At 60.2% G+C, this 54,857-nt stretch carries 59 protein-coding genes (2 of these 59 cut by a window edge); 20 read left to right on the top strand and 39 right to left on the bottom strand.

Annotated features, from left to right (window positions below):
* The 7 genes from purL to FZZ92_RS06130 all read right to left on the bottom strand — a co-directional run.
* Positions 1-501, bottom strand: partial view of a phosphoribosylformylglycinamidine synthase subunit PurL gene (gene purL, locus FZZ92_RS06160; protein ID WP_226422801.1) — the start only. Its footprint begins 1,806 nt before the window's first position; the window shows 501 of its 2,307 coding nt (coding positions 1-501); its start codon is at positions 499-501; its stop codon lies beyond the left edge, outside the window.
* A gap of 40 nt (positions 502-541) precedes the next feature.
* Entirely contained in the window at positions 542-1,300 is a 759-nt protein-coding gene (locus FZZ92_RS06155; protein ID WP_226422800.1) for an RNA methyltransferase, read from the bottom strand.
* Position 1,301: 1 nt separating this feature from the next.
* Entirely contained in the window at positions 1,302-2,459 is a 1,158-nt protein-coding gene (dnaN, locus tag FZZ92_RS06150; protein ID WP_115024709.1) for a DNA polymerase III subunit beta, read from the bottom strand.
* Positions 2,460-2,641: 182 nt separating this feature from the next.
* The gene (locus FZZ92_RS06145) at positions 2,642-2,845 is read right to left on the bottom strand and encodes a hypothetical protein (protein ID WP_226422799.1); all 204 of its coding nucleotides are present in this window, start codon (positions 2,843-2,845) and stop codon (positions 2,642-2,644) included.
* Between the two features lie 47 nt (positions 2,846-2,892).
* Positions 2,893-3,951, bottom strand: coding sequence for a threonine synthase (gene thrC / locus FZZ92_RS06140; protein ID WP_115024707.1), 1,059 nt, complete (start codon positions 3,949-3,951; stop codon positions 2,893-2,895).
* Positions 3,952-4,052: 101 nt separating this feature from the next.
* Positions 4,053-4,634 (bottom strand): alpha/beta hydrolase, encoded by a 582-nt coding sequence (locus tag FZZ92_RS06135; RefSeq protein WP_226397557.1) that lies wholly within the window; start codon positions 4,632-4,634, stop codon positions 4,053-4,055.
* A 24-nt stretch (positions 4,635-4,658) separates the two neighbouring features.
* A complete protein-coding gene (locus FZZ92_RS06130) occupies positions 4,659-6,518 on the bottom strand; it encodes an AarF/ABC1/UbiB kinase family protein (RefSeq protein WP_226397556.1) in 1,860 nt (619 codons plus the stop codon).
* A gap of 76 nt (positions 6,519-6,594) precedes the next feature.
* On the opposite strand from FZZ92_RS06130, the gene recN reads away from it, so the two are divergent.
* From recN to FZZ92_RS06110, 4 genes are all read left to right on the top strand, one after another.
* The gene (gene recN, locus FZZ92_RS06125) at positions 6,595-8,277 is read left to right on the top strand and encodes a DNA repair protein RecN (protein ID WP_226422798.1); all 1,683 of its coding nucleotides are present in this window, start codon (positions 6,595-6,597) and stop codon (positions 8,275-8,277) included.
* A gap of 45 nt (positions 8,278-8,322) precedes the next feature.
* Positions 8,323-11,286, top strand: coding sequence for an excinuclease ABC subunit UvrA (gene uvrA, locus FZZ92_RS06120; protein ID WP_226397554.1), 2,964 nt, complete (start codon positions 8,323-8,325; stop codon positions 11,284-11,286).
* Positions 11,286-12,782, top strand: a complete 1,497-nt coding sequence (locus tag FZZ92_RS06115; protein WP_226422797.1) for an alpha/beta fold hydrolase — start codon at positions 11,286-11,288, stop codon at positions 12,780-12,782. The genes uvrA and FZZ92_RS06115 overlap by 1 nt, the downstream gene beginning before the upstream one ends.
* A gap of 206 nt (positions 12,783-12,988) precedes the next feature.
* Complete coding sequence (locus FZZ92_RS06110; protein ID WP_226422796.1) at positions 12,989-15,112, top strand: HAD family hydrolase; 2,124 nt, start codon at positions 12,989-12,991, stop codon at positions 15,110-15,112.
* Here the strand turns inward: FZZ92_RS06110 and purT are convergent.
* Complete coding sequence (purT, locus tag FZZ92_RS06105) at positions 15,098-16,276, bottom strand: formate-dependent phosphoribosylglycinamide formyltransferase (protein ID WP_226422795.1); 1,179 nt, start codon at positions 16,274-16,276, stop codon at positions 15,098-15,100. The genes FZZ92_RS06110 and purT overlap by 15 nt on opposite strands.
* Between purT and FZZ92_RS06100 the strand changes: the two genes are divergently transcribed.
* The gene (locus FZZ92_RS06100; protein WP_226397550.1) at positions 16,275-16,472 is read left to right on the top strand and encodes a hypothetical protein; all 198 of its coding nucleotides are present in this window, start codon (positions 16,275-16,277) and stop codon (positions 16,470-16,472) included. The genes purT and FZZ92_RS06100 overlap by 2 nt on opposite strands.
* 81 nt (positions 16,473-16,553) lie before the next feature.
* The gene (locus tag FZZ92_RS13190; protein WP_350223189.1) at positions 16,554-16,766 is read left to right on the top strand and encodes a M23 family metallopeptidase; all 213 of its coding nucleotides are present in this window, start codon (positions 16,554-16,556) and stop codon (positions 16,764-16,766) included.
* Positions 16,767-16,770: 4 nt separating this feature from the next.
* Here FZZ92_RS13190 and FZZ92_RS06095 read toward each other — a convergent pair whose 3' ends face one another.
* The 4 genes from FZZ92_RS06095 to FZZ92_RS06080 all read right to left on the bottom strand — a co-directional run bounded on the left by FZZ92_RS06095 (position 16,771) and on the right by FZZ92_RS06080 (position 18,940).
* On the bottom strand, positions 16,771-16,941 hold the full coding sequence (locus FZZ92_RS06095; RefSeq protein WP_170951220.1) for a hypothetical protein: 171 nt from the start codon (positions 16,939-16,941) through the stop codon (positions 16,771-16,773).
* Positions 16,941-17,189, bottom strand: a complete 249-nt coding sequence (locus FZZ92_RS06090; RefSeq protein WP_115094718.1) for a hypothetical protein — start codon at positions 17,187-17,189, stop codon at positions 16,941-16,943. The genes FZZ92_RS06095 and FZZ92_RS06090 overlap by 1 nt, the downstream gene beginning before the upstream one ends.
* A 309-nt stretch (positions 17,190-17,498) precedes the next feature.
* A complete protein-coding gene (gene mraY / locus FZZ92_RS06085) occupies positions 17,499-18,533 on the bottom strand; it encodes a phospho-N-acetylmuramoyl-pentapeptide-transferase (RefSeq protein WP_226397577.1) in 1,035 nt (344 codons plus the stop codon).
* Positions 18,534-18,670: 137 nt separating this feature from the next.
* A complete protein-coding gene (locus FZZ92_RS06080) occupies positions 18,671-18,940 on the bottom strand; it encodes a DUF3134 domain-containing protein (protein WP_226397549.1) in 270 nt (89 codons plus the stop codon).
* 152 nt (positions 18,941-19,092) lie between these two features.
* On the opposite strand from FZZ92_RS06080, the gene FZZ92_RS06075 reads away from it, so the two are divergent.
* Positions 19,093-19,233 (top strand): hypothetical protein, encoded by a 141-nt coding sequence (locus FZZ92_RS06075; protein ID WP_226422794.1) that lies wholly within the window; start codon positions 19,093-19,095, stop codon positions 19,231-19,233.
* Positions 19,233-20,444, top strand: coding sequence for an argininosuccinate synthase (locus tag FZZ92_RS06070; RefSeq protein WP_115024692.1), 1,212 nt, complete (start codon positions 19,233-19,235; stop codon positions 20,442-20,444). Before FZZ92_RS06075 ends, FZZ92_RS06070 begins: the two co-directional genes overlap by 1 nt.
* Here FZZ92_RS06070 and FZZ92_RS06065 read toward each other — a convergent pair.
* The 4 genes from FZZ92_RS06065 to FZZ92_RS06050 form a co-directional block, all read right to left on the bottom strand.
* A complete protein-coding gene (locus tag FZZ92_RS06065) occupies positions 20,436-20,786 on the bottom strand; it encodes a hypothetical protein (RefSeq protein WP_226397547.1) in 351 nt (116 codons plus the stop codon). The genes FZZ92_RS06070 and FZZ92_RS06065 overlap by 9 nt on opposite strands.
* 42 nt (positions 20,787-20,828) lie before the next feature.
* Positions 20,829-21,215: a 30S ribosomal protein S6 gene (gene rpsF / locus FZZ92_RS06060; RefSeq protein ID WP_115025022.1), complete on the bottom strand. Its 387-nt coding sequence runs from the start codon at positions 21,213-21,215 to the stop codon at positions 20,829-20,831.
* Between the two features lie 80 nt (positions 21,216-21,295).
* Positions 21,296-21,772 carry a Tic20 family protein gene (locus FZZ92_RS06055; RefSeq protein ID WP_115024690.1) on the bottom strand — a complete coding sequence of 159 codons (477 nt, stop codon included), beginning with the start codon at positions 21,770-21,772 and terminating at the stop codon, positions 21,296-21,298.
* A gap of 25 nt (positions 21,773-21,797) precedes the next feature.
* Complete coding sequence (locus tag FZZ92_RS06050; protein ID WP_226422875.1) at positions 21,798-22,667, bottom strand: shikimate dehydrogenase; 870 nt, start codon at positions 22,665-22,667, stop codon at positions 21,798-21,800.
* Between the two features lie 116 nt (positions 22,668-22,783).
* On the opposite strand from FZZ92_RS06050, the gene dnaK reads away from it, so the two are divergent.
* The gene (gene dnaK, locus FZZ92_RS06045; protein ID WP_226422793.1) at positions 22,784-24,703 is read left to right on the top strand and encodes a molecular chaperone DnaK; all 1,920 of its coding nucleotides are present in this window, start codon (positions 22,784-22,786) and stop codon (positions 24,701-24,703) included.
* A 44-nt stretch (positions 24,704-24,747) separates the two neighbouring features.
* Here the strand turns inward: dnaK and FZZ92_RS06040 are convergent, their stop codons facing one another.
* Together FZZ92_RS06040 and psbQ are read right to left on the bottom strand one after the other, a co-directional pair.
* Positions 24,748-25,800, bottom strand: a complete 1,053-nt coding sequence (locus FZZ92_RS06040; RefSeq protein WP_226422792.1) for an FAD-dependent oxidoreductase — start codon at positions 25,798-25,800, stop codon at positions 24,748-24,750.
* Between the two features lie 14 nt (positions 25,801-25,814).
* Positions 25,815-26,264, bottom strand: coding sequence for a photosystem II protein PsbQ (gene psbQ, locus FZZ92_RS06035; RefSeq protein WP_226422791.1), 450 nt, complete (start codon positions 26,262-26,264; stop codon positions 25,815-25,817).
* 71 nt (positions 26,265-26,335) lie between these two features.
* Between psbQ and purU the strand changes: the two genes are divergently transcribed.
* The gene (purU, locus tag FZZ92_RS06030; RefSeq protein ID WP_226422790.1) at positions 26,336-27,190 is read left to right on the top strand and encodes a formyltetrahydrofolate deformylase; all 855 of its coding nucleotides are present in this window, start codon (positions 26,336-26,338) and stop codon (positions 27,188-27,190) included.
* Complete coding sequence (locus FZZ92_RS06025; protein WP_226422789.1) at positions 27,187-28,470, top strand: O-antigen ligase; 1,284 nt, start codon at positions 27,187-27,189, stop codon at positions 28,468-28,470. The genes purU and FZZ92_RS06025 overlap by 4 nt, the downstream gene beginning before the upstream one ends.
* On the opposite strand, the gene FZZ92_RS06020 is transcribed toward FZZ92_RS06025, so the two are convergent.
* From FZZ92_RS06020 to acnB, 3 genes are read right to left on the bottom strand one after another with little or no spacing between them, the layout of a single operon-like run.
* Positions 28,406-29,974, bottom strand: coding sequence for a radical SAM protein (locus tag FZZ92_RS06020; RefSeq protein ID WP_226422788.1), 1,569 nt, complete (start codon positions 29,972-29,974; stop codon positions 28,406-28,408). The two genes, FZZ92_RS06025 and FZZ92_RS06020, sit on opposite strands and share 65 nt — an antisense overlap.
* Positions 29,975-30,030: 56 nt before the next feature.
* The gene (locus tag FZZ92_RS06015) at positions 30,031-31,476 is read right to left on the bottom strand and encodes a ClC family H(+)/Cl(-) exchange transporter (protein WP_115024683.1); all 1,446 of its coding nucleotides are present in this window, start codon (positions 31,474-31,476) and stop codon (positions 30,031-30,033) included.
* A gap of 18 nt (positions 31,477-31,494) precedes the next feature.
* The gene (acnB, locus tag FZZ92_RS06010; RefSeq protein WP_226422787.1) at positions 31,495-34,077 is read right to left on the bottom strand and encodes a bifunctional aconitate hydratase 2/2-methylisocitrate dehydratase; all 2,583 of its coding nucleotides are present in this window, start codon (positions 34,075-34,077) and stop codon (positions 31,495-31,497) included.
* 96 nt (positions 34,078-34,173) lie between these two features.
* Between acnB and FZZ92_RS06005 the strand changes: the two genes are divergently transcribed.
* Positions 34,174-35,241: a 3-deoxy-7-phosphoheptulonate synthase gene (locus FZZ92_RS06005; protein WP_115025020.1), complete on the top strand. Its 1,068-nt coding sequence runs from the start codon at positions 34,174-34,176 to the stop codon at positions 35,239-35,241.
* Positions 35,242-35,243: 2 nt separating this feature from the next.
* On the opposite strand, the gene FZZ92_RS06000 is transcribed toward FZZ92_RS06005, so the two are convergent.
* From FZZ92_RS06000 to FZZ92_RS05985, 4 genes are all read right to left on the bottom strand, one after another.
* Complete coding sequence (locus FZZ92_RS06000; protein ID WP_226422786.1) at positions 35,244-35,894, bottom strand: diacylglycerol/polyprenol kinase family protein; 651 nt, start codon at positions 35,892-35,894, stop codon at positions 35,244-35,246.
* A 5-nt stretch (positions 35,895-35,899) separates the two neighbouring features.
* On the bottom strand, positions 35,900-36,886 hold the full coding sequence (locus tag FZZ92_RS05995) for an RpoD/SigA family RNA polymerase sigma factor (RefSeq protein WP_226397537.1): 987 nt from the start codon (positions 36,884-36,886) through the stop codon (positions 35,900-35,902).
* Positions 36,887-37,090: 204 nt separating this feature from the next.
* On the bottom strand, positions 37,091-39,229 hold the full coding sequence (gene ppk1 / locus FZZ92_RS05990) for a polyphosphate kinase 1 (RefSeq protein ID WP_226422785.1): 2,139 nt from the start codon (positions 39,227-39,229) through the stop codon (positions 37,091-37,093).
* Positions 39,230-39,274: 45 nt separating this feature from the next.
* On the bottom strand, positions 39,275-40,564 hold the full coding sequence (locus tag FZZ92_RS05985) for an MFS transporter (protein ID WP_115024678.1): 1,290 nt from the start codon (positions 40,562-40,564) through the stop codon (positions 39,275-39,277).
* Between FZZ92_RS05985 and FZZ92_RS05980 the strand changes: the two genes are divergently transcribed.
* On the top strand, positions 40,563-41,030 hold the full coding sequence (locus FZZ92_RS05980; protein WP_226422784.1) for a GNAT family N-acetyltransferase: 468 nt from the start codon (positions 40,563-40,565) through the stop codon (positions 41,028-41,030). The genes FZZ92_RS05985 and FZZ92_RS05980 overlap by 2 nt on opposite strands.
* Here FZZ92_RS05980 and FZZ92_RS05975 read toward each other — a convergent pair.
* Both FZZ92_RS05975 and FZZ92_RS05970 read right to left on the bottom strand, forming a co-directional pair.
* On the bottom strand, positions 40,991-42,058 hold the full coding sequence (locus FZZ92_RS05975) for an anthranilate phosphoribosyltransferase family protein (RefSeq protein ID WP_226408605.1): 1,068 nt from the start codon (positions 42,056-42,058) through the stop codon (positions 40,991-40,993). The two genes, FZZ92_RS05980 and FZZ92_RS05975, sit on opposite strands and share 40 nt — an antisense overlap.
* Before the next feature lie 77 nt (positions 42,059-42,135).
* Complete coding sequence (locus FZZ92_RS05970) at positions 42,136-42,306, bottom strand: cyanate hydratase (protein WP_226422783.1); 171 nt, start codon at positions 42,304-42,306, stop codon at positions 42,136-42,138.
* Positions 42,307-42,501: 195 nt separating this feature from the next.
* Here FZZ92_RS05970 and cynS point away from each other — a divergent pair, with 195 nt between their 5' ends.
* Positions 42,502-42,987 (top strand): cyanase, encoded by a 486-nt coding sequence (cynS, locus tag FZZ92_RS05965; RefSeq protein WP_170951222.1) that lies wholly within the window; start codon positions 42,502-42,504, stop codon positions 42,985-42,987.
* Between the two features lie 53 nt (positions 42,988-43,040).
* Here cynS and FZZ92_RS05960 read toward each other — a convergent pair whose 3' ends face one another.
* From FZZ92_RS05960 to FZZ92_RS05940, 5 genes are all read right to left on the bottom strand, one after another.
* Positions 43,041-43,763, bottom strand: coding sequence for a HEAT repeat domain-containing protein (locus tag FZZ92_RS05960; protein WP_226422874.1), 723 nt, complete (start codon positions 43,761-43,763; stop codon positions 43,041-43,043).
* A gap of 7 nt (positions 43,764-43,770) precedes the next feature.
* Positions 43,771-44,658 (bottom strand): formate/nitrite transporter family protein, encoded by an 888-nt coding sequence (locus FZZ92_RS05955; RefSeq protein ID WP_226422782.1) that lies wholly within the window; start codon positions 44,656-44,658, stop codon positions 43,771-43,773.
* A 34-nt stretch (positions 44,659-44,692) separates the two neighbouring features.
* Positions 44,693-44,884: a hypothetical protein gene (locus FZZ92_RS05950; protein ID WP_226422781.1), complete on the bottom strand. Its 192-nt coding sequence runs from the start codon at positions 44,882-44,884 to the stop codon at positions 44,693-44,695.
* Positions 44,885-44,898: 14 nt separating this feature from the next.
* On the bottom strand, positions 44,899-46,440 hold the full coding sequence (locus tag FZZ92_RS05945) for a ferredoxin--nitrite reductase (protein WP_226422780.1): 1,542 nt from the start codon (positions 46,438-46,440) through the stop codon (positions 44,899-44,901).
* Positions 46,441-46,696: 256 nt separating this feature from the next.
* A complete protein-coding gene (locus FZZ92_RS05940) occupies positions 46,697-46,963 on the bottom strand; it encodes a hypothetical protein (protein ID WP_226422779.1) in 267 nt (88 codons plus the stop codon).
* A gap of 27 nt (positions 46,964-46,990) precedes the next feature.
* Between FZZ92_RS05940 and FZZ92_RS05935 the strand changes: the two genes are divergently transcribed.
* A complete protein-coding gene (locus FZZ92_RS05935) occupies positions 46,991-47,653 on the top strand; it encodes a DNA mismatch repair protein MutS (RefSeq protein WP_226422778.1) in 663 nt (220 codons plus the stop codon).
* On the top strand, positions 47,650-48,438 hold the full coding sequence (cobA, locus tag FZZ92_RS05930; RefSeq protein ID WP_115024670.1) for a uroporphyrinogen-III C-methyltransferase: 789 nt from the start codon (positions 47,650-47,652) through the stop codon (positions 48,436-48,438). Before FZZ92_RS05935 ends, cobA begins: the two co-directional genes overlap by 4 nt.
* 11 nt (positions 48,439-48,449) lie before the next feature.
* On the opposite strand, the gene moaB is transcribed toward cobA, so the two are convergent.
* Positions 48,450-48,947 carry a molybdenum cofactor biosynthesis protein B gene (moaB, locus tag FZZ92_RS05925; RefSeq protein WP_115024669.1) on the bottom strand — a complete coding sequence of 166 codons (498 nt, stop codon included), beginning with the start codon at positions 48,945-48,947 and terminating at the stop codon, positions 48,450-48,452.
* Between the two features lie 45 nt (positions 48,948-48,992).
* On the opposite strand from moaB, the gene FZZ92_RS05920 reads away from it, so the two are divergent.
* Together FZZ92_RS05920 and FZZ92_RS05915 are read left to right on the top strand one after the other, a co-directional pair.
* Positions 48,993-49,229 (top strand): MoaD/ThiS family protein, encoded by a 237-nt coding sequence (locus FZZ92_RS05920; RefSeq protein WP_115024668.1) that lies wholly within the window; start codon positions 48,993-48,995, stop codon positions 49,227-49,229.
* Positions 49,230-49,232: 3 nt separating this feature from the next.
* On the top strand, positions 49,233-49,661 hold the full coding sequence (locus tag FZZ92_RS05915; RefSeq protein WP_115024667.1) for a molybdenum cofactor biosynthesis protein MoaE: 429 nt from the start codon (positions 49,233-49,235) through the stop codon (positions 49,659-49,661).
* Here the strand turns inward: FZZ92_RS05915 and FZZ92_RS05910 are convergent.
* Entirely contained in the window at positions 49,625-50,488 is an 864-nt protein-coding gene (locus FZZ92_RS05910; RefSeq protein ID WP_226397533.1) for an NAD-dependent epimerase/dehydratase family protein, read from the bottom strand. The genes FZZ92_RS05915 and FZZ92_RS05910 overlap by 37 nt on opposite strands.
* 60 nt (positions 50,489-50,548) lie before the next feature.
* Between FZZ92_RS05910 and FZZ92_RS05905 the strand changes: the two genes are divergently transcribed.
* Positions 50,549-51,358 carry a DUF3598 family protein gene (locus FZZ92_RS05905; RefSeq protein ID WP_226422777.1) on the top strand — a complete coding sequence of 270 codons (810 nt, stop codon included), beginning with the start codon at positions 50,549-50,551 and terminating at the stop codon, positions 51,356-51,358.
* On the opposite strand, the gene glp is transcribed toward FZZ92_RS05905, so the two are convergent.
* Genes glp through FZZ92_RS05885 form a run of 4 tightly spaced genes read right to left on the bottom strand, consistent with a single transcriptional unit; the run spans position 51,343 to position 54,086 of the window.
* Positions 51,343-52,593, bottom strand: a complete 1,251-nt coding sequence (gene glp / locus FZZ92_RS05900; protein ID WP_226422873.1) for a gephyrin-like molybdotransferase Glp — start codon at positions 52,591-52,593, stop codon at positions 51,343-51,345. The genes FZZ92_RS05905 and glp overlap by 16 nt on opposite strands.
* On the bottom strand, positions 52,577-53,053 hold the full coding sequence (gene moaC / locus FZZ92_RS05895) for a cyclic pyranopterin monophosphate synthase MoaC (RefSeq protein WP_115024665.1): 477 nt from the start codon (positions 53,051-53,053) through the stop codon (positions 52,577-52,579). The genes glp and moaC overlap by 17 nt, the downstream gene beginning before the upstream one ends.
* Positions 53,050-53,748 carry a carbonic anhydrase gene (locus FZZ92_RS05890; RefSeq protein WP_226422776.1) on the bottom strand — a complete coding sequence of 233 codons (699 nt, stop codon included), beginning with the start codon at positions 53,746-53,748 and terminating at the stop codon, positions 53,050-53,052. The genes moaC and FZZ92_RS05890 overlap by 4 nt, the downstream gene beginning before the upstream one ends.
* A gap of 26 nt (positions 53,749-53,774) precedes the next feature.
* On the bottom strand, positions 53,775-54,086 hold the full coding sequence (locus FZZ92_RS05885) for a hypothetical protein (RefSeq protein WP_226422775.1): 312 nt from the start codon (positions 54,084-54,086) through the stop codon (positions 53,775-53,777).
* A 278-nt stretch (positions 54,087-54,364) separates the two neighbouring features.
* On the opposite strand from FZZ92_RS05885, the gene FZZ92_RS05880 reads away from it, so the two are divergent.
* On the top strand, positions 54,365-54,832 hold the full coding sequence (locus tag FZZ92_RS05880; protein ID WP_226422774.1) for a nitrate reductase associated protein: 468 nt from the start codon (positions 54,365-54,367) through the stop codon (positions 54,830-54,832).
* On the opposite strand, the gene FZZ92_RS05875 is transcribed toward FZZ92_RS05880, so the two are convergent.
* Positions 54,813-54,857, bottom strand: partial view of a nitrate reductase gene (locus FZZ92_RS05875; RefSeq protein ID WP_226422773.1) — the 3' end only. Its footprint extends 2,187 nt past the window's final position; only the last 45 of its 2,232 coding nucleotides appear in the window; the start codon falls outside the window, past its right edge; the stop codon is at positions 54,813-54,815. The genes FZZ92_RS05880 and FZZ92_RS05875 overlap by 20 nt on opposite strands.

Raw genomic sequence — 54,857 nt, 5'->3', positions numbered from 1 at the left:
ACCGCCCACCGTCGGCACGCCGACGCAATTGCCGTAGTGGGCAATGCCAGCCACCACACCTTCCATCAAGCCAACATTGGCGGATTCCTCAAGGGGACCAAAGCGCAGGGCATTCAGCAGCGCGATCGGACGGGCCCCCATCGTGAAGATGTCACGCAGGATCCCGCCCACCCCTGTTGCCGCCCCCTGAAAGGGCTCAACGGCGGAGGGGTGGTTATGGCTTTCGATCTTGAAGGCCAACCGGTGGCCCCCACCGAGATCGACCACGCCGGCATTTTCTCCAGGTCCTACCAAAATGCGCGGTCCCTCAGTGGGGAAACCACTCAGCAAGGGCCGGGAATTGCGATAGCAGCAATGTTCGGACCACATCACACCGAACATGCCCAACTCAGCTCGGTTCGGCTCGCGACCGAGCCGCCGACAGATCTCATCCCAGTCACTGGGCTTAAGCCCTTCCAGCTTCAGGGCTGCAGCTATGTCGTACGCAGGGGAGGAAACCACGAATCGCGGAGCACCTCCCCCCAGTGTTGCCGACCGACCGTCAGACCCAGGGGTCTTCGTCCTGTCGGCGGCGGGGGGACGGAGTTTCCTCCCAGCTGTCGTCGTCCCAGACCTCTGATTCACGCTCAGAGACGGCCTCTGATTCGACGTCCCCTAGCGAAGAGCGGATGGGCTCTGGCCGCAGATCATCCATTGGTGAGTCCTCCAACCAACCCTCCAGGCGATCGCCGGCCCGGTCACCCATGACGCGCAACTGGTCCCGCCAACGTTGGGTGCGTTGGAGCAGGTCCTGACGGACACTGGCGCGGGCCATCGGCAAATCATCCAATCCCATCAGGGCGGTTTGAATCTGACCCGGTTGCTGGTCAAGGATGCGATCCGGAGCCAAACGCCAGCGGGAACTGCCTGGAAGTCGCGGGTCGCTGCGGGCGATCAGATAGTGAAGAATCGCGCCGTCCGCTGGTCGGAAATCAAGATCAACAACGCTGCCGATGCGCTCACCATCACGATCCAGCAACGTTGCCTCCATCAACGTCGGCAAGCGTTCCAGCATCACCTGATCGGTGACCGCCGGTTCACCGCGCACAAACACCTGCTGATCCGTAAAACCACAACATTGGTTCAAACGCCAGACATCGCGAGACATACGCAGAGCTGACGGTCGGCTGACCCAACCCAGCAACCGATGCACAGGCGGATGCATCCAGGCCATCACCCCAGGTCCGTGATCCAAGCCCAGATCACAACGGACGGTATTACTCAGAAGATCACTGAGGAGAAGCTGATCCGGAAGAGACACATCAGGAACGAATCTGAACGGGCATTACCAGATACGTGAAAGCTTCAGACGTTTCATCGGAACGAAGCACAGCCGGCGTGGTGGGTGCATTGCAGTGCAGAACAATCCGATCAGAGCCCATGGCCTTGAGACCATCCAGCAAATAGCGAACATTGAAAGCAATCTGCATGGCATCACCATCAAGGCTGGCTGGTAGTGACTCGGAGCCGCTGCCCACATCCTGTGCATCAGCACTGATCAACACAACACCCTCCTCAGGCTGACTGCTGAATTTCACGACGTTGTTGTGTTGATCAGCAAGAACAGCAATGCGTTCCAGAGCAGCAATCAATGAACGACGATCCATCCCGAACGTGCGGGTGAATCCATCGGGAATCAACTGGCCGTAATTGGGATACGTGCCCTCCAGCGTGCGGCTGGTGACCATCTGGTCGGCCGCCAAAAACACCACCTGACCGCGATCACAGAACAAACTGACGGGTTCATCGGAACGCCAGGACGCCATCAAACGCTCGACCTCTCGAAGAGAACGTGCGGGGAGGGTCACCGCGAAACCCTGTTCATCAACGGCATCAGCGATGGCCGCATCCTGCAGAGCGTCGTCAACATTGAGCACCGCAAGGCGGTGTCCATCGGTGGCAGCAGCTTCTAGAGCCCGCTGGTTGAACTTCAAATGAACACCGGTGAGCAGTTGCTTCGCTTCATCGCCGCTGCTCGCGAACAGGGTGCCCTTGAGCGCCTGCACCAACCGTTCAGGCTGAAGTTTGAGCGTCATGCCGCTCTCCACCATCGGGAGATCGGGGTAGTCATCAGCACTCATACCGCGCATCTGATAGCTCCCACTGAGGCTGGTGAGCTGAACCTGCTCGCCGGCATCCTCTACCGCGAGAGTGACCGGAGAATCGCTGGATAAACGGGAGACAATCTCTCCCAGCAATCGGGCCGGAAGCGTGATCGCTCCACTGGTTTCCACACTGGCGGCGAGAGAGGTCTGAATCCCCAGACTCAGATCGAACCCCGTCAGGCTGAGGCGATTGCTTCCAGCATCGGCCGTAAGCAACACATTGGCCAGAACCGGGTGGGTGGGCCGGGTTGCCACCGCACGGCTCACCAATTGCAAGGCGCTATTCAGTTCGGACTGTGAACAGACCACCTTCATCGTCTTGACGACCTGAGTGCGCTGAGGTGCCCCACCGTTTCACAGGCTGAGGGGAAGTGCAATGGCCAGAGCAACGGGATCCTCTTTTCGGCTGTTTTGTTCTTATGGATTTAAAAAAATAAAAATAAAACAGTCGTAGTAGGGCCTGGGGAAAAGGGGGAAAGCTGCTTGAAAGTCAGTGGTCAAGAGAGTTCTGCTTCACCAATGCTTGAGGAGAATTTTTTACGGAATGGGGAGTGCAGACCTGTTTTCCACGTCTTCACAGGAGGTGGATAACCATCCACCTGGCCGGAGGAGTTGCTTTCACCCGTTTTCCACAGCGTGTGCATTCGGTTTTTGGTTGTTTTCTGCAGCCGCTTTGTCGGCTGGTTTTGTCCAATGGCCATGAAAAAGCCCCCGTTGGGGGGCTGGAGGACGTCGATCGAATTCCGTTTTAGAAGCCCATGACATTGGCAACGGTGTCGAGATCGGGATTGAGGTCGGTATGGAAGGCGGCGTCGTTGTTGCTGATGGCGCAGTCGGGATCCTTGAGGCCGTTGCCGGTCAGAACGCAGACCACCGTTGAGCCAGCTGGTACTTCATCCTTGCGCTTGAGCAGGCCTGCCACAGATGCAGCACTGGCGGGTTCGCAGAAGATTCCCTCCTGGCCGCCCAAGAGTTTGTAAGCCTCGATGATTTCCGCATCGGTGACATCCAGGAACGCTCCTTTGCTGGCTTCGCGTGCCGCCAGGGCCTTGGCTCGGTTGACCGGGTTGCCGATGCGGATGGCTGTGGCGATCGTTTCGGGGTCCGTCACCGTCGTGTTGTTCACCAGAGGAGCGGATCCGCTGGCCTGGAAGCCCATCATCCGGGGCAGGTTCCGGCTTCGGCCCGCCTGCTGATATTCCTGAAAACCCATCCAATAGGCGGTGATATTTCCCGCGTTGCCCATGGGAATGCAAAGCCAGTCGGGTGCGTCTCCGAGGGCATCCACGATTTCGAAAGCAGCCGTCTTTTGGCCCTGAAGCCGGTAAGGGTTCACCGAGTTCACCAGGGTGACCGGATACTTCTCCGCCGCTTCCCGAACGATGTCCAGGGCACGATCGAAGTTGCCGCGGATCGCTAGGACCTCAGCGCCATACACCAGAGCTTGAGCCAGTTTTCCCTGGGCGACATAGCCATCAGGGATCAACACGAAGGCCCGCATTCCTCCCCGCCGGGCATAGGCCGCTGCTGCTGCACTGGTGTTCCCTGTGCTTGCACAGATCACCGCTTCACAACCGGCTTCCTTGGCTTTGCTGATGGCCATGGTCATGCCCCGGTCCTTGAAGGACCCTGTGGGATTCAGGCCGTCGTATTTCACGAACACTTTCACGCCCTTGCCGATCTGTTCCGCAATCGATGGCACGGGAATCAGAGGAGTGGCTCCCTCCCGAAGGGTGATCACCGGGGTTGCATCGGTGACGGGAAGCCAGCTGCGATAGGCCTCAATCAGTCCAGGCCAGTCCTGCATCACAGGGGTGGCAGTGAAACGCCGACGGAGGTTCTGAAACAGGGACACCGGCTGGGATGGGGGGATTTCCGGAATCTAGGCGGCGTCCGTTCAGGAATTGGTCAGGGTTGCGCGTCCTTCAGTCCGTCCAAGGGGGAGTCGGAGAAAAACTGCACCAGGCCGGCAATCGATTCCGCTTTCTCAATCACCCCAAACAAAGCTGGCAGGTTCACCGCCATAACGGCATTGGGATACCCCTTCAGAAAGCTCACAGCGGTGAGGCCTTCCTCGCTTTGCAATCCACTGATCACCCCTGCTCGGATCGCCGGAACACTCACCTCGGGTTCTGGTGTGTAGATGGGGTAGATGATGCGTGAAGCACGGCGCAGGATGGCTTCACCGATCCGTGTATTGATTAAACGGCTGGTTAGCACTAGCGGAAGTTCGAGGCTCTGATTGAGCATTCGCGATACCTCCTGAGGGTTCTGCCCGGACAGTTCAAGCAGATTGCCCAGCAGGCCGATGGCTTCACCGGTCTCGGCCAGGTGTTCAAATTCCTTGACGGGAATCGAGCGGCGGAAGGCACCACTGACAAGGGCTACATCCGTGGCGGCATGCAGAGGTTGCATGACGCTGCTCCAACCGATTCCAAGTCCTGCCGCCATGGCCAGCAGTGACGAACGGGTGAAGGGCTTGAGAAGCATCACGCTGACGGTGTTCTCAGGAACTTAGGCAGGAACTCCAGCGGCGACCCGCACCAGGCGGACAACTCCTCGTTCGGCCAGCCCTTGAGCCACTTGGAATCCCATACGGCGGGTGTCCGGCTCATTCAGAACTCTGGGCATCCGTCGCAGCAGAAGTTCCGGTTTGAACCCCGGCAATGACTGCAACACCTGAATCAATTCTCGTACTGGCTCCAGTTGCATCAGTGGATCCGAGAGCCCTGGAGGCGTCTGGGCGATGGCGGAGGGTTGCAGTCGTTTGGGTAGACGTCGACCCAGGCGCTGCATCGTGGACCACCCCAGAGCGTCCAGTCTCTCCACGGCGGCGGTCACCAATTGATCCCGAAGCAGTCCCGCCTTGGGAGAGAACAGGAAGTCGAGCAGTTGGTCGAGTAGCGCTTCCAGGTCCAGTTGGGCCTGACTTGCAGCGCTAGACACAAGATTTTCCAGACGGGTCCAGCGGAAGGCATCTCCGTCGAACAGCATCTCCTTGAGGCTCTGACGTAATTGGGGATCCGGGTCTTCCATCAGCCGACGCGCGAAGTAGGGATACGCCGCACCGAGAATCTTGAAGTTCGGATCCACACTCAGAGCGATGCCCTCGAGGGTGACCAGTGACCGAATGATTAGGGCGTAATAGGGCGGTACCCGGAACGGGAATTTGTACATCACACCGGACATGTCATCGGTGACCGCTTTGAAATCCATGCGGTTGACGCCGGCTTCCAACGCTTGGCTGAAGACCTTCTCAAAGGCCGGAACAATCGGTTCCAGGTTCACGTCTTCCGCCAGGAAACCAAGGGTGACGAAGTCTTTGGAGAGCTTCCCGAAGTTCCGGTTCACCAGATGAACAACCGCTTGAATCAAACCCGTGCGTGACTCGCGGCTGACCTCGCTCATCATCCCGAAGTCGAGATAACAGAGGCGTCCATCCTCGAGGGCCAGGAGATTGCCGGGGTGGGGGTCGGCATGGAAGAAGCCATGCTCCAGCAACTGTTGAAGGCTGCAATTCACGCCCACCTCCACCATGTCGTCTGGATCGACGCCGAGTTCCCGAACGGCATCCAGATTGGTGAGTTTGACGCCGTCGATCCATTCCATCGTCAGCACGCGGCGACTGGTGGCGCTGCGGTAGATCGTCGGAACAGCGATTCGAGGGTTGTGCTGATGCAGCTCAGCGAAGGTCTCAGCGTTCGAGGCCTCGTTGAGATAGTCCATTTCTTCGAACACCCGTCGCCCCAGTTCGTCGATCAAGGCGACGAGGTCGCTGCGGATCAGTCCGATGTTGCTGTTCAGCCAGGCTGCGATGTTGCGCACGATGTACAGATCCAGGGTGATCTGTTCGCGCAGGCCGGGGCGCTGCACTTTCACCGCAACCCTGGCGCCACCCTTGAGGGTTCCCTTGTGCACCTGTCCCAGGGAGGCGGCGGAAATCGGATCCCGGTCAAGCTGCTCGAAAATGTCATCCACCGGTGCCCCCAGGTCGTCCTCGATGCAGGCCATGGCCAGGCCGCTGTCGAAGCCAGGCAGTTGGTCCTGCAACTGGGCCAGTTCCTCCAGCAGCAGCGGCGGGACGATGTCCGGTCGGGTGGAGAGTGCTTGGCCGGCTTTGATGAAGGCGGGGCCGAGATCCACCAGCAGTTCTGCGCACTCGCGGGCTCGATCCCGGGCCCGTTGCTCGTCTTTCAGTAACTGGAAGATCCAGTCGAAGACGACACCCAGTAGCAACAAGCCGATGGGCACCAGGGTTTGCCAGAGCCGTCGGATCAGCCGCTGGGGATGGCCTGCATAAATCCGCGTGATGGCGGCGGGGTCGTACTCGAGCAACCCCGCGGCTTCGATGAAATCCCCGAGCTCTTGCGCCATCAATAAAAGGGATGTGCGACCCCCCTTCTAAACGACCCAGGCCGCCGCTACGGTCGGCATCACCACAGGGCTGGATGTGCTCACCGGTCTGCTGCTGCAGAACATCGCTCTGATCGAGAGTCTTGAACTGGAGTTCAGCTCCGGCTTCACGGTGCTCACCGGTGAAACCGGCGCAGGCAAGTCGATTCTTCTTGATGCCCTCGATGCGGTTCTTGGGGGAGCCCAGGGTGCCAGTGGTATTCGTCTGCTTCGCGCTGGGGTTGATCGAGCCAGGATTGAGGCTGCATTTCAACTCAGCCCATCCCTTGAACAGTGGCTGGTTGCGGCGGAGTTTGACCCTGAAGAGGAGCTCCTGATTAGCCGTGAGTGGAAACGGCAAGACGGTGATCGCTTTTCCAGTCGCTGCCGTCTGAACGGCAGCACGGTGAACCGTCAGCAGTTGCTTGAGCTCAGACCACTGCTGATTGATCTCACCGTTCAAGGCCAGACCCAGTTGTTGTCACGCGCTGGGCAACAACGTCTTTGGTTGGACTGTCTCGGTGGCTCCCAGCTGGCGGCGATTAAACAGCAAGTGGCTGATGCCTGGAGCAAATGGCGCCTGGCTGCTGATGCTCTGATGGCCCTCGAGCAGGAGCAGCAACGTTCCGAACAGGAGCGGGCTGAACAGGAGGAGCAGCTGGAGCAGCTGCAGGCTGCCGATCTGGAAGACCCCGACGAACAGCAGCGGCTTGAACAGGACCAGGACCGCCTTGTTCATGGCGTGAGGCTGTTGGAGGGGCTGGCCGTGCTGTTTGGGCGTCTCCGCGATGGCGCGGATCAGGGGCCTTCTTTGCAGGATCATTTCGCGATGTGCATCCAGGAGCTGCAGGCCATGGCCCAGTTGGATGGTTCGCTTGAGTCCCTGCGGGATCAGGCTCTGGATCTTGAGGCTGGTGTGGATGCTTTGCTGCGTTCCCTCGATCAGTACGGTCTTGCACTTGAGAGCGATCCAGACCATCTCGAGCGGATCCAAGACCGACTGTCGGTTTTAAAACGCCTACAGCGCCGCTATGGCCTTGATCTGGCCGGTTTGATTCAGCGTCGAGATGACCTGTTTCATCGTCTGGGTGCTGAGGGATTCGCGGCGGATCTCGTTCGCCTGCACCAGGACGAGAACGACCGACGCCAGACGCGTGATCAGGCCAATGCGGCACTGCATCGCGAGCGTTCCAAGGCGGCGGAGGCTCTGGAGGCCTCGTTGCTGGACTTGTTGCCTCCCATGGGGCTGGCCAACGTGCGTTTCAAGGTGGATCTCACCCCCTGTGATCCCGCTGAGCATGGTGCGGATGCTGTGCAGTTCCTGTTTTCTGCCAATCCCGGCCAGCCGATGGCACCGTTGACGGAGGTGGCGTCTGGGGGTGAGATGTCCCGTTTTCTGCTGGCCCTCAAGACCACCCTTGCCGCTGTGGATGGGTCCAGCACGCTGCTGTTCGATGAGATTGATGCCGGCGTCAGTGGACGCGTCAGTGGAGCGATGGCGAATCTCCTTCAGACTCTGGCCCGTCAGCGTCAGGTGTTTTGCGTCACCCACCAACCGCTTGTGGCAGCGGTTGCTGATCATCATTTCCGGGTCAGCAAGCATGTTGAGGATGGCGTGACCCATTCGCGAGTGTCCCGACTGCGGGACACCCAGGAACGTCGCCAGGAGCTGGCTGATCTCGCTGGTGGCGATCAGGCCGATGCCTATGCAGCCAGCCTGCTGGACCAGCGAACAGCTTGAAGGCTTCGGTTCTTCCTAAGCTTTTGGGCCTTCCAACGGGTCCTGATGGCGCGAGCTGCTGCCAAGATCACTGACTCAGCTGACCCGCTGGCGAATCAGGATGACGTGATTCGGGTGAGGGGTGCTCGACAGCACAACCTCAAGAACGTCGACGTCACGATTCCCCGCAACAAGTTGGTGGTCTTCACCGGGGTGAGTGGCAGCGGTAAGAGCTCGCTGGCGTTCGACACGATCTTTGCGGAAGGGCAGCGCCGCTATGTCGAAAGTCTGTCGGCTTACGCCCGGCAGTTCCTAGGCCAGGTGGACAAGCCCGATGTCGATGCCATCGAAGGGTTGTCCCCCGCGATCTCCATTGATCAGAAATCCACCAGTCACAACCCGCGCTCCACGGTGGGCACCGTTACGGAGATTCAGGACTACCTCCGTTTGCTGTTCGGCCGGGCTGGCGAACCCCATTGCCCCAAATGCGGTCGCTCGATTAAGCCGCAGAGCATCGACGAGATGGTCGATCAGATTCTTTTGTTGCCGGAGGGAACCCGGTATCAATTGCTGGCGCCGGTGGTGCGTGGCAAAAAGGGCACCCACACAAAGCTGATCAGTGGCCTGGCGGCTGAGGGTTTTGCTCGGGTGCGCATCAACGGTGAGGTGCGCGAACTGGCCGACAACATTGAACTCGACAAGAACCACAGCCACAACATTGAGGTGGTGGTCGATCGCCTTGTGTCCCGTGAGGGAGTGCAGGAACGGCTGACCGATTCGTTGCGCACGGCTCTCAAACGTGGCGATGGTTTGGCGCTTGTGGAGGTGGTGCCCAAGAAAGGTGAGGAGCTTCCTGACGGCGTTGAACGGGAGCGGCTTTACTCCGAGAACTTCGCCTGCCCCGTTCACGGCGCTGTGATGGAGGAACTATCGCCGCGACTGTTTTCGTTCAACAGCCCTTATGGCGCCTGTGAGGCTTGCCATGGCATCGGGCATTTGCGCAAATTCACAGTGGACCGGGTGATTCCGGATCCCAGTCAGCCCGTTTATTCCGCCGTTGCCCCTTGGGCAGAGAAAGACAACAGTTATTACTTTTCACTGTTGTTCTCGGTTGGTGAAGCCTTCGGCTTTGAGATCAAGACCCCATGGAATGAGCTCACGGATGACCAGCGGGATGTGCTGCTCAACGGAAGCCGTGAACCGATTCTGATTCAGGCCGATAGCCGGTATCGCAAGGGCAAAGGGGGATACACCCGCCCTTTCGAAGGCATTCTTCCGATTCTTGAGCGGCAGCTTCGCGATGCCAGCGGTGAAGCCCAACGGCAGAAGTTGGAGAAGTATCTCGAGCTCGTACCTTGCGAAGCCTGTGGCGGTCAGCGGCTCCGACCGGAAGCCCTGGCTGTGACGGTCGGCCCGTATCGGATTCCAGAACTCACTGCTGTCAGCGTCGGTCAGACCCTGGAACGGATCGAAAAATTGATGGGCGTTGGTGCCTATGAGGGTTCAGAGCCTTTATTGAGTCCCCGTCAGATTCAGATCGGTGATCTGGTGCTCAGGGAAATCCGCCTGCGCTTGAAGTTTCTGCTGGATGTCGGTCTGGATTACCTCAGCTTGGATCGTCCGGCGATGACGCTCTCCGGCGGTGAGGCCCAGCGCATTCGGTTGGCCACTCAGATCGGCGCTGGTCTCACAGGGGTGCTTTACGTGCTCGATGAGCCGAGCATCGGCCTGCACCAGCGGGACAACGATCGTCTCCTGAACACTCTCGTGAGGCTCAGGGATCTTGGAAACACCCTGGTGGTGGTGGAACACGATGAAGACACCATCCGTGCTGCAGATCACGTGGTGGATATTGGTCCCGGTGCCGGTGTTCATGGTGGCCACATCGTTGCCGAGGGAAGTTTTGATGACTTGGTTGCGAGCAGCGAATCCCTCACCGGTGCCTATCTGAGCGGCCGCCGTTCCATTCCCACGCCGGCCGAACGCCGCCAGAGCGGTTCACGTTCCCTCAAGCTGATCGATTGCAATCGCAACAACCTCAAGAACGTTTCGGTTGAGTTTCCACTGGGACGGCTGGTGTCCGTCACCGGTGTAAGCGGCAGCGGCAAGAGCACCCTGGTGAATGAGCTTTTGCATCCGGCTCTGGAAAACGGCCTGGGTTTCAAAGTGCCCTTCCCGCAGGGTGTGGGGGAGCTGCGGGGCCTGAAGTCGATCGACAAGGTGATCGTGATCGATCAGAGCCCGATTGGACGGACGCCCCGATCCAATCCGGCCACCTATACCGGTGCTTTTGATCCGATCCGGCAGGTGTTCGCTGCCACGGTGGAGGCGAAGGCCCGTGGTTACCAGGTGGGGCAATTCAGTTTCAACGTGAAGGGCGGCCGCTGTGAGGCCTGCCGCGGTCAGGGCGTGAATGTGATTGAAATGAACTTCCTGCCGGACGTCTACGTTCAGTGCGATGTCTGTAAGGGCGCTCGGTTCAACCGCGAAACCCTGCAGGTCAAATACAAGGGTTACACCATTGCTGATGTGCTCCAGATGACGGTGGAGCAGGCCGCTGAGGTGTTCGATGCAATTCCTCAGGCTGCAGATCGGTTACGCACGCTGGTGGATGTGGGCTTGGGCTACGTCAAACTTGGCCAGCCGGCGCCAACTCTTTCGGGGGGTGAAGCCCAGCGGGTGAAGTTGGCGACGGAATTGTCACGGCGGGCCACCGGCAAGACCCTCTATCTGATCGATGAGCCCACGACCGGCCTCAGCTTTTATGACGTGCACAAGCTGATGGACGTGATGCAGCGATTGGTGGACAAGGGCAATTCAATCATCTGCATTGAGCACAATCTCGATGTGATTCGTTGCAGTGACTGGGTCATCGATCTCGGCCCTGAAGGTGGTGATCGTGGAGGCGAGATCTTGGTCACGGGGACTCCAGAGGAGGTTGCCCAGCACCCCACCAGTCACACAGGCCGTTATCTCAGCCGGGTTTTGGAGCAGCATCCCCCTGAACTTCCCGTTCCCCTGGCAGCTTGATGGCTCGACTTCGGACACACCTGGCCGCCCTGGGTGTTGGCATCTCGCTGGCCTTGGCAGGGGGTCCCGCTTCAGCATTGGAGCGGCTGGTGTTGCGACTGCCGTTCCTGGAAACGGAGATCACGATCAACTTCGATGACGGTGAGTCCGCTGAACAATTGATCCAGTCCAGTCCGGATCTGCAGGATCTGGAACTGGCCAGTGGTGGCAAGTTGTTGCCGCTGTTGCGCCAGGTGTTCCTCACGCCACTGCCCTTGGAAACCAAGGCGTTGCTGGCGGGATCGACCGGTCAGCCGCTTCTGGAGCAGGCCCTCCATGCGGCGACGCAGGTGGTGGCTCTTGAAGGAGTTGAGCCGGATGTGAGCGGGCGGATGCTGACCGAGGCCCTGATTCGTGCTGAACGCCGGGGGCAACCCAACATCCTTGGTTTTTTGCGGGAGTTGCCTGGAGAACAGGCATCGATCGATCTGTCGCGTCTCGCTGAGGTGGCCAATCGGCTTAAAACCAATCTTGAGGAGGGGGTTGCTTTGGCCCGTTCCGTTGAGCCCGCATCAGTGACGGCTGCTCTGCGGGGGCCACTGCGGCCCAGTTGGTCCCGTGAGGTTGTTCAGGTGCCTGTGCCCCATCGGCCGAAACCCCTGCGGGTTCTGATGCTTCAGCCTGCAGCGCCTGGGAATGGTCGCTTGGTCTTGATTTCCCACGGGCTCTGGGACGATCCGGAATCCTTTGAAGGTTGGGGTGAGGTGCTGGCTGCCCATGGCTACACCGTGCTGCTGCCAGACCACCCCGGCAGCGATCTCAATCAGCAGAAGGCGATGCTCGCTGGTGATGCGCCGCCGCCGGGTCCTGAAGAATTGCGTCTTCGGCCCCTTGATGTGTCCGCTTTGTTGGATGCCATCAGTGCACGCCGTCTTCTGGCAGACGCCAACTTGAATACCGATGCCGTAGCGGTGGTGGGTCATTCCTGGGGAGCCACCACCACGCTCCAATTGGCCGGTGGTGTTCCTATTGATTACAGACTCAAAGCCCGTTGCAACGACCTCAAGGATCCGGAGCGAAACATCAGCTGGGTGCTCCAATGCAGTTGGCTGTCGGGGGTTAACCAAGCCGCTGTTGCCGATCCAAGGGTCAAGGCTGTTGTGGCCGTCAGCCCGCCCTTGCGTTTGTTGTTCGACGGCAGCCGCTTGGAGAGCCTTCCAGCCAAGTTGCTGCTGATCAGCGGTACCCGCGATTGGGTGGTGCCTTCGGGTCCGGAAGCCATCGCTCCGATGCGTGAGAGCAAGGCCGTGCAGTTCGGTCACCGTTTGGTGTTGGTGCAGGGTGCTGACCACTTCAGCCTCCGCAGTTTTCGTGGTGAAGCGTCTCCGGCACGCGTTGGGCCGGCCATCCTTGGCTGGATCAACGAGCAGCTTGAGGTGGATGGCGCGATCACCTTCTCCAGGGGTGGTTGGGGTGACGAACAGGGCAGCCTGGTCGATGTGAGCGACCGCCTCTGACATTGCCGGGTTGTTACATACAGCAGTCGGCATGAGTGCAGTTTCTTGAGCTCAGATCACCTGCGAGAGAATGAGAGTCGGCTTTTTTTAGCTGTTTGATTTGCGTGCCTTCTAAGGTTTTTTTCATTTTTTAGCTCTTCTTCCGCCTCTAAAGAAAAACCAACGGCACTGAATCTGTGTTCCGTTGTTGTTTGTGAGGTGAGCGAATGGGGATCCGGTTGTTGCATCTGCATCTTCACGGTCTGTTTCGTTCTCATGAGCTCGAACTCGGACGGGATGCTGATACCGGTGGCCAGACGCTCTATGTCCTCGAGCTTGCGCGCAGCCTGGCGCAGCGGGCCGAGGTTGAGCAGGTTGATGTGGTGACGCGGTTGATTCAGGACCGTCGTTTTGATCTCGACTACAGCAAACGGGAGGAGGTCATTTGTCCGGGTGCCCGCATCCTGCGTTTCCCATTCGGACCGAAGCGGTATCTGCGGAAGGAGCTCCTTTGGCCCCATCTCGAGGAGCTGGCTGATCAACTGGTGGAACATCTGAGCCAGCCTGGCCACAGGGTGGACTGGATTCATGCCCACTACGCCGATGCCGGCTTGGTGGGTGCTCTGGTCAGTCAGCGGCTGGGCATTCCGCTGGTGTTCACCGGGCACTCTCTCGGCCGGGAGAAACAGCGTCGCCTCCTCGCCGGTGGTCTTGATCGCTCTCAGATTGAGCAGACCTATGCCATTAGCCGTCGCATCGATGCCGAAGAGCGCGCTCTGGCGCAAGCCGATCTGGTGATCACCAGCACCCGTCAGGAAGCTGATCAGCAGTACTCGCGTTACGGCCACTTTCAGGCGGCTCAGGCGGAGGTGGTCCCCCCCGGGGTCGATGCCACACGGTTCCATCCCCACGGCTCGTCGCAGGAATGCTCTGCTGTGGAAAGCCTGTTGCAGCCTTTCCTGAGGGAGCCAGATCGCGCACCCCTGCTCGCGATTTCCCGTGCGGTTCGTCGCAAGAACATTCCTGCGCTTGTGGAGGCCTATGGCCAGTCACCGGTGCTGCGGCAGCGTCACAACCTCGTGCTTGTGCTGGGATGTCGGGATGACCCGCGTCAGCTCGAGAAGCAGCAGCGCGATGTGCTTCAGCAGGTGTTCGATCTGGTGGATCGCTTTGACCTCTATGGCCAGGTGGCATATCCCAAACAACACAGTCGTGCCCAGATTCCCGCCCTGTATCGCTGGGCTGCCCGTCGTGGCGGGTTGTTTGTGAATCCGGCTTTGACGGAACCCTTCGGACTCACCCTGCTGGAGGCCGCGGCCTGTGGTTTGCCGATGGTGGCGACCGACGATGGGGGGCCACGGGATATCCAACACCGTTGCGACAACGGTCTTTTGGCAGACGTCACCGATCCTGGGGCACTTCAGGAAGCCCTGGAACTCGCCGGCAGTGATGGACCCCGTTGGCGACGTTGGAGTGACAACGGGGTGGAGGCGATCAGTCGCCACTTCAGTTGGGATGCCCATGTGTGCCAATACCTCGCCCTGATGCAGCAAAGGATTCGTTCGTCACCTGTTCGAGCGTTGTCGGTGGTGCGGCGGCCCAGTCCTGTCTCCAGGCTCCTGGCGCTGGATCTTGACAGCAGTTTGGAGTTACCGGAGGAAAGCTCCCTTGCTCATCTGCGCGATCGGCTTCAAGCCGAACCCTTTTCCGCCTCGACAGGGTTGGTCATCCTTACGGGTCGCTCCCTGGCTCAGGCACGTCAGCGCTACCACGAGTTGCACCTTCCCGATCCCAAGGCCTGGATCTGCCGGGCTGGAACAGAGATCCACCATGGTTTGGATCGTGCAGCGGACCCCGTTTGGGCGCAGCGGATCAGTGAGGCCTGGGATCGCGATGCTGTTCTTGCAGCGATGGGTCACCTGCAGGAACACATCCGGCTTCAGGACCTTGATCATCAAAGTCGTTTCAAGGTCAGCTACTTGTTGCGTGCCTCCAACCGTGGGTTGATCGGATTGGCCCGTCAGTGCTTGCGGCGCCATGCTTTGCAGGCTGAACCCCAGCTCCGCTGTCACTGGTTTTTGGATGTTCTGCCGCAGCGGGCCTCCCGCAGCGAGGCCATTCGCTTCCTTGCTCAGTCTTGGGGGCTCCCCCTGGAGCGGGTTCTGGTGGTTGCCAGTCAGCAAGGGGATGGAGAGTTGCTGGATGGCTTACCCGCCACGGTCGTGCCTGCGGATCACGATCCTTGTTTGTTGGGTCAAAGGATCCAGCAGCGGGTGTACGTGTCGAAACGCCCCAGTGTTGGAGCCGTGCTGGATGGCTTAACCCACTACCGGTTTTCAGGCAGCCGTTGATCCCGGGATCACGGTTATACAGGCGGCTGCCCTGTCGGCCTTTGCTTGTGCTTCCTTCCGATCTCCTCCCCTTGCCAGTGCCACACCCATCCGCCGACCAGGGCGGGCCGTGGGCTTGCCGAACAGAAGCAATTGGGTGTCAGCTTCCGTCAGCGCTTGTTCGACCCCTTCAAAAGCGACCGAGTGCATATTCGTTTGGGCCAAGATCACACGGCTGGCAGCGGCATCAGCTGCGGTGATCTCGGGGATCGGCAGGCCAAGAACGGCACGCAGGTGCAGTTCGAATTCGCTCAGGTTTTGGCTGATCAATGTGACCAGGCCGGTGTCGTGGGGGCGGGGAGAGAGTTCCGAAAAGATCACCTCATCACCACAGAGGAAAAATTCCACACCGAAGAGACCTGCACCGCCGAGGTTGTCGGTCACCGTCCTGGCCATGGCCTGGGCCTGATTCAGTTGCTGTTCCGTCAGTTGGGCGGGCTGCCAGCTGCACTGATAGTCCCCTCCTTCCTGTTCGTGGCCGATCGGTGCACAGAAGAGGGTTTCGCCGTTGCGCTGGCGAATGGTGAGCAGGGTGATTTCCAGATCGAAGCTGAGAAATTCCTCAACAATCACTTGGTCTGAGGTGCCGCGGGCGCCGGCCATGGCGATATCCCAGGCTTGCTTCAAGTCATCAGGGCCTTTCACCACGCTCTGCCCTTTGCCCGAGGAACTCATCACCGGTTTCACCACGACGGGCCAGCCCAGAGGTTTCGCTACCTCTGTGAGTTCCTCAGCATTGGAGGCATAGGCGAATCGGGCCGTGCGGAGACCGAGTTCGCCGGCTGCCAGGTCGCGGATGCGGTCTCGGTTCATGGTGACGGCCGTCGCACGGGCCGTTGGAATCACGGTGATTCCCTCCTGTTCCAGTTCCGCTAACGCATGAACTGCGAGCGCTTCGATCTCCGGGATCACCACGTCGGGCTGGTGGCGCCTGACCACTTCGAGCAAGGCATCGGCATCGGTCATCGGCAGCACTTCCGCCATGTCAGCCACTTGCATTGCTGGAGCACCTGCATAGCGATCACAGGCGATCACCCGGCAGCCAAGTCGTTGGGCAGCGATGGCCACTTCTTTGCCCAGTTCCCCACTGCCCAGCAGCATCACGGTGCGAGGAAACGACGGCATGGTGATCTTTGAATGGCTGGCCGCATCATCAATCAACGCAAGTCCTGAGACTTTCCGCAGCCTGGGAGTGCAGGGCTCGATGTGCTGCTACGTCAAGGATGAGTTCTTGATGGAGTCCAGTGCTTCGGGCGACATTGTTGGCGGTTCTCGCTGGGGGATGTCTTCAGCTCGGGGCGGCAAGAGCCAGGCCTGCTGATCCCATTCCACCGGTTGCTCCCTGGCTGAGTGATGCAGAGGCGCTGGCTTTGCTGCCGGTGTCAAGACCCGCTACAGCCATCTGAGTGTTGGTGCTCCCGCTGGTTCCTATAACCGTGGCCAGATCATTGGTCTTTGCGGTAACACGGGTCGCTGGTCGACCGGACCTCACCTTCACTTTGAAGCGGAACCGCTGCATTTCCTCGACGCGCTTGAAAGTCCCAGTGCTGAGCAGCTGAAATCGATGGAACAGACGCCTCAGTGGCGTCAGCGTTCGGTGGAGGCGAGCCGCTGAGGGCTCAGTTCGAATCGGCGTTGTTGCTCTGACGACGCACTTCTCCGATCAACCACACGCCCATGAATCCAAGCGACGACACACCGAAATAGATCAGCACCCAACGCAGAACCCGATCGGGATCAGCCGCTGCGCTGGCGAGCAGCTCAGCGGTTTTGGCAAGCAGGTTTTCCATCAGTTTTGAAGATCGGGGATCAGCGTGAGTTGGCGGACCGGCGATTCTTCGCTGACGAATCCCCAGGCTTCAAACACCGTGGGATCGGGATGGGTGATGCGCTGTTCTGTTCCATGCCGTTCCAGCTGGAACCCTTCGCTGGACATGCGCCGCATCAAACTGGCTGACTCCTCAAAGCGGGCAGCCATCGCCTCGAGGCTCGAACAGTCAGCTGTGAGACCGGATTCACGCCAGGTGAAATAGGTCATCCTGCCTTGATGCCTCGAAAGCATGACTTTAAGGGATGTGAGCCGAAGAAAGCTTTCGTGCTGGATGTAGAAATCTCCTCAGTTCAGGATTTTTAGTTCACGCCTCCTTCCATTTGGCGGGCTATGTTGTGGTCATCTTCTAATCTTTAAAACGTCACTTGTTTCTGCTAGTTGACGATCACTCTTTCGAAAAAGATATTGATTTTTTGTGTTACGAATTCAAGTTTGGCTCATTGACGATTTGAACTGCTTCATCATTGAGATCGTTCCAAAAAGGATGTTTCCCAGGATTTGATCGAAGATCAACGCTTAGGGATGCATCACCAGCCCCAGAAGCACAAGACCTGCTGTGACCAGCCAGAACGCAGGCACCACGCTGCGCTCATCGGTGCCTCCTAGCTCAAAATGGTGATGGAGTGGCGCCATGCGGAACACGCGTCGGCCTTGTCCATCAGGCCCTTTCGTGGCCTTGAACACCCAAACCTGGATGATCACGGAGAGGGATTCAGCCACGAAGACGCCTCCCATCACCAGTAGTGGCCAAAGACTGTTGGACAACAGGGCGACACCACTCAGGGCTGCCCCCATCGCGAGGGATCCGGTATCGCCCATGAAGGCTCGAGCCGGGTTTCGGTTGTGCACAAGAAATCCCAGCCACGCCCCTGCCATGGTCATGCAAAATCCAGCTAGGGCGGGATCTCCACTGTCCCCTCGCAGCATTAGCTGAAGCGCCAGACCCGTAAACACCAGAGCTCCACAGCCGCTGGCCAGACCATCCAGGCCATCGGTGAGGTTGGTGGCATTGCTCTCCGCCAGAACAACAAACAGCCCCAAAGGCCAGATCAGGATCCCCAGCGGAAGTTCAAGGCCCAAAGGCAAGGCAATGCTGCTGCTGATCCAGCCCTGCCAGGCTGCGACGACCAGAAAGACAAGGGCCGCAAGGGCTTGCAGCAGCAATTTCCCTCGCGCTGTCAGACCTGTGTTCGTGTGTTTGGTGAGGCTGCTCCAGTCATCGACGCCGCCGATCAGCATGAATGCCAACGTCAGCGAAGCCAGGCTGAGCAGTTGTTGCGATGCCACGGGGTCCCGCGTGATCAGGCTGCCGAGAATGACTCCGACGGGAACCACGAGCAGACCCCCCATCGTTGGCGTTCCCGCTTTGCTCCGATGGGATTCCGGTCCCTCCTCGCGGATGAACTGCCCCATCTTCAAGCGACGCAGAAGCGGAATGCCTAAAGCTGCCGTAGCGGTTGCGCAGACCGTTGAAATCAACAGAGGCAGGCTCAGCTGCGCATTGGGGATCCATTTGTCGGCTGCAAAGCTGGTCGCCAAGACCACCAGCATGAGCAAGCTGGCACTAATCGAGCCGTTCTCCCACCAAGGACGATGGATCGAATCCGTGGATTGCAAAGCAGCACTGGACTGGTCGCTGGGACCCTAGATGAGTCGCTCATTGACGACCAGTCAGTGGTTGGGGGACATCAGTCCTCCCACTGCTCCTCATTTTGCTCGTCATCCTTGTTGTAATCCTCTTTCTCACCCATGAGCGCCGAGAGTTCTTCCTCTTCGACAGTGCTCACTTCGGGGGAACCGGATGCTTCGTCGGCAACGAGACGGCCGCTGGTTTCCAGCCAGGACAGGAGATCGGGCTCCTCTCGCAGGGGCAGCACGGGTGCTGGGTCACGGCGCCCGTAGCGGGTGAGGGACGGGTTGACGCTGTCCAGGGCGTTTAAATCAACCAGATCGCTCATGCAGGGACGGACACAGGCCAATCAACCAAGATAGACCACGTGGTGTTTTCGAGCTCCAGCTGAATAAACCTGCGCTTCTGGTTGTCTTGTGGGGTCTGGCTCTGATGATCAGTGCTGGCTTGCACTTGTGGGGTCTGCAGCGGCCTGAACCGTTGCAGACCTCCTGGATCCTTGCGCTGCTCCTGGTCTTTGCTCCGGCTGCGGTGTTGGGTGCATGGCTGCTTGTGACCTCACCTCAGGATGCGGCCGGCGAGACGAGAGAATCAGAGGAGTGTGATCAGGAGACCCATTGATGGGCCGCGCCAAGAAGGTGGTACTTGCCTATTCCGGGGGAGTGGATACCAGTGTCTGTATCCCGTACCTCAAGCAGGAATGGGGTGTGGAGGACGTGATCACATTTGCTGCAGATCTCGGCCAGGGCGATGAGCTGGAACCGATTCGTCAGAAAGCGCTCGATGCCGGTGCCAGTCAGTCGCTGGTGGGAGATCTGATCGAGCCGTTCATCAAGGATTTCGCTTTTCCGGCGATTCGTGCCAATGCCCTGTACGAAGGCCGTTACCCCCTCTCCACCGCTCTGGCCAGGCCTCTGATCGCCAAGCGCCTTGTCGAGGTGGCCCGGGAAGTGGGTGCTGATGCTGTCGCCCATGGCTGTACAGGCAAAGGCAACGACCAGGTGCGTTTTGATGTGGCCATCGCAGCGCTGGCGCCTGATCTCAAGGTCCTCACCCCCGCCCGTGAGTGGGGCATGAGCCGTGAGGAGACCATTGCTTACGGCGAACGCTTTGGGATGCCCGCCCCGGTGAGCAAGAAATCGCCCTACTCAATTGATCTGAATCTGCTTGGCCGCAGCATCGAGGCTGGACCTCTGGAAGATCCGATGGTGGCTCCGCCGGAAGAGGTCTTCGCGATGACCCGATCGGTGGAGGCTGCTCCCGATGCCTCAGAAGAGATCGAGATTGCTTTTGAAGCGGGCAATCCTGTTGCGATCAATGGGCAGCGTCTGGATCCCGTGGCGTTGATCCGTGAAGCCAACCGTTTGGCGGGAACCCACGGCATTGGTCGTCTCGACATGATCGAGAACCGTGTAGTGGGAATCAAATCCCGGGAGATCTATGAAACGCCTGGGCTGTTGCTTCTGATCCAGGCCCACCAGGAACTGGAAAGCTTGACCCTGGCCGCCGATGTTCTGCGTAGCAAGCGGCAATTGGAGATGCAGTGGGCTGACCTCGTTTACCAAGGTCTTTGGTATGGCCCCCTCAAGGATGCTCTTGACGGCTTCATGGATCGCACCCAGACCTACGTCAATGGTGTCGTTCGTCTCCGGCTCCACAAGGGAACAGCCACGGTCACCGGTCGCGGCTCAGCGGACAGCAGTCTTTACGTTCCCGAGATGGCGTCCTACGGCAGTGAGGATCAGTTCGATCACCGTGCTGCGGAGGGTTTCATTTACGTCTGGGGTCTGCCAACCCGGCTCTGGTCAGCATCCCACCGTCGTTCAGGCTGAACGCTGCTGCCTCTGCAGGAACTTGGGGAGCCTCAGGCCCGGAAAGCGCACGACGTTATCCGGTTCTGAGGTTCCAGGGAGAGCTGCCTGCTGGGGGCGCTCGATCTGTTCTTGATCAACCTGTTCAGCCAGTAGTTGATACCGCTCCATCAACGGCTCAAGTCGCTGTTGGAATCGACGCTCAAAAACGTCGGGCAGTTCTGCAAGAAGGTCTTCGTAAGCCTTGATCTCGGCTTCGAGCTCTGTGATTCTTTTCTTCAACAACCCAACAACCTCAACGTCGCCATGACGTTCGTTCCAAGCGGGTTCTGTTGAATGACGCTGATCAGGTTGTGAATCCATGGGCGGACGCTATCGCCCACCCATGGATTCACACAATGCTTATCAGTCAGCTGATGCAGCTGCAGCTGTAGCTGTTTCGGCTTGCTGTTGCTGAGCGGCTTCACTACCGGGCATCACCCGAGGTGCGGGAAGGGGACCTTCCTGCTTCACGGTCAGGTAGCGGATCACGTCCTCACTGAGGCGCATGGCCTTCTCGAGAACAGCAACGTGCTGGCCATCACCGTTATGGCTCAGCTGCACGTAGATGCCTTCCTTGTGCTTGGCAATCGGATAGGCCAGGCGGCGCTTGCCGCGCATCTGGTTGTCCAGCACATCAGCACCGGCTTCCACGAGCATGTCGCGGTACTTGGTGACATGGCTTTCGACCTCCTCTTCCGGAATGTCCGGACGGAGGATGTACATGGTTTCGTAGTACGGATCGTGCGTCATGGGCAGCTCCAACGGGGCTTCAGGCTCACCGGAGTGAGCGACGGATCCAACACCTTATCCCCTGGTGTGCCCCTCCACCTTCAGTAGAGCTGCATGCGCACGGCTTGGCTGATGCCTGGCAGATCCGGTTCACGCCCTCGCCAGCACTCCACAAGAGCGAACACCAAAATGGCCAGCACCGCGATCACGATCGTGCTGGACAGGGTGCTCAGCAGCAAGCTGCCTCCAGCAATCGGTTGGAGCAGGATTCCAAAGGCAAAGCTCAGAACAACGATCACGATGTCTGTGAGCAAGGCCTGCAGAGTGTTGAATCGCAGGAAGTAGGGAACGGCTGGATTCCGAACCACCGCCAGAAAAAGCACGAAGAACAGCAGCAGGCCACCAAAAGGCACCCCCCGATTCAGTTGGATCAGAGGCACTGCTGGAACGATCAGCAGTCTGAGCAAAGGGATCTGGTTAAACACACCGTCAGCCCCGAGGCCAAAGGGAATGGCGTCACTCCAGGGGAGCAGGTACACCAGCGGTGCGAGTAGCCGCTGCCAGAGGGGAATCTGCACGGTGGGGCTAGGACTTACTGCGACGTTAGGTCGCAAGAGCAGTCTCGGCGGCGCTTCGCATCGCCTCGATTGGAACGTCATGGCGTCCACTCCAAAGCCGCAGCGATGCAGCGCCCTGCTGCACCAGCATCTCGAGGCCATCGATGCATCGATGGCCGCGGCGTTGCCCGGCAGTGAGCCAGCTGGTGGGCCTTGGTGTGTAAATGAGGTCGTACAAAACCGCCTTTGGGCTCAGCCCTGACCAGAGTTCCGCACCCAGGGGCATTGCTTTGGGGTCACCGTGCTGTGCCATTCCCACCGGGGTCGTGTTCACCACGAGAGCTGCTTGGGCGACGGCTTCTTTGAGCTGAGGCGCGTTCTCGAGGCAGGCCGTTAAAGGGGCATTGTCTTGTTGCAGATCGGTGTTGAAGGCCTGCAAGGCTTCGCTTCGTCGTCCCACCACGGTGATTGTGTTCAGCTTCAGGCTTTGCAGGCCGGCGACCACCGCACGGGCCGATCCGCCGCAGCCGATCACCACGGCATCGCGTCCGGCCCAGTCTTCGTTGGCACCAAGTGGTGCCAGAAAGCCCTCCACGTCGGTGTTGGTGCCGTACCAGCCACCGTCGACCCCTGGGACCAGGGTGTTGACGGCACCAAGTCGCCGCGCCAGAGGGCTCAGCTCATCACAGAGTTCAGCGATGGCCTGCTTGTGCGGGATGGTGACGTTGAGGCCCTGGCAGCCAACGGCCCTGAGACCCTGCAACACCAAATCAAGGCTCTCGGTTTTGCAAGGAAGGGCCAGGTAGCGCCAGTTGAGCCCCATTGATTCGAGGGCTGCGTTGTGCATCACCGGCGAAAGCGAGTGGCGCACTGGATTGCCGAGCAGGCCCAAAAGGCTGGTGCCGCCGTTGATCATTGCCAGGGCCGGATCGCTCCACCAGCCTGCCTGTTCGGGAACCACACCTCGCCTGTCACCGGGTCTGATGTGGAGGATGAGCCCATTCAAATCACCATCTCAGGAGGTGGGCAACGATGGGAAAGGTTGTCGGCATTGACCTTGGCACCACGAACAGCTGTGTTTCCGTGATGGAGGGCGGCAAGCCCACCGTGATCGCAAACGCCGAGGGCTTCCGCACGACGCCCTCCGTGGTTGCTTACACCAAGAACCAGGATCAGTTGGTGGGTCAGATCGCCAAACGTCAGGCGGTGATGAACCCGGACAACACGTTTTATTCCGTCAAACGCTTCATTGGCCGTCGTGTCGATGAGGTGAACGAGGAATCGAAGGAGGTGAGCTACGGCGTTGAGAAGGCCGGCTCCAACGTGAAGGTGAAGTGCCCGGTTCTCGAAAAGCAATTCGCGCCTGAGGAGGTCTCAGCGCAGGTGTTGCGCAAGCTGTCTGAGGATGCCGGAAAGTATCTCGGTGAAACCGTCACCCAGGCGGTGATCACGGTTCCCGCCTACTTCAACGATTCCCAGCGCCAGGCCACCAAGGACGCCGGCAAGATCGCTGGCCTTGAGGTGCTGCGCATCATCAACGAGCCCACCGCTGCGGCTCTGGCCTATGGCCTCGACAAGAAGAGCAATGAGCGCATCTTGGTCTTCGACCTCGGCGGCGGCACCTTCGACGTTTCCGTTCTGGAAGTCGGCGACGGCGTGTTCGAGGTGCTCTCCACCGCCGGAGACACCCACCTCGGCGGTGACGATTTTGACAAGGTGATCGTGGATCACCTGGCCGAGACCTTCAAATCCAACGAAGGCATTGATCTTCGTCAGGACAAGCAGGCTTTGCAGCGTCTGACCGAGGCCGCTGAAAAGGCCAAGGTTGAGCTGTCCAATGCCACTCAGAGCGAGATCAACCTGCCGTTCATCACGGCAACGCCCGAGGGTCCGAAGCATCTAGATCTCACCTTGACCCGCGCCAAGTTCGAGGAACTGGCCTCCAAGCTGATTGATCGTTGTGCCATGCCCGTGGAGCAGGCGCTCAAGGACGCCAAGCTCTCTTCCGGTGAGCTGGACGAGATCGTGATGGTGGGTGGTTCCACCCGCATCCCGGCGGTGCTGGAACTGGTCAAGCGCATCACCGGTAAAGATCCCAACCAGACGGTGAACCCCGACGAGGTGGTGGCTGTTGGAGCTGCCATCCAGGGCGGTGTGCTGGCCGGAGAGGTGAAGGACATCCTTCTTCTCGACGTCACGCCCCTCTCTCTGGGTGTTGAGACCCTCGGCGGTGTGATGACCAAGATGATCACCCGCAACACCACGGTTCCCACCAAGAAGACAGAGACCTACTCCACGGCTGTGGATGGTCAGACCAACGTGGAGATTCACGTTCTCCAGGGCGAGCGCGAGATGGCATCCGACAACAAGTCGCTCGGAACCTTCCGTCTTGATGGCATTCCTCCGGCACCCCGTGGCGTGCCTCAGATCGAGGTGACCTTCGATATCGATGCCAACGGCATCCTCAGCGTCACCGCTAAGGACAAGGGCAGCGGCAAGGAGCAGTCCATCTCGATCACCGGTGCCTCGACCCTGTCGGATACCGAAGTCGACAAGATGGTGAAGGACGCTGAGGCCAATGCCAGCGCTGACAAGGAGAAGCGCGAGAAGATCGACCTCAAGAACCAGGCCGAAACCCTCGTTTATCAAGCTGAAAAGCAGATGGGCGAACTGGGCGACAAAGTCGATGCTGACGCCAAGGCGAAGCTGGAGGAGAAGCGCCTCAAGCTCAAGGAAGCCACCGAGAAAGACGACTACGACGCGATGAAGACCCTGCTGGAGGAATTGCAGCAGGAGCTCTACACCGTTGGTGCTTCCGTTTATCAGCAGGAGGGTGCTGCAGCGGGCGGCGGAGCTCCTGGTGCTGATGCCGGTGCTGGTGCCGGTGCTAACGCCGGTGGTGGTGACGCCAGCGACGACGTTATCGACGCGGAGTTCACTGAGACCAAGTGATCGGTTGATCCATCGACGCGTTAGGGCCCCGCGGGGCCCTTTTTTCATGGCTGCTCGAGTGCAGCGGCAACCCACTCCGCTGTGGCAGGTGCGAGCAGCACGCCATTGCGGTAATGCCCGCTGGCAAGAATCAGTCCAGGCTCCAGCTCCTCCAGCAGCGGTGCAGGACGATCCACGGGTCGGGCTCGCAGGCCGCTCCAGTGGCTCACCACGGTGGCAGTGCGCAGCCATGCAGGTGCCCGTTCATTCAGGCTGCGCATCAAGATCAGAGGGTCTGCCGAAGCGCAATCACCCGGTTCCACGGTGGCCCCAAGCAGCAAGCGCCCGGGTGATGTGGGAATCAGGTTGAAGCCCTGATCCACCAGCACTGAGGGCCAGTGGGTCCAGCTCGTTGGCCCCGTCGTTAGCTGGAGTGACAGAGCCTGGCCCAACACCGGCGTCATCGCTCGGGCGTGGCCCAGGGGTTCCAGCAGAGCATCCGTGGTCAGTGCTGTGGACAGCACAACGACGTCATGGATTGTGCTCTCACCGTCGGCTCGATGCACACTCCACCGGTGGTTGTTGCGCTCCAGGTGGACCACTGCTGTGGTGGTCTGCTCCACGCTCTGTTCCTTCAGAGCCTCTCGCAGAGCTTGCTGAAGCAGCAGCGGGTCGATTCGACCGTCTTGACGCGAGTGGAGCCCACCATGGCTGGCTGTTGGCCAGACCTTGTTCAGCGCTTCTTTGGAGACTATTTCCAGGCCCAGGTCGACGCGTTGGCTAGCAAGCCACTCCATCCGTTCAGCCGCTTGTTCGTCCTCGGCGATTTGCAATAAGCCCAGATGCAGCTTGAGCTCAGGCTGGTGCGTTTGCAGCGCTCTGATCCATTGCGGCCAGAGCTCCATGCTCCGGCGGCGCAGCCTCCAGCCCCGTCCGCTGCTGCGGCGAAACACATGACCCATCAGCACCCCAAGAGAGGCTGACGTGCCACTGAGATCGTTTGCCGATCCCTGGCGATGAACGGGGTCGTTCAGGCGAGGGTCGTAAACAGAAACATCGTGACCTCTCTTGGCCAGATGCCATGCGGTGCCGAGGCCGATGGCCCCAGCACCAATCACTCCAACGGAGCGGGTCAGCTGAAGGCCTCAGCAGGGATCAGATCGCTGTAGGCATCAAATCCTGCAGCAACGGCGCTGTAGGACTTCTGCAGGCGGCTGAAGTCCTGCAGGCGTGCCGCTTCATCCAGATCAGCCAGAGCTTCTTTCAAGGAGCGGGCCACCTTGGTGGCCTCCTTACGCTCGTTCTTGTCGAGGCGCTGATTGATGTAGAGCATTTCACGGCTCACTTCCTGCATGGGGCCATGCAGAAGGTTGCGGGTGAAGACCCAATCCTTTTCGCTCACCAGCCGGGCCAGATCAGGCAGACGGGATTTTGCGTCTTCAAATGCTGCGGCCTGGCGGCGGATCACCCCCAGATCATCAGGATTGATGCCGGCAGCATCGACAGCAGCCGGGGCCATCAGACCCATGCTCAACGCGACGCAGAGGCAGAACGCAGCCAGGCGTCTCAGAGCCTTCAGCATGGTGATCAAAAATTTTCTGTGACTTTAACCAGCCCCTCCTGCGCGGGAGAATTTGTTTTTCAAAGGTTGTTGTGAGTGACGCCACGGTCATCCTCCAGATGATCTGTCCCGACCGCCCGGGCTTGGTCAGCGAATTAGCGGGTTGGGTGGCAGCCAATGGCGGCAGCATTCGCCATGCCGATCACCACACCGACGCCGGAGCGGGGTTGTTTCTCAGCCGGATCGAATGGCAGCTCAAGGGTTTCGGCATTCCCCGGGATGCCCTGCCCGAGGCAGCTCAGGCCCTAGGAGAGCGGCTTGGTGGTGAGGCACAGCTCCACTTCTCAGACGCCTTTCCCCGCGTGGCGATCTTTGCCAGCAAGCAGAGCCATTGTTTGCAGGATCTGCTTTGGCGTGTCCAAAGCGGAGAGCTGCCGATGCAGGTTCCCTTGGTCATCGCCAATCATCCGGATTTGGAACCCCTGTGTGCGTCGTTCGAGATTCCTTTTATTTATGTGCCTGTCAGAAAGGATTCCAAGGCCGAAGCGGAGCACCAAATCTTGCAGCTGCTTGAGGAGAACGCCGTTGAACTTGCGGTGCTGGCCAAATACATGCAGGTTCTTAGTTCGGAGTTTCTCGAGCGATTTCCACAGGTCATCAACATTCACCATTCCTTCCTGCCAGCGTTCAAGGGCGCGCAGCCTTACCACCGGGCCTGGGACCGTGGGGTCAAGCTCATCGGCGCCTCAGCGCACTACGTCACTGAGGATCTGGATGATGGTCCGATCATTGAGCAAACCACGGTTCCCGTCAGCCACCGGGATGAGGTGGAGGATCTGATCCGCAAGGGCCGTGACACCGAACGCCTTGCTCTGGCGCGGGCCCTTCGCTTGCATCTGCGCCGTCAGGTGATGGTTTACCGAGGACGCACCGCCGTTTTTGCATGACGTCTCATCGCGGCGGTCAGGCGTTCCAGCTCGGCCTTTTTCTGCTTCCCTCCAGTGCTCTGCTCTCGGGCATCTGTCTCCTTGTGGCTTGTGTCAGCGGAAGTCGTGGCAGGGATTGTCCTGTTTGGCAGGACCGCTGGACGCAACCGTTTCTTGTCGCTTCCCTGTTGATGCTGGTGGGGTCCCTGGTGGCCGAAACAGGATCCCTTGCTTGGGCTGGGTTGGCCAATTGGTTGCCATTTTTCTGGGCTTTCTGGGCCTTTCGGCCCCATCTCGCCAGTGAACGGCAGCGCCGTCAGGCGGCTTGGATGTTGCTGGCCGGAACCTTGCCGGTGCTGCTGACCGGCCTGGGGCAAATGTTTCTGGGTTGGCAGGGCCCCTGGCAACTTGGAGGTGGTGCCATCATCTGGTTCGTTGCCCCCGGTGGCCAGCCGCAAGGGCGGCTTTCGGCCCTGTTTGATTACGCCAACATGGCGGGAGCCTGGCTCGGGGTGGTTTGGCCTTTGATGCTGGCGGCTGTGCTGCGACCGGATGGGTGGAGGCGGCGTGGTGCGGCTTTGTTGCTCACGCTTTCGACGGTTGTTGCTGTTTTGCTCACCCAGTCGCGCAATGCCATGGGAGCACTGGCCTTGGCGATTCCCTTCGTTCTGGGACCGATGCAGTGGTTCTGGTTGCTCCCCCTCCTGTTGTTGTTGGCCTCTCCGTTGTTCTTGGTGGTGCTGCCCGGTGTCCCCCCTGGATGGCGTCAACTGGGCATGGCTGTGGTGCCGGAGCCGATTCTCGATCGGCTTCTGGAGCGGGGAGGGCCCACCGCCTGGAAACACACCCGTCTGGGCCAGTGGGGGTATGCCTTGGAGTTGGTTGCGGCCCGTCCCTGGCTTGGCTGGGGGGCAGCCGCGTTCAGCGTGCTTTATCCGATCTATGCGGCCAAGCGATGGCATGGCCATTCCCACAATCTCCCGCTGGAGTTGGCGATCAGCCACGGCCTTCCGGTGATGCTGTTGATTGTCGGAACGGTGCTCCTGTTGCTGGTTGTGGCGCTGCGAAAGGGGATCCTGCAAAAAGCACCGATGGAACGGGCCTGGTGGACCGCCACGCTGGTGTTGGTGGCGATGCATGCCACCGACCTGCCGTTTTTCGACAGTCGCCTCAATATTCTCGGCTGGACGCTGTTGGCGGGTTTGGCTGCTTTTAACCAGGAGGTTGCGCAGACTCCTACTCCTGATCCAAGGCCTGATCGTGATGGTCCCGCAGCGTCGTCGGAGCTAGGGGGCCCCTGAGGTGGGTCCAGGGCAGGATCCGTGAGGCCTCCCATGGTTCGTGGATCACGGCACTCCATTGCGGCGGCGGCGGCAGGGCTGGCCCTGGCATCGGTTGGAGCTCACCGTTGAGAGCAGCCCGGTAGGTCTTTTTCCAGCCGCCCATGCTGTTGCGGTTTTCGCCAACGGCAGCGATCACCGGGGCCAGGCGACGGTCGCTGCGGGAGAGCAGGGCCTGAATCACGCTCCATCCATAGCTCTCCGGTCGGAACTCGATTCCCTTCGGTTTCAACCTTTTGGCCAGGCGTTTGAGGCGCTTCTCAGCTTCCGGTCTGACCCCTTGCCACTGGAAGGGGGTCTGGGCTTTGGGCACAAAGGTGCTCACCCCCAGGGTGAAGCGCAGTCCGGCTGTTCCTTTCTTGAGAGCCAGCAGGAGATCTGCCGTTGCTTCGACGTCGTCATCCGATTCCGTCGGCAATCCCACCATCCCGTAGAGCTTGAGACTCGAGAGGCCGCCTTGTTTGGCATGGCGGGCCGCCCCATGGATGGCCTCCGTGGTGAGTTTTTTGTTCACCACCTCGCGCATCCGTTCACTGCCGCTTTCGATGGCGATGGTCAGGGAGCGGCTGCCCCGTTTGGCCAGGATCCGACCCAAATCCGGGGTCACGGTGGCTGCTCTCACCGAGCTAACGCTGACGCGGGTGTCATCGAAACGGTCCTGATCCAGCCAGTGGAGGAGGTCGGCGAACTGGGGATGCTGGGTGACGGAAGCACCCAACAGGCCAAGGCGTTTGGTGGCTTCCAGGCCTTTTTCCACAGCTGGGATCAGACCGTCATCCAACGACGGCGTCCGGAACGGAAGGGTCAGGTAGCTGGCCAGACAGAATCTGCAAAGTTCAGGGCAACTGCGCACCACCTCCACCATGTGGATGTCGGGCCAAGCGGCCTCAGGGGTGACCACCGTTGAGTGACTGAGGGTGTTGCCTCGCCAGGTCTGCTTTTCGACAAGGGCTGGAACCGCTGGATCGATCGGTTCGATGCCGATCAGCTCGCCGTCTGGGTCGTATTGCGGGGCATACAGCGACGGCACGTATACCCCTGGAACCTGAGCCAGGTGTCGGAGTCGTTCCGCCCGCGATGCCTGCCGGCAGCTCTGCAGAGCGTCGATGAAGGCGGGCAGCAGAAGTTCGCCGTCTCCGAGCAGCACGGCATCAAAGAACGGTGCCAAGGGTTCGGGGTTGGCCGTGAGCACCGGTCCGCCGCCGAACACGATGGGGTCCTCATCTCCCCGCTCCAGGGCCCAGATCGGAATCCGCTGGTTTTGCAGTAGCTCCGGCAGCACAGGGCCGTCGAGTTCCCAGCTCAGGGAGAGCCCGAACAGATCGCAATGGCGGGGCAAGGGATCGTGCTGGTCCGTGAACAGTCGCCGAACATCCACATCACTGCGCTGCGCCAACGTGGCCCAGACGATCTGATAACCCAGGCTTGTGATCCCCACGGAATAGGAGCTGGGAAAGGCCAACACGGCCTGCAGGGCTCCGGGCTCCGGTAAGGCCGGCTCAAACAGCAGTGTTTCCTGGTTCAGAGTGGATCTCCTGAAGGGCCTTTGGCTGGTGTGGGGGCTTCAAACGGTCGGCGGTGACGGTTCAAGCGCAGTTGCATTCGGTCTTCGGAGGCCAGCTCCATACCCATCTGGCGCTCGTAGATGGAATCCGGATTGAACAACCGGGCCACCAGGAAACTGGTGAGGCAGGCCACCAGGATGGGCTTGAGGATGAGCAGATCCTTGGTGAGCGCAAACGCCAGGAACATGGCTGATATCGGGGTTCGCGAACAGCCGGCAACGAAGGCACCCATGCCAGCGAACACGTAAGTGGTGGGAACGTGGCCGGTGAGGGCCTCAACGCCAATGCCGCCGGCCAAACCAATGGCTCCTCCCAGCGTCAGCATCGGCATGAACAGTCCCCCCGGTGCTCCTGAGCCCGCCGCTAGACCGGTACTGAAGAACAGCACCACAAAGCTGGCGAGGGCCAGGCTGATGTCGGCCTTGCCGGCTCCGATCAGGTGCTTCAGCTCGCTGGGGTTGTGGAAGGCGTCGGGCAGGGCCGCATAGACGCAGCCCAACACGAGTCCGCTCAGGGTCATGCGCAGAATCAGCCGGTCACCGAACCAACGGTTGCCCTGCCGCTGCATGGTGAGCACGTAGCGGGTGTACAGCTCCGCCAGCACGCCGATCACCACGCCGAGAGCGATCAGGTAAAGCAGATCGACAGGCAGGAAGCGCACCAGGGGGGTGTATTCCCGCTCCAGTTGAAAACCGATGGTGCTGTTCAACCCACTGCCCCCAGGGTCGAGACCGAGGAAGCCGAGCACATCCGCCAGGGTGTCGGCCGAGAAGGTGGTGATGATCACCAGCAACAGGACCACGGGCCTAGCGGAGTGGAGCAGCTCCTCGATGGCGTAGATGAATCCGCCGATGGGAGCGCTAAACACGGCGGCAATGCCTGCTCCGCCGCCTGCAGCGACAATCACTCGCCGAAAGGCCACCGGTGCCCGCAGCCAGCGCGACATCTGCCAGGCAACGGAGCCGCCCATCTGCACAGCTGGGCCTTCTGGGCCTAGAGGGAAGCCTGAGCCGATGGCAATGATGCCGGCCACGAGCTTCACCAGGCCCACCCGAAGCCCCATCGGCACCGACCTGTGGCGCAGGAAACCCATGATGTGGGTGATCCCCGCTCCGCCAGCTGCTGGAGACAGGTTGGTGATCAGCCAGGCGGAGACCATGCCCCCGATGGCGCCGAGGGCGGGGAGCACCACCCAGGCAGGAAATTCATCGAGCAGATCGAGCCGCCAGTCGCGCAGCAGGTTGATACCGCTGGTAAACAGCAGGCCGGTAATGGCTGCTCCGAGTCCAGTGAGCGCCAGAGCCAGCACCACCACCAGCCAGCGGCGCTCCAACAACCTCCTGATGCTCCGGCTGGAGCCCAGGAGGTGGCGTCGTTGTTTGGGTTCGCTCAGGGCTGGCACAGATGAGGTGATTAGGGATCAGGCCTGAGCCAGAACAGTTGCTTCATCGTCAGCACTGACCACACGCCCCTGGTCTTCAAAACCGCTGATCTGATCGAAGTTCAGATAGCGGTAGAGCTCATCGGAGAGGGGATCGATTTTCTCGGCCGCGATGCTGCTGTATTCCTCCGGGGTGGGGATTCGACCCAGCTGGGCGCAGACAGCGGCCAGTTCAGCGCTTCCCAGGTACACCTGAGCACCTTTGCCCAGGCGATTGTTGAAGTTGCGGGTGCTGGTGGAGAACACGGTGGTGTTGTCCTCCACGCGGGCCTGGTTGCCCATGCAAAGGGAGCAGCCTGGCATCTCCATGCGGGACCCTGCGGCCTCGAAGGTGGTGTAGTAGCCCTCGGCTTTCAGGGTTTCCTCGTCCATTCGAGTCGGGGGGCAGACCCAGAGGCGCGCCGTGTTCTGACCGGCGCCTTCCAGCACTTTCGCCGCGGCTCGGTAATGACCGATGTTGGTCATGCAGGAGCCGATGAAAACCTCCTGTACCGGGTCACCGGCCACCTCGCTGAGCAACTTCACGTTGTCGGGGTCATTGGGGCAGGCCACCACGGGTTCGGTGAGCTCGTTCAGATTGATTTCCAGTACTTCGGCGTACTCAGCGTCAGGGTCGGCGCTCATCAGCTGCGGGTTGGCCAGCCAGGCCTCCATCTCCTTGATCCGGCGGGCCAGGGTGCGGGCATCGCTGTAGCCGCGGGCGATCATGTTCTTAAGCAGCGCCACATTGCTGCGCAGGTATTCGCTCACCGTGTCTTCTGAGAGCTTGATGGTGCAGCCGGCGCAGGAGCGCTCGGCGCTGGCATCGGTGAGTTCAAAGGCTTGCTCCAGCTTCAAGTCGGGGAGACCTTCGATCTCCATGATCCGGCCATTGAACAGGTTTTTCTTGTTGGCCTTTTCAACGGTGAGTAGCCCCCGCTGAATGGCCACCCAGGGGATGGCATTCACCACATCCCGGAGGGTGACGCCGGGTTGCAATGACCCGCTGAAGCGCACCAGCACGGATTCCGGCATGTCCAGTGGCATGGCGCCGATGGCGGCCGCAAAGGCCACAACCCCGGAGCCTCCTGGGAAGGAAATGCCGAGGGGGAAGCGGGTGTGGCTGTCGCCGCCGGTGCCGACGGTGTCGGGGAGGAGCATCCGGTTCAGCCAGCTGTGGATGATGCCGTCACCCGGCCGCAGAGCCACGCCACCGCGTTGGGCGAAGAAGTCGGGCAAGTCCTTTTGGGTCTGCAGATCCACCGGCTTCGGATAGGCGGCGGTGTGGCAGAAGCTCTGCATCACTAGGTCGGAGGAAAAGCCCAGGCAGGCCAGTTCCTTCATTTCGTCCCGTGTCATCGGGCCGGTGGTGTCTTGGGAGCCGACGGTGGTCATCAGCGGCTCGCAGCTGGTGCCGGGTCGGACGCCGGCGAGGCCGCAGGCTTTGCCCACCATTTTCTGAGCCAGGGTGAAGCCCTTGCCTGTGTCCGCCGGTGCTGAGGGGCGGATGAACAGTTCCGAAGGGCTGAGGCCAAGCTTGGTGCGTATCTTGTCGGTGAGGGCGCGACCGATCATCAGGGGGATGCGACCGCCGGCCCGCACCTCGTCGCTAATCGTGGTGGGCTTGAGCTCGAACCGACTCACCACGGTGCCGTCGCGTTCGATCGTGCCGGCATTGGGTCGGATCGTGATGACATCACCGGTGTTCAGTTCACTGACATCGCATTCGATCGGTAGGGCGCCGGAGTCCTCGGCGGTGTTGAAGAAGATCGGGGCGATCTTGCCGCCAAGAATCACGCCACCGGCCCGTTTGTTGGGCACATGGGGAATGTCATTGCCGGTGTGCCACAGCACCGAGTTGATGGCGCTCTTGCGGGAGCTTCCTGTTCCCACCACGTCACCGACGTAAGCCACGGGATGGCCCTTGTCTTTCAGGGTCGCGATCGTTTTCAGACCCTCTGGATCTCGGGTTTCGAGCATCGCCAGGGCATGGAGAGGGATGTCCGGCCGGGTGGTGGCGTGGGTGGCCGGCGAGAGATCGTCTGTGTTGGTTTCGCCCTCGACCTTGAACACCGTGACGGTGATGCTGTCGGCCAGTTCCGGCTTGCAGGTGAACCACTCGGCTGCGGCCCAGCTGTCCACAACTTGTTGGGCAAAGCGGTTGCCTGCCGCCAGATCCATCACTTCGTTGAACGCGTCGTAAACAAGCAGCGTTCGGCTGAGTCCCTCCGCAGCACAGCCGGCTAGTGCAGCGTCAGGGTTCTTCAGCAGCTCGATCAGGGCGGCCACGTTGTATCCGCCCACCATCGTCCCCAGCAGGCGCGTGGCTTCCAGCGGTGACACCAGGGGACTGGTGGCTTCTCCTTGGGCCACCGCGCTGAGCCATGTGGCCTTCACGTAAGCGGCTTCATCCACACCCGGGGGGATCCGGTCGCTCAGCAGGTGCATCAGGAACGCTTCTTCGCCGGCAGGAGGGTTCTGCAGCAGTTCGGTCAGTCCCTGGGTCTGCTCGGCGTTGAGCGGAAGAGCGGGAACGCCCTGGGCTTCCCGGGCGGCGGCCAGCTCGCGGTAAGCGCTCAGCATGGAGATCTCTGTTCAGGGACGAACACCATTCTTCCGGACCGTGTCTGTTGACAGTGAGCGGGGTGCGTAGCCTTGGTCGGACTCTCGCGTCCACTCATGGCCACCACCTCCGATTTGCATGTGGTGGAGACACGTCCCCTTGTTGCCCCTGCGGTGTTGCATCAGGAGCTGCCCATTGATGTGGCGGCACTCGAGACCGTGGCGTCCGCCCGCCAGCGCATCCAGGACATTCTCAGCGGTCGTGACGACCGCTTGCTGGTGGTGGTGGGTCCCTGCTCCGTGCACGATGTCAAAGCAGCCCGTGAGTATGCCCAGCGTTTGGCACCCATCCGTGAGCGCCTGAAGGATCAGTTGGATGTGGTAATGCGGGTGTACTTCGAGAAGCCCCGGACCACGGTCGGTTGGAAGGGGTTGATCAACGATCCCCATCTCGATGACTCCTATGACATCAACACGGGTCTGCGTCGGGCCAGGGGATTGCTGCTGGATCTCGCCCGTGAGGGAATGCCTGCTGCAACGGAACTGCTCGATCCAGTGGTTCCGCAGTACATCGCTGATCTGATCAGCTGGACTGCGATCGGTGCAAGGACGACGGAGAGTCAGACCCACCGTGAAATGGCGTCAGGTCTGTCGATGCCGATCGGCTACAAAAACAGCACGAACGGCAGCGCCATCATCGCGATCAATGCCATGCAGGCTGCCTCGAAGCCGCATCATTTTCTCGGCATCAATCGTGAGGGTCATGCCTCGATCGTCAGCACCACGGGCAACCCCTATGGACATCTCGTGCTGCGCGGAGGCAGCCGAGGCAGCAACTACCACCTGGAGGCCGTGCAGGCGGCCGCGGCGGAGTTGAGCCAGGCGGGTCTGCAGGACCGGCTGATGGTGGATTGCAGCCATGCCAACAGCAACAAAGATTTCCGGCGGCAGGCGGAGGTGCTGGCCAGCGTTGCCGAGCAGTTGCGGGGTGGGTCCAATCACGTGATGGGCGTCATGATTGAGAGCCATTTGGTAGAAGGCAATCAGAAGCTCAGCGCCGACTTGTCGCAGCTGACCTACGGCCAGAGCGTCACGGATGCCTGCATCAGCCTCGAGACCACCGAAGCGCTGCTGGATGATCTGGCCGCGGCCGTAGCCAGTCGCAAACAGACGGTCACTGCTTGAGATCAGACCACCAGTCGACTCCACAGAACGCCAACGCTGAGGGGAACGCTGAGGTTGTCGAGTCCGCGCCAGCTGAGCTGTTCCAGGCCGGTTGCGATGGCCACCATGCTCAAGGCTGCTGGCAGGGGCAGGTCAGCCCCCGACCATCGGGCCAGTCCGATCAGCACCAGGCCCGTGACACCTGCCATGGTCATGGTGCCAACGGTTGACTTGGTCTGACCGAAGAGCTCCCATTTCGGTGAGTCGACGCCCCTGCCGATCAACCCTGCTAACCCATCTCCCAGTGCCATCACGAGAACCCCTGCGGAAACGGCATCGGCTCGGGTTGGCCAGAACAGCAGAAGCAGCGTTGTGATTGCTATTCCGTAGGCGATTGTGCCGTAGCTGTTGCGATTGACATCCTCAACGGCGGGGATGAAGCGCCATTGGTGGTTGATCGCCGTAGCAAGAGTGATCACCATCGCAACTGGGATGGCGACAACGAAAGGAATCTGAAAGACCCAGGCCATCGGAACCACGGCTCCGGTTCCGATGTGCACAATTTTTCGACTGAGTTCCCGTTGGTTCGGACGAAGGCGACGACACAACACGGCTCCCGCTGTCACCATCGCCATCCAGCAGAAGATGGCGATGGGTCCGGTGATGGAAAGCAAGTTGCTTATGCGGCTTGTTGGTGGTTTGTCATGGCCCGCAGCTTGAGAATCGCCTTGGCTTCCAGCTGTCGGACGCGCTCGCGAGACACATTGATCTGACGACCGATCTCCGCAAGGGTCAGAGGCTCTTCACCGCCAAGACCGAACCGCAACTTCAGAATCTTTTGCTCGCGCTCGTTCAGTTGAGACAGCCAGCCACCGAGATGTTCTTTCTGGATACTGCGATCCATCCCTTCCATCGGCTCTTCACCATTGGGATCCGGGATCAGTTCGCCAAGGGTGCTGCGATCTTCCTCGCCACGGGCATGGGCATCCAGCGATGCACAGGGTGCGCTCTGGGACATCAGATCTTCCAGTTCCCTGGGTTCGATGCCCATGGCACTCGCCAACTCAAGCCGATTTGGTTGACGACCGAAGCGGTGGGATAGTTCTCGGGAGATGCGACGCATCTTCGAGAGTTTTTCGCTGATGTGGATCGGCAGGCGAATGGTTCGGGCGCTGTTGTCGATGGCCCGCGTCATGCCCTGGCGAATCCACCAGTAGGCATAGGTGGAGAATTTGTAGCCCATGGCGGGGTCGAACTTGTCGACCGCTCGCTCCAAGCCAATGGCACCTTCCTGAACCAGGTCGAGAAGTTCAAGACCTTGGTTCTGGTATTTCTTGGCCACACTCACCACGAGGCGGAGGTTGGCTGCCATCATCCGATCGCGGGCCCGTTTGCCCATGCGGATCTTGTGCCGATGCCGAGAGGTCAGCTCCTCCTCAGGCAACTCCTGAAGTTGTTTCATTGCTTGCACATGATGTGCAAGTTCGATTTCTTCGGCTGCCGTCAGCAACGGAATACGTCCGATGCTGCTCAAGTAAAAACCGATGGAGTCGGTGGCGAGCCGCCCTCCTTGTCGCGAAGATGGTCGACGTCCAGTGGACGGCAACGCAGGTTCCTTCCGGGACGACTGATGCGTCGTGCCGGAAGATTCCAGAGGGATCCCCATCACCCTGGTCTCCTGAATGAATTTGGGCTGAACTTAGCACCGAGCAACAGCGATGACTGTTTCGAATCGGAAGAATTTCCGGATCTAAATCTTTTCGTTCTCGAAGCAACTGTTGCGGGCGTGATCGTGGCTGCTTCAAGTTTGTTTTTGAAGTGATGTTGTATCGGACATCACAGACGCAGCGCTCTTGAAAAAACCAAAGAATTACAAGGATTGGATGCCCTTGCTCCATTCCTTGACCAATTGAATCTGGGAATTGCGTTCTGGGGCCTCATTTGTTGGTTTGCGCTGTGTAAACGTGCCGTTGCTCTGCATGTCCCAGGCGCCCTGGTTGTCATTCAGGTAAAGCTGCAGCAGGCGTTCCAGTTTCTGGCGATGTTCTGGATCTTCGATTGGTGTGACCGCTTCAATCCGTCGGTCCAGGTTGCGGCTCATCCAGTCGGCACTGCCGATATAAACCTCTGGAGAGCCACCGTTGGCAAACCAAAAGATCCTCGAATGTTCCAGGAATTGGCCGATGATGCTGATCACCCGAATGTTTTCGCTCAACCCCTGGCGGTTTGGATACAGGCTGCACATGCCGCGAATGATCAATTCGATCTTCACTCCGGCTTGAGACGCTTCATAAAGAAGCGAAATGATGCTGGGATCGACCAGGGAATTCATTTTGGCTCGGATCACGGCCTGTCTGCCTTGTTGGGCATGCTCAATCTCTCGGCGTATCAACAGCTCCATACCTTTTCGCAACGTGACGGGGGCCACGAGCAAGCGACGGAAGCTTTGCTGCTTCGAAAAACCGGTGAGGTAATTGAACAGTTCAACCAGGTCTTGTCCCAGCTCTTGGTTGGCTGTGAGCAGGCCTAGATCGGTGTAAAGCTTCGAAGTCTTGGAGTTGTAGTTGCCAGTGCCGATGTGCACATAACTCTGCAGCTTCTCTTTCTCCTTACGAACCACCAGAACGATCTTGGTGTGCGTTTTGAGCCCAAGCACGCCGTAGACAACGTGAACCCCTGACTGCTCCAGGTGCCGGGCCCATTGAATGTTGTTGTCTTCGTCAAATCGCGCTTTCAATTCCACCAGTGCCATCACCTGCTTGCCGTTTTCAGCAGCGCGGATCAGGGCAGCGATGATCGGAGAGTCTTTGGAGGTGCGGTAGAGCGTCATCTTGATGCCCATCACCTGGGGATCGTCCGCTGCCTGATTGATGAACTCTTCGACGGTTGTGGAGAAGAGCTCGTAGGGATGATGCAGAAGGATGTCTTGACGACGAATCACCGAGAAGATCGATTCGAATTCATCCGCTTTGATCGCGCCCTCTTCAACCAGGTGCTGCTGACTGCGTGCAAGCACAGCCGGTGTTTGGCCTCCCTGGGTACGACTTTTGAGTTTCGGCAGTGATAGCCCGGTCAGCCCGAAGAGGTCGTCCAGGCCCAGGGGTCCATCGATTACGTAAAGGTCTTCCTCTTCCACGCTCAACCCGGTCATCAGCATCTCCACAACGTCTCTTGGCATCTCGTTGGGAACTTCGAGGCGCACCACCTCACCGCCCATCCGTCGTTTCCGCAGCCCTTGTTCCAGGGCCAGCATCAGGTCATCGGCTTCCAGATCCCTCAGTTCCAGATCCGCATCCCGCGTCACGCGGAAGAAGTAGTGACCTTCGATCGTCATGCCGGGAAACAGCACCTCAAGGTTGAAGGCGATCACCTGCTCGAGAGCAATGGCGGTGTGAACTGGTTTGTCCTCAGTTCCGCTCAGTTCTGAGGGGATGGCGATGAAACGAGCAAGATTCTTCTGCGGAACTTTGACGCGTGCAAATTGACGTTGCCCTGTTTCCGGGTCAACAACCACGGCGGCGACGTTCAGGCTCAGATTGCTGACAAAGGGGAATGGATGAGCTGGGTCCACAGCCAGGGGCGTCAGCACCGGAAACACCGACGTCTGGAAGGTGTTGTCAACCCAGGTGCGCTGGTCTTCGTTGAGTTGTTTGTAATCGAGCAGTTCAACGTTGTGTTCCAGCAGCTTTGGCTTCAGGTGTTGGCGGTAGTGCACCTGTTGCTGCTTCAGCAGGGGAATGAGTTGCTCTCGGATCGCAAGCAGCTGCTCCAGGGGTGACTTGCCATCCTCACTCGGTTTGCTGACGCCGGCCTCCACCTGTGACTTCAGGGAAGCCACGCGAACCATGAAGAATTCGTCGAGGTTGTTGCTGAAAATGGCGCTGAACTTCGCTTGATCCAGCAAGGGTGTGCGCGGATCAAGGGCCTGGGCTAACACCCTCTCGTTGAAGGCGATCCAGCTCAGCTCCCGGTTGATGTAGTGCTCCGGGGCTAGGGCTGCTGCGCACATGGGCTGAACGGCTCGGCGTTCGTGTTGTTAGCCAAAACGTAGCAATCAGGATTCGCTTGTTCGTGTATCGGAGATGTCTGGAAGAGGGCTTCCGGCGACCAGGCCGATCACAAGCACCAGAACGGTTGCCGCTGCTGCAAAGGGACTCACAGGACCGAGCAGGTCGTAGCTCAACCCTGCCAAAGGGGGTCCGAGAAAGCTTCCCAAACTTTGCAGGGCCTGAAGGCTGCCCAAGGCGCTGCCTTGCCCCTCCCTGCCTAGGCGTCTGGACACCAGGCTGCGCAGGCTTGGTGTGACCAGGCCTGTGCCCAGAGCAAGGATTCCGACGGCGGTAAAAATCGCGCCGGCTCGGTCTGATGAGCCGACGCTGGGGATCAGCAGGCATCCAATGATCACCAGACCCAGGCCGAGCAAGGTCAGACGCCATTCACCGAACCGCTTGACCAGGGGACCGATCAGCCCTCCCTGGACCACGGTGGCGACCACTCCCACCACAAGGAATGCGGTGGTGGCCAGCTCAGGGCCCCAGCCGAAGCGCTGCTTGAAATAGAGCACCAGGATGGCTGTGAATCCGTTGAAGGCCAGGAAGAAGAGGAAAAATGCAGCGCAGAGTCGACCCACGCTGGGGTTCATCAGCACTTGGCTCAGCCGTGCAAACGGATTCAGGTCGCGTTTTCTGGGAAGGCTTTTGCGGGAGTCTTGGGGATGGGTCTCCGGCAGCAGATTGAGCACCACCAAGAGGTTGAGTGCAGCGAATCCTGTGGCGACCCAAACGGGAAGTGACACCGCCACCCGGGCCAGTTGTCCTCCAACGAAGGGGCCAAGGATGAAACCCAAGCCAAAGGCCACGCCGATTAATCCGAAGGCACGGGCTCGTTTGTCAGGAGGCGTGATGTCGGCAAGCACTGCGCTAGCCGTTGCAGCCGTACCGCCGCTGATGCCGTCAATGATCCGCGCTGCGAACAGCATCAGCAAGGGCAGAAGGCTTTGGCTGGGCCAAGGCAGGGAAACGGTTACTGCAAACAGCCCGAGTCCAAGAACTGAGCCTGCGACGCAGATGCTGATCACGGGTCGGCGCCCGTAACGATCACTCAGCGCTCCGATCAACGGGGTCACCAGGAATTGAGCGAGTGCATAGCTCCCCGCCAGCAGGCCCAGGGTTCGTCCGTCTGGGGCGAACTGGGCCAGGAGAAATGGCAACAGCGGAAAAACAATGCTTTCGCTGAGCCGGTCGTTGAGCAGCGTGAGAAATGCGCTGAGCAGTGTGGGAATCCGGGGACGCTGCAAGCTTGTCGCCACACAGGAGAGACTCACATTCCCACAGGCGGTTGCCATGGCTTTGCGTCCGATTGCTCCGGAGGATCAATCGCTTCTGCGGGAGATCTATGCCGACGCGATCGAATCGCAGGCCCCTCTTCTCTATTCAGAGGAACAAGTCAGAGCCTGGGCAGCCCTGGCCTGGTTGCCCGGTGTGCTGGATGCGACGTTCCGGGATGGCTCGGGTTGGCTGACCACGGACGGTTCAGCTTTTGCGATCCGTCATCCCGAAGACCGTCTGTCGCTGCTCTACTGCCGCGGTCGGGCATCGCGGCGCGGCCATGGCAGTGCCCTTCTGAACCAGATTGAGGCTGATGCGTTGGCGTCCGGCGTCCTGCAATTGCGGACGGAGGCCAGCCAGCTCAGCCGATCGTTGCTGCAGCGTCGTGGCTGGGTGGTGGAGTCGCCGGAAACAATCCTGATCGGAGGCGTGCCGTTTGAGCGCTATCGGATGGTCAAGCTGCTTCGCCAAGCGCACAGTTGATCCAGCCTGGCTTGGGCCTGCCCCGTCTGCATGACGGATTCCGCCCGTTGAATGCCCAGTTCCAGGGATTCACTGCAGCCGGAGAACCATAAATAGGCGCCGGCATTCCAGCGCAGGGCATCGCAGAGAGGGCCTTTGTTCTGCAGGGCGTCCCGCGCCTGCTCGGCCCAGGTGCTTTCGTCAGCCCATTCCACGTCGGCGTCATGGCAACCATGGTCGCGGGGATGCAGAATCAACCGCTCTGCTTCACCGTTCCGCACCCGTGCCGTGATGCAGGCACGGCCGATGGGCAGGTCGGTTCCTCCTTCCAAACCCTTCACGGTGAGGACATCGGTCTCGCCGCCTTGCTTGAGGGCTTCCCAGGCGCGGGCCTCGGTTGGCGGGTGCACAAAGCCACTGACGAGAAGGTGGTCGCCTTGATGGGGAGTCCAGAGCAATTCCAGGCTGGCGACCGGGGGACGCTTGCCCAGTTCTTCGCGGTAACCGATCAGTGTTTCCGCGATGGGGAAGTGATCCGGTTGATGGATCAGGGCGAAGCCGTTTTGCTGGAACCCGTCTGCAACGGCGCTGATCGGCAGGCCTGAGAGGTCGAGATTGAGAAGGCGGAACAGATCAACAGCGGTGACGCCGTATTTGATCGGCATCCGGTCACCGCCCTGCAGAACCACCGGCTGGTCACAGGCCAGAAGCACCAATGTGGTGAGCGGGTAAATCGGTGCTGTCCGCGTGCGTCCGTCGTAGGGCATGCCGAAACACAGCGGTGCTCGACTGCCGGCCATCGACTGCAGCACCGGCCCATGGGTTCGGTAGGTGTCGAGCATCCCCGTGAGTTCTTGGGGTTCGGGCCGTCGGATGCGATGGGCAATCAGAAAGGCTCCGATTTGTGCGGGCGTCGCTGCGCCCTGCAACATCAGCTCCATGGCATCAGCCGCTTCCTCGCGACTCATGCCCTTGCTGGTGTGTTCACCGCTTCCCACCTTGCGCAGGTGCTGTTTGAAGCGGTCGCGGCCGGAGAGAACTCCGCTCATCTCAAAGTTCCGGCCTAAAGATTTGGTCAGTCTTCAGGAGCGACTGACCCGGCAGGGGTAGCAATTGCTACGAAAGCTCAGGGCCCGCCTAGACGGGATAGCCCCTCGAAGCTGCCATGACGTGGATGCTCCGGGTGGTGGCGGCCATCGGCGTAATAGAGCCGTTCCAGCATCAGTTGGGGTGCTGTGGTCGGTGGAAGGAATTGCCCCTGAAGCAGGCTTGCCATGGATTGGAAAAATTGGCTCATCGAAATTCTTCTTTGAATTCAATTTCACTCGCACCACGAGCCTGTTGGCTGTGCCGATTGCTTCAAAACAGGCTGTTGTTTTGTAGTTGATGCTTCATTGTTAAGTCAGTGTTTGCGCAACAGTTTCTGAGCTGCTGAGACGTTCCGGTTTGGAACGCTGTTTTTGAGGCGGCAATAACAACTTTTCGTTTAATCATGACTGTTTCAGCTGTTCCTTCGACCCCGTCGTTGTCAGCTCCTTCTCAGGAGACCGTCACAGCCAGCTTGATGGCTGCCAAGAAAGCCAAGGGAATGAGCTTTGCCGATCTGGAAGCGGCCATGGGCCTTGATGAGGTCTGGATTGCTTCATTGTTCTACGGTCAAGCCACGGCCTCGAAGGAAGAGGCTGACAAGCTGGCTGCGCTTCTTTCCCTTGATCCGGCCATCACCGCGGCTTTGCAGGAGTTCCCCACCAAGGGAAGTCTTGATCCTGTGATCCCCACCGATCCCTTGATCTATCGCTTCTACGAGATCATGCAGGTCTATGGAATGCCTCTGAAGGATGTCATCCAGGAGCATTTTGGTGATGGCATCATGAGCGCGATCGATTTCACCCTCGATGTCGACAAAGTGGAAGATCCCAAAGGTGATCGGGTCAAAATCACCATGTGCGGCAAGTTTCTGCCTTACAAAAAGTGGTGAACAACCAGTTGTCTTGATTAAAGACATCAAGGCCCCGCAAAAGCGGGGCTTTTTTATTGGCGAAACTGTTGGCTGAGCTGGGTGCTTGCCATCTTCCTTCGAGTGTCGTCATTCAGTTCTTCGCTCAGTTCCAGCAGACAGCGCTGACTGGCAGGTGTGGCGATGCAACCCAGCGCGCGGAATGCTGCCTCTGCAACAGGGAGGGAACCGTTGCGACACAGTTCTGCCAGCTTTTCGCTGATCAACCCGCCATCGCGGCGTTGCAGAACCCGAATAGCGGCCACAACGACTGGATCGCGAAAATCATTCAAGACTTCTTGGCAGAACTGCAGCAGTTCGCCGTCGTCGAGGCAGTGGGACCGGAAGCTGAGCAGTTGCAGACCGGCGAGGCGGTGCAGTTGGCCTGGGTGATGCAGGCAATTCACTACAACTGACTCTGGAACCTCGGCTCCCCAGCAGGCCAGAGCCTGAACCACCATCAGGTTGGCGTCCTCGTTGTCCGAGGTTTGCTCGAGTTGAACTAACAACCAATCGCGGGCTTCGCTCTGGTGGCACAGCCCTGCTGCCATCACTAAATCGGTTTGAACCCCATGGTTGGCGAGGAGTTCTTGGATGACGGGCCAGCCCCGCTCGGCCTGCATCCCCAGTTTTTCGCAGAGGGCTCGCCGCAGATCAATAGAAAGGCTGGGGGAGTAGACCTCCCCCAGCCAAGCGGGCTCCAAAGGAGCGCGTCGTGATCGGGCGAGCCGTTCCCAGAGAACGGCTTCGTCGTTCATGGATGGATCAGCGGGCACCCAGTTCTGCAGCGAGCTCACGCTCCAGCTTTTCATCGTGCTCGGTCGGCAGCACGTTCTCCATCTGAGTGCGGTGGGTGCTGTAGAAGAGCATGCCGATGAACACCATGCCGCCCACGATGTTGCCCAGGGTGACCGGCAGGAAGTTCCAGAAGATCACCTTGGTGAAGGGGACACCTGAACCAAGGATCGGACCGGCGGTGTGAAGGAACTGGTTCACCACGATGTGCTCCATGCCCATCGATTGGAAGGCCGTGATCGGAAGCCAGCAGGCCAGGATTTTGCCAGGAACGCTCTTGCTCACCAGAGCCATGGTTACGCCAAGGCAGACCAGCCAGTTGGCCACCACTCCGCGCAGGAAGGCGAGGAAAAAGCCCATGCTTCCCAGGGCCTCGTACTTCTTCTCAACGTTGATTTGATTGAGAGCCATGATCTTCTGGGCCACGGCATCCCAGATCGGCGGGCCGACATTGTCAGCAGCGCCATCCATGGTGCCGCTGGTGAGGCTGATCGCCATGATCACGGCCACAACTGCGGTGCCGATCCAGTTGCCGATCCAGACCCAGACCCAATTGCGGAAGGTGGCGCCCCAGGTGCTTTTGCCAGCCCAGGTGGCCATCGGCAGCAGCGCAAAGTTACCGGTGACCAGCTCCATGCCGAACAGCACGATGCTGGCGAAGCCGAAGGGGAACAGCAGCGAGCCGACGAAGGGCGCTTTCACGGTGATGCCCACGGTCAGGGCCAGGATCACTGCCAGGCCAAGGATGGCTCCGGAGTAAAAGCCGCGGATCAGCAGGTTCTTCACGCTGACCGTTGATTTTTTGCCGCCGGCGGCAATCATGCCGTCGACAAGCTCATTAGGTAGGACGTAGTCCATCGGTTGAGATTGAGAGTTGGACGAAGGTTTGATGTCAGCCGCTGATGCGGTTCATCAGGCGGGAGAACAGATCAGGGCTGCCGCCCTGACGGTTGATGGCGGCTCCGTCGCGACCACTGGCGCTAAGCCAGTTGACGAAACGAGAGAACACGTCGTTGCGGTTGGCCATGACGGTGAGGGGGTGTGGTCGTTGCGTTGGAGCCGTGACTTCAAAAGGAAGCGTCACGGCGACAGCAGCGATCAGGCCTTCGGGGTGGCCCCAAACTTGTCGATCAACACCTCTTTCAGAGCTGCCTTGATCTCATCGGCGGGGATGGCCTTGCGGTGGATTTCGCCGATGCTTGGGTTGGCGCCTTGGGAACCGCCGATGGTCATCGTGTAGCCCTCGCCCATCACGCCTTCACTGTTTTTTGCCTTGGTGCCGGTGAGGCCGATGGCACCCATGTAGGCCTGGCCGCAGGTGTTGGGGCAGCCGGTCCAGTGGATCTTCAGCTCGTCGGGAAGGTTGAGCTCCTGATCCAGTTCCTTGGCTGCTTCAAGGGCTTGGTCTTTGGTGTTGGTTAGGGCAAAGCCGCAGTAGGTGTTGCCGGTGCAGGACACCGTTCCAGCCGAGATGTGACCAGGTTCCAGAGGGAAGCGCTGCACGAGGGCATCGGCCTTCAAGGCTTCCCGTTTGTCGTTGGCCAGTCCCACGAGAATGACGTTCTGATCTTCCGTGAGACGCACTTCGCCGCTGCCGTAATTGAGGCTTGCGGTGGCCAAATCCTGAAGATCCTGGGCGGTCAGGCGGCCGACTGGAACGTGCAGACCGGCGTAGGACAGGCCCTCCTGTTTCTGGGGATGGAATCCGTAGTGGGAGCGGGGCGTGGTGTTGAACACGGAGCCAGGATCCGATGTCAGCGGACCGAAGAGTTCTTCCACTTGGCTGCGGAACACGTCGTGGCCCACCTGATCCAGATAGAGGCGGAAGCGGCCTTTGGGGCGCTTGTCCCGTTCGCCGTTGTCGCGCCAGAGCCGGATCACGGCGTCGGTCATCTTGCAGATTTCGTCAGGCTTCACCCAGGCATTCAGAGGAATGGCATAGGCATTCATCTGCGATGACAGAACACCGCCGATCCACACACCAAAACCCATCACCCCATCCCGTTCCACGGGATGAAAGACGATGTCGTTGTGGAGCAGGAAGTTGTCCTTCGCCCCTGCAACGGCTGTGTTCCACTTGCGGGGCAAGTTGGAATACTCCGGGTTCCCTTGGCAGTTGTTGGTGAGGAAGTTCTGCAGCTCGGTTGTGTAGGGCCGCGTGTCGACGATCTCGTTGGGATCGATGCCGGCGATTGGGTTGCCAGTGACGTTGCGGGGATTGTCGAAGCCGGATTGAATCGTGCTGAGACCTGCTTCCGTTAGTCGTTTAAGAATCTCTGGCAGGTCGCCCAGCAGCACACCACGCAACTGAAGGTTCTGCCGAGTGGTGATGTCGCAACTGCCGTTTTCGCCGTAGCGCTCGACGATCGAACCAACCACACGAAGTTGATCTGCGGTTAGTACTCCATTGGGCACACGCAGGCGGAGCATGAACTTGCCTGGCGTTTTCGGACGCCAGAACATGCCGTACCACTTCAAACGCAGTTGAAGGTCGGTCTCATCCACCTGCTCCCAGCCGAGTTCGGCGAATTTCTCGATCTCGCTACCGACCAACAGGCCATCCTTGGCCGCCTTGTTCTGCTCGATCTTGTTGAGCTTCTTGCCATCCAGGTAAGGCCTGGAGGGAGAGCTAGTAGTCATAAGTCGATTGAAAAGTGGGCGGATTGATTGCTCAAAGACGAGGTGCGAATCAATCGAGATGGCCCGAAGACCGGCAACGCTTCAAAACGAAGGGTGCGTTGGGTTGATTGAATAATCACCGTGATGGGAACCCTGGTCCGTAACAAAGAGAACACTTTTGGAGTTGATCGATTGCAGGGCTCTGATTTGGCCAATTTGTAATTTCGGCTACATCTGGTGGTTCCCGTGAGGCCGTAAAAGGCAACCTGATTAAGCCTCAGTATTGGCGTCCAATTTCGCCAACCATCCGCACCGCTCCGGCCCGGAGCATTTGCCAAACGCGCTTCATCGCAGCGAAGTCTTGGTCCAATTCGGACGGCCCAGCCGCGCGATCAAGTCTTCTGTCGTAGCGGGCGTCCCTGGGGTCGTATCCCCTGCGGTAGCGGTCGTTCCGGGCGTCGTATCGCTCGATGCGTCCTTCCAGAGGCTCGCGGTAGGAGCGACTGTCCAATGGAGCACGATCAAAATTACGGCGGGGCGCCATGACTTCCTCAACGTTCAGAACAACCCGATGACATCAGCCGGCACGGTCATCGATCCGTGGCCATTGCTACGGAATGACGCTTCCGACGCGAGAAGGCGTGGTCTGCATCTCGTGGTGCACGGCCGAAATGGCGGTGCTGTTCCCGACTGTTTGGCATCCCTGCCGCCTCTTCTGGCTCAGCGGCGATCGGCGCCGGTACAGCTCGAGGTGCTGACAGCTGAACAGGCCGTTTCGGCTCCTCTCCAACCCGCTTGGATCGTTCCTTTGTTGTTGCTGCCTGGAGCTCACGCTCGAACCGATGTGCCGGCAATTCGGGACAGGCTTCGTTCAACTGGGGCCAATGTGAGCTTGCTGCCCTTTCTCGGTGCATGGACCTCCTGGTGGGACGCTGTGCTTTCAGCGCTTCCCCTGCCGGAACGGCGTGATGCCGTGCTGGTGCACCATCCTCTCCGTCCAGGTGTGGCGGATCGGTTTCTCACGATGCTGTCGTCTCGATTGGCGTTGCCGTTGGTTTCCTTCGATGCCTGGCCGGAGTTCCAGCAGCGCCATCCCCGCGCCCGGCCACTCCCGTTGGCTCTAGCTCCGAATCGCATGACGGAGGCGTTAAGCGAAGCTGGTGGATTGCCTCCTCTGCTGGAGCATCCCCCCACCCGTCAGGCCTTGATCGATCTGCTTGTTTCTCTGCCGTGAGCATCGCTGAACAATCCGGAACCGTTTATCTGGTGGGAGCCGGTCCTGGCGATCCCGAGTTGCTCACGCTGAAGGCGCATCGGCTGCTTCGCGAGTGCGATGCCCTGGTGTACGACTCGCTGGTGCCCGAGGAAGTGCTGGATCTTGTCCCTGATGCCTGCGAACGCCGTTTTGTCGGCAAGCGTCGTGGGCATCATTCAGTGCCGCAACCGAGCACCAACGCCGTGCTCGTGGAAATGGCCCAGAAACACAGCACGGTGGTGCGGTTGAAGGGGGGTGATCCCTTTCTGTTTGGTCGTGGAGGTGAAGAAGCGGCTTACTTGGCGGAAAGGAACATCTCTGTTCAGGTGGTCCCGGGCGTGACGGCCGGCATCGCTGCCCCTGCTTATGCCGGAATTCCCGTCACGCACAGGCGGGCGGGGTCATCGGTGACCTTCGTCACCGGTCATGAGGAAATCGACAAGCGCCGTCCCTCTGTGGATTGGCGTGCCTTGGCCGCTGCCAGTGACGGCTTGGTGATTTACATGGGATTGCACAATCTGCCCCGGATCGCGGAGGAACTGATGGCGGGTGGTTTGGCTTCGACAACTCCCGTGGCGGTGATCCAGCAGGGCACGGTGGCGGGGCAGCGTTGCCTCAAAGCAACCTTGGTTGACGTTGCCGATCAATGCCGAGCGCAAGCCTTCAAGTCACCCTCGATCGTTGTGGTTGGTGAGGTGATTGACCAGCAGGTTGAGGCCTGCATGCCCACACCGGCAGCGGTCACGATGCCGATTCCGTTCTGACAATCCACGCTCTATTCCTTCAAGCGAGCCCGGAGCTGGGCCAGGTTGCACGGCCGGGTGTTGGTATCGAGCTGAGCACGGATGAGCCGGTCCCAAGCCGTGGTCACCGCATCCAGAGAACCCGGCAGCACAAACACAAAGGTGCCGTTGGCCACGCCGGCAAGGCAGCGGCTTTGCAGGGTGCTGGTGCCGATGCTCTCGAAGGAGAGCACGCGAAACAGTTCCCCGAATCCTTCGATTGTTTTGTCCAGCAGAGGTGCCACGGCTTCGGGGGTGCCATCGCGGCCGGTCAGACCGGTACCCCCACTGGTGATCACCACATCAACCGCGGGATCGGCGATCCAGCGGCTCAGTTCACTGCGGATTTGATAGCGATCATCGGGGCAGAGTCTTCGCTCGTGAAGCCGATGGTCGGCGGCTTCAAGGCTGCGCAGCAGCTGATCTCCGCTGCTGTCGTCCGCCAGGGTGCGTGTGTCGGAGATGGTGAGCAGGGCGATGGACAGGCCCATGGCACAGCGGCGGAGCCTTCGGACGCTAGAACCGCTCCAGCTGCCATGGACGCGGTGCTGAAGGTGCTGTTGTTCGCCTCCCTCCGAGAACGTGCCGGTTGGGCGGAGCGTTCCCTCCCCTTCACGCCAGGGGTATCAACGGCCCGTGAGGTCTGGAACCAGTTGGATCTTGGCCCGCTCGAGGGCATCAGCATTGCGGTCAATCAGGAGTTGGTCGGTGCGAATCAGCGGTTGCAGGCCGGTGATGAGCTGGCCTTTCTTCCACCGTTCACGGGGGGTTGAAGCATGACCAGTTGTTGTGTGGAGGTGTGCCCGGATCCCTTTGATCCTTGGCAGCAGCTTGCGAACTGGAGTGGGGATGCCGCGGCCGCGGCGATCTTCATTGGTCGGGTGCGTCCCACCACCATGGATGGCCGGCCTCTGCAGGCGCTTGAGCTGGAGCACTTCCCCGGCCTTTGCGAACGTCAGATCACGGCCATGGCACAGCGTTTGCAGCAGGAGCACCGGGTGGGACCGATTTTGGTGCTGCATCGGGTGGGGAGGCTCGCCCCTGGGGACCCGATTGTGCTGGTGGCGGTCCAGGCGGATCGGCGCGGCGCGGCGCAGCGCTGCTCTGCCGCGTTATTGGAGCAACTCAAGCATCAGGCCCCGTTCTGGAAGCGGGAGTGGTGCAGCGGTCAGGGAACCTGGCTGGCGGCAAATACGCCGCTCTGATCAACGCTTGGGTGCTGCAGTTGGTAGCCCAGCTGTTTGAGCCGGGTGTTGCGGATCCGTCGGCCCGCTGAACTCGGATCGTCTTGTCCAAGCCAGTGCACCGGTGCCAGCCCTTGGCGTCGCAGGCTTCGCTCCACGAGATTCCGCAGCAGGATCGGTTCGTCGTTGACCACATTCACCACGCTGGCCCATTCACCATCCATTGCTGCTTCCAGGGCACCGGCGGCATCCGCCACATGCAGCCAGTTGCTGTAAGAGCCTCCGCTGCCGGGGCGTTCCAGGCCGGCGAGTCCGCGCAAACGTCGATCCAGATCGCGGCCGGGGCCGTACAGCGCTCCGAGGCGCAGGATGCAAACGCGCCGGTCGCTGATGCTGTTGAGCAGTTGCTCGCTTTCCAGCAGAACATCGCCATGGCCGCGGCCCGGGTCGGGCGGCGTTTGCTCATCCACCCAGTCACCCTGGGCATCGCCGTACACCGAGCAACTGCTCGTGTAGAGAATCTGTCGAAGATTCGGCAGTTGTGGCAACAGCGACTTCAGGCAGCGGAAGCTGTCGACGAAGGTGTGGCGGTAGCCGTCGGCATCCACCTGGCGATCTCCCTTGGGACCGAGGCAGAACACGGCGCTGCTGCTCTGCTGCAGTGCATCCAGCAATTGGGCAGGGTTGGTGGCATCGCACACCCTCACCCGATCCGCCAAGGAGCTGAGGTGCTCCAGCCGTTCGCTGGTGGTGGTGGTCAGCGTCAGCCTTAGCTGTGGCCGTCTCAGTTGCAGCCGCTCCGCCAGGGCAAGCCCCACATACCCGCAGCCAACGATCGTGAGGTCCATGGCGGGGGATGGCTGTTGCAGCGACCCTAAGGAGATCGACCGTTCCATGCCGTCACGGAGATGACTGATCAATGGACCCTCAACCGTCGCAATTTCGCCGGCCACTGGCAGGGCTGTGGCCACTGGTTTGAACGCGACGGCGCCGATCGGCTGGACCTACAGCGTCCATCCCGCCGGATTGACCCCACCACATACGCGATTTCCTTTTCCGATGATGACCACGGGGTCTGGGATGGGTCGGGGCTGGCGTTTGCTCCCGGCGGCCAGGCCACCTATCCCATCAGCCGAGCCAAATACAACGCCGGTGGCGGTTGTTGGCAGTTTCCCGGGGCGGGGGGCCAGTCCAGCCTGGGGTTGGATGCCGATCGTCCGCGCTTCGGCCACGAGATCAACCTGTTTTGCGGTCGCTCCCGCTCGATGCTGGTGCTGCTCTGGGAACCGCGGAACGGCCGTTGGCGCTTGCAGCGCGTTGGGGCGGTGGGCTTTCGTTGTCGTCTGAGCCCCGATCCCGAACCCGAGCGTCCCGCATGCGGGACACCCGAGGCTCTGCTGGATTTGGTGAAGGGATGGAGCGGTGAGCGGCAGACGCTGCGACCTCAGCTGGGGGTGAACGCCGAGGCCGAGGACGCTGCTCCCGTGGTGTTTGATGCGCACCAATTTCTCCACAATGACTGCTCAGCCGTGATGCCCGATGGCTTGGTGTTCTCGGTGCCCAGTGAAATTTCAGCGGAGCCTTTCAGCCTGGAGATCGCTGGACGTCTCGGCGCTGAGTTGTTTCAGCAGGTCAGCATCCATTTCGATGCATCGGGCCAGCTCTTGGCCTGGGAGCGCCGATGCTTTCGCCCAGCGACGGTTCAGAAGATTCGCTGACGGATCACCTGGGCCCAGAGGCGCGTACCGCTTTGCAAGGAGCCGGCCTCCGCCGGTAGTTCCAACAGAAGATCGGCCCGTTGCAGAGAGCCGATTCGGGAGGAGGCCTGCGAGCCATCCACCCGTGCCAGCAGGGCTCCTGCGGCGTTGGTATCGAGGCGGGCTCGGGCCAGTTCCGGCCGTCCCGGTCGGCGGCTTAAAGGGTCGGCGAGTTCCACCATCACCCGGGGGAACAGCTCCGGTTCGATCTGCCCCTCCAGGGCCTGCAGGGCGGGCCAGAGCAGTTGCAGGGCGGTGACCGCCGCCGCCACGGGATTGCCCGGTAGTCCGAAAAACGGCACGCCTTCACCGATGCTTCCAAAGGCGAAGGGGCGACCCGGGCGAAGGAACAGTTTCCAGAAGTTCACGGCACCCAGCTCCGCCACCAGCGGTCGGATCCAGTCGGTATCGCCGGCCGAGACGCCTCCGGTACTCACCACCACGTCGCAGTCCTTGGCCAGATCAAGCAGGGCCTGCCGCAGGGCGTTGGGTTGATCGGCCACCACCCGTCGCTGGGTCACCGACTGCCCGAGGGCCTGGAGCATCGTCTCCAGAAGCGTGCCGTTGCTCTCCCAGATGGCACCGGGGTGCCGCGCTGTCCCGGGTGGCACCAGTTCGTCCCCGCTGATCAGCAGCCCGATGCGGGGTTGCGGCACAACGGCCAATTCGGCGATGCCGCAGCCGGCGAGGCGTGCGAGATCGGCGGACCCCAATCGCTGTCCAGCGGCCAGCAGCAGGTCCCCCGGCCGGCATTCCTCGTCCTTCGGGCGAATCCAGGGACGATCCGACGCTTCTTTCGCCAGCTGGAGGGTGTTGCCGTCCACTGTGATGAGCTCCTGGGGCAGCACCCAGCCGGCACCGTTCGGCAGTGGAGCTCCGGTGAGGATCCGAATCGCATCGCCGTTGGCCAGGCTTCCGTTGAAGGGTTGGCCTGCGGCGGAGCGCCCTTTCAGCTGCCAGGTTTCTCCGAGCTTGGGCTGGTGGCTTTGCCCCAAGGCGTAGCCATCCATAATTGAGGCCGGAAACCCCGGAACGGCCGTGCTGGCCAGCACAGCTGCTGCGCTCACGCGGCCGAGGGCCTCCTGGAGGGGCACCGTGCTGCTGGCCGTGATCGGCTCGATTGCCGCCAGAACCCGTCGGCGTGCCTCCTCCAGGGGTAGACCTTCGCGTCCGTACGGCTCAGCGCTTCCAAACACCATTGCGCCCCCCTTCTTTGAAATGAAGCTGGATGGCCTCGATCGTCATGGCTGGATCGACCGCCTTGAGCATGTCGTAAAGGGTCAGCAGCCCCACGGAAACGGCTGTCATTGCTTCCATTTCCACCCCGGTTTGGCCCGTTGTCCGGCAACGGCAGTGGACGACGAGGCCAGGCAGGGATTCGTCCGCGTCGATCGACACATCCATGCCACTGAGCGGTAGGGGGTGGCACAGGGGAATCAATTCCCAAGTGCGTTTTGCGGCCTGGATGGCAGCCACCCGGGCGACCGCCAGAAGATCCCCTTTGGGTGTCTCTCCCCGCTGGATCAGGGTCAGGGTTGCGGGCGCCATACGAATGGCTCCACTGGCATGGGCTTCGCGCTTGCTGGCAGGACGGTCCCCCACGTCCACCATGTGAACTTCGCCTTGTTGGTTCAGATGACTTAGCTCTTCCGTCATTTGATCAAGGTCACAACACCGGTCGTGAGTTCGAAATAACCCACCACCAGTTTCAGGGCACCGCTGCTTTTCGCTTCGGCCAAGGCCGAGCTGCGTTGGATCAGCGTGGATGCTGTGGCAAGGGCATTGCGTCTGACGGCCTCCGCCAGATTGCTGCTGCCGCTAATGGTCTCCTCGATGGGATGGATCAGCCGTTCCAGCGAAGGGGTCAAAGGCTTGTCGTCCATCGCCGCCGTGACAGCTCCGCAGCCGCTATGCCCCATCACCATCACCAACGGGGTTTTGAGAACGCTGACGCTGTACTCCACCGAGGCAATCGCTTCGTCAAAAGCACTGTTGCCGGCGTTGCGGATCACGAACAGGTCGCCAGGGGTGGTGTCGAACACCCAGCTCGGTGACACCCGTGAATCAGAGCAGGTGAGCACAGTCGCCCAGGGACGTTGGCTTGTGGACAAAGCTCTGGGGGAATTGAAGCAGCGTGGGTCAGGATCGGTCGTCCGCAGCGTTGCCCTGTTCTCCTGAAGCGCCAGGCGCCACGCATCTGCAAAACGGCGGTTCCCCGCCATCAGGGCCTGAAGTGGATCGTCGGGAACGCAGAACCCATCTTCGGCAGCATCAACAGGCCGCGCTTGTATTAGGGCGGCCAAGGCCATTCCGCCTGTTGAGTGGAGGAATTGACGGCGTTGGATCCCCATGCCGCCAGCTTATTTAGGCTGTGTGATCAGCGCTCGCCGAAGGGGGCCCAGAGCGTGGCCTCGGAGCCGACCACGGGTTCCACGGCGGGCTTGCTGGCAGCAGCCGGTTGAGCACTCACATTCGCGCTCATGGAGGAGACATCCGCTTCGCCCAAGGGAGCCCAGAGAGCAGCTGGCCCGGCAATCACTGGTTCCACTGCAGCCGTGCCGGCCTGGACGGAGGCCGTCTGGCTGCGCACCAGTTGCACGGCGAGGGAACCAACGATGAACGCACCCAGGAAGCCGGCTGCCAGGGTGATGGGGCTGCGGCCGGAAGTGGACGAGACGCTGCTGGTCACGGCAGAAACTCTCAGAACAGAGCTTCAGTATGGAAAGAATTGGTGTGAACGACTACTGAATGGGCTGAATTGTGTAGCGGAATTAACAGTTCCTATGGGATCAAAGTCCTGCATTGGATGTTGCTGGAGAGCTTCAGCCGTGACCCATCCGTGGGACATTCCCAGCAACATTCCGAGGGAGAGGGCGAAGCGCACAGGCCAAGATTTGTATCAACGTAAACATCTCTGTTTCCGCGGTCTTCTGTTGTCATCATTGACACCAATCAAGGCTTTGGTTGATGTCCAGCCGTTGCGATTCCGCCAGCCATTGCTTTGCCTTTGAGCAGGATTTCATCGGCAACTGGCGCTGCATACCGCTGTGTGTGCGTCGGAAACTTGATCTCTGTGGGGTGAAGTTAAAGCTCAATCACTGGTTGCAACTCTCCAGGGATCAACGTCAAACCCTGGTGGATTGGCCGGATGGGGCCGACGCCCTCGAGCAGCTTCGCCAGCACCTGCGCGATTGCACCAGCCCCATGGCCGATGGCATGGCGAAGGATCTTCCACCGGTCAGCGGCGCCCCCTGGCAACAGTTGGCCGAGCTGCCCGCTGCGGTGCAGGAGGCGGCCACGGCGCGAGGTGTGTTGCTGACCCTGGAGCAATGGGCTCAGCTCAGTGAGCTGGATCGCTTTGCGTTGTGCAAGTTGGCCCGGCCGGGGCACGATCACCACAACCTTGAAGCAGCCTTCAGCGAAGTGCTGGTGTGAGTAGCCGGCGCAGTGCCTCCAGCTT

The sequence above is a fragment of the Synechococcus sp. MU1611 genome, assembly GCF_020514255.1.
Lineage (GTDB): Bacteria > Cyanobacteriota > Cyanobacteriia > PCC-6307 > Cyanobiaceae > Parasynechococcus.
This window is presented reverse-complemented; position numbering and strand designations above follow the sequence as displayed.

What these genes read in the sequence shown, in the direction of transcription:
- dnaN (WP_115024709.1), bottom strand. Translation starts at nt 2,459, where the DNA reads ATGAAGGTGGTCTGTTCACAGTCCGAACTGAATAGCGCCTTGCAATTG.
- FZZ92_RS06145 (WP_226422799.1), bottom strand. Translation starts at nt 2,845, where the DNA reads ATGGCCATTGGACAAAACCAGCCGACAAAGCGGCTGCAGAAAACAACC.
- thrC (WP_115024707.1), bottom strand. Translation starts at nt 3,951, where the DNA reads ATGCAGGACTGGCCTGGACTGATTGAGGCCTATCGCAGCTGGCTTCCC.
- FZZ92_RS06135 (WP_226397557.1), bottom strand. Translation starts at nt 4,634, where the DNA reads ATGCTTCTCAAGCCCTTCACCCGTTCGTCACTGCTGGCCATGGCGGCA.
- FZZ92_RS06130 (WP_226397556.1), bottom strand. Translation starts at nt 6,518, where the DNA reads ATGGCGCAAGAGCTCGGGGATTTCATCGAAGCCGCGGGGTTGCTCGAG.
- uvrA (WP_226397554.1), top strand. Translation starts at nt 8,323, where the DNA reads ATGGCGCGAGCTGCTGCCAAGATCACTGACTCAGCTGACCCGCTGGCG.
- FZZ92_RS06115 (WP_226422797.1), top strand. Translation starts at nt 11,286, where the DNA reads ATGGCTCGACTTCGGACACACCTGGCCGCCCTGGGTGTTGGCATCTCG.
- FZZ92_RS06110 (WP_226422796.1), top strand. Translation starts at nt 12,989, where the DNA reads ATGGGGATCCGGTTGTTGCATCTGCATCTTCACGGTCTGTTTCGTTCT.
- FZZ92_RS06100 (WP_226397550.1), top strand. Translation starts at nt 16,275, where the DNA reads ATGGTGATCTTTGAATGGCTGGCCGCATCATCAATCAACGCAAGTCCT.
- purT (WP_226422795.1), bottom strand. Translation starts at nt 16,276, where the DNA reads ATGCCGTCGTTTCCTCGCACCGTGATGCTGCTGGGCAGTGGGGAACTG.
- FZZ92_RS06095 (WP_170951220.1), bottom strand. Translation starts at nt 16,941, where the DNA reads ATGGAAAACCTGCTTGCCAAAACCGCTGAGCTGCTCGCCAGCGCAGCG.
- FZZ92_RS06090 (WP_115094718.1), bottom strand. Translation starts at nt 17,189, where the DNA reads ATGACCTATTTCACCTGGCGTGAATCCGGTCTCACAGCTGACTGTTCG.
- mraY (WP_226397577.1), bottom strand. Translation starts at nt 18,533, where the DNA reads ATGCTGGTGGTCTTGGCGACCAGCTTTGCAGCCGACAAATGGATCCCC.
- FZZ92_RS06080 (WP_226397549.1), bottom strand. Translation starts at nt 18,940, where the DNA reads ATGAGCGATCTGGTTGATTTAAACGCCCTGGACAGCGTCAACCCGTCC.
- FZZ92_RS06070 (WP_115024692.1), top strand. Translation starts at nt 19,233, where the DNA reads ATGGGCCGCGCCAAGAAGGTGGTACTTGCCTATTCCGGGGGAGTGGAT.
- FZZ92_RS06065 (WP_226397547.1), bottom strand. Translation starts at nt 20,786, where the DNA reads ATGGATTCACAACCTGATCAGCGTCATTCAACAGAACCCGCTTGGAAC.
- rpsF (WP_115025022.1), bottom strand. Translation starts at nt 21,215, where the DNA reads ATGACGCACGATCCGTACTACGAAACCATGTACATCCTCCGTCCGGAC.
- FZZ92_RS06050 (WP_226422875.1), bottom strand. Translation starts at nt 22,667, where the DNA reads ATGATCAACGGCGGCACCAGCCTTTTGGGCCTGCTCGGCAATCCAGTG.
- dnaK (WP_226422793.1), top strand. Translation starts at nt 22,784, where the DNA reads ATGGGAAAGGTTGTCGGCATTGACCTTGGCACCACGAACAGCTGTGTT.
- psbQ (WP_226422791.1), bottom strand. Translation starts at nt 26,264, where the DNA reads ATGCTGAAGGCTCTGAGACGCCTGGCTGCGTTCTGCCTCTGCGTCGCG.
- FZZ92_RS06025 (WP_226422789.1), top strand. Translation starts at nt 27,187, where the DNA reads ATGACGTCTCATCGCGGCGGTCAGGCGTTCCAGCTCGGCCTTTTTCTG.
- acnB (WP_226422787.1), bottom strand. Translation starts at nt 34,077, where the DNA reads ATGCTGAGCGCTTACCGCGAGCTGGCCGCCGCCCGGGAAGCCCAGGGC.
- FZZ92_RS06005 (WP_115025020.1), top strand. Translation starts at nt 34,174, where the DNA reads ATGGCCACCACCTCCGATTTGCATGTGGTGGAGACACGTCCCCTTGTT.
- FZZ92_RS05995 (WP_226397537.1), bottom strand. Translation starts at nt 36,886, where the DNA reads ATGGGGATCCCTCTGGAATCTTCCGGCACGACGCATCAGTCGTCCCGG.
- ppk1 (WP_226422785.1), bottom strand. Translation starts at nt 39,229, where the DNA reads ATGTGCGCAGCAGCCCTAGCCCCGGAGCACTACATCAACCGGGAGCTG.
- FZZ92_RS05980 (WP_226422784.1), top strand. Translation starts at nt 40,563, where the DNA reads ATGGCTTTGCGTCCGATTGCTCCGGAGGATCAATCGCTTCTGCGGGAG.
- FZZ92_RS05985 (WP_115024678.1), bottom strand. Translation starts at nt 40,564, where the DNA reads ATGGCAACCGCCTGTGGGAATGTGAGTCTCTCCTGTGTGGCGACAAGC.
- FZZ92_RS05975 (WP_226408605.1), bottom strand. Translation starts at nt 42,058, where the DNA reads ATGAGCGGAGTTCTCTCCGGCCGCGACCGCTTCAAACAGCACCTGCGC.
- FZZ92_RS05970 (WP_226422783.1), bottom strand. Translation starts at nt 42,306, where the DNA reads ATGAGCCAATTTTTCCAATCCATGGCAAGCCTGCTTCAGGGGCAATTC.
- cynS (WP_170951222.1), top strand. Translation starts at nt 42,502, where the DNA reads ATGACTGTTTCAGCTGTTCCTTCGACCCCGTCGTTGTCAGCTCCTTCT.
- FZZ92_RS05960 (WP_226422874.1), bottom strand. Translation starts at nt 43,763, where the DNA reads ATGAACGACGAAGCCGTTCTCTGGGAACGGCTCGCCCGATCACGACGC.
- FZZ92_RS05955 (WP_226422782.1), bottom strand. Translation starts at nt 44,658, where the DNA reads ATGGACTACGTCCTACCTAATGAGCTTGTCGACGGCATGATTGCCGCC.
- FZZ92_RS05945 (WP_226422780.1), bottom strand. Translation starts at nt 46,440, where the DNA reads ATGACTACTAGCTCTCCCTCCAGGCCTTACCTGGATGGCAAGAAGCTC.
- FZZ92_RS05940 (WP_226422779.1), bottom strand. Translation starts at nt 46,963, where the DNA reads ATGGCGCCCCGCCGTAATTTTGATCGTGCTCCATTGGACAGTCGCTCC.
- FZZ92_RS05935 (WP_226422778.1), top strand. Translation starts at nt 46,991, where the DNA reads ATGACATCAGCCGGCACGGTCATCGATCCGTGGCCATTGCTACGGAAT.
- moaB (WP_115024669.1), bottom strand. Translation starts at nt 48,947, where the DNA reads ATGGGCCTGTCCATCGCCCTGCTCACCATCTCCGACACACGCACCCTG.
- FZZ92_RS05920 (WP_115024668.1), top strand. Translation starts at nt 48,993, where the DNA reads ATGGACGCGGTGCTGAAGGTGCTGTTGTTCGCCTCCCTCCGAGAACGT.
- FZZ92_RS05915 (WP_115024667.1), top strand. Translation starts at nt 49,233, where the DNA reads ATGACCAGTTGTTGTGTGGAGGTGTGCCCGGATCCCTTTGATCCTTGG.
- FZZ92_RS05910 (WP_226397533.1), bottom strand. Translation starts at nt 50,488, where the DNA reads ATGGACCTCACGATCGTTGGCTGCGGGTATGTGGGGCTTGCCCTGGCG.
- FZZ92_RS05905 (WP_226422777.1), top strand. Translation starts at nt 50,549, where the DNA reads ATGACTGATCAATGGACCCTCAACCGTCGCAATTTCGCCGGCCACTGG.
- moaC (WP_115024665.1), bottom strand. Translation starts at nt 53,053, where the DNA reads ATGACGGAAGAGCTAAGTCATCTGAACCAACAAGGCGAAGTTCACATG.
- FZZ92_RS05890 (WP_226422776.1), bottom strand. Translation starts at nt 53,748, where the DNA reads ATGGGGATCCAACGCCGTCAATTCCTCCACTCAACAGGCGGAATGGCC.
- FZZ92_RS05880 (WP_226422774.1), top strand. Translation starts at nt 54,365, where the DNA reads ATGTCCAGCCGTTGCGATTCCGCCAGCCATTGCTTTGCCTTTGAGCAG.